The sequence below is a fragment of the Rhizobium sp. 05N430 genome (genome assembly GCF_056396985.1).
The window spans coordinates 115,344-172,271 of the sequence record NZ_JBFTMO010000002.1; the positions used below are offsets into that span (position 1 = coordinate 115,344).

Consider the following 56,928-nt stretch of genomic DNA (forward strand, 5'->3'; position numbering starts at 1 on the left):
TGGCTGTCGTGCGCTCCGTCTTGCAGAGCGTGATCGCATCCTTGGAGGCGCCGACGACATCGTCGGCTGCCAGCAGCAGATCGGCGCCGCCATTGACGATGCGTGGCGAGGTCACATCCTTCTGCTCGCGGCCGATGCGCAGATAGCTCATCACCGCGCCGCCCTTCTGGGCGAGACCGGCCATATCGAGGATCATCGGCACCTTGCCGTCGAGATGGGCGGCCATGCCGAGCACGGCGCCGATCGTCAGGATGCCGGTGCCGCCGACGCCGGCGATGGCGATATTCCAGGGGCGGTCACCGATCTCCGGGATGACGGGCATCGGGATGTCGGCATCGACGGGCTCGACCGCCTTGCGCTTCTTGCGCTCGCCGCCCTTCACAGTGATGAAGGACGGACAGAAACCCTTCACGCAGGAGAAGTCCTTGTTGCAGGTCGACTGGTTGATCTGGCGCTTGCGGCCGAACTCGGTTTCCAGCGGCTCGACCGAGATGCAGTTGGATTGCACCGAGCAATCGCCGCAGCCTTCGCAGACCGCTTCGTTGATGAAGACGCGCTTGGCCGGATCCTCCATCAGGCCGCGGCTACGGCGACGGCGCTTTTCGGCAGCACAGGTCTGTACATAGACGATCGCCGAGCAACCCGGCGTTTCGCGCAGCTTCAGCATGACGGGATCGAGATGATCGCGGTGCAGGACGGTGACGCCGGGCGCAAGCTCAGGCGCCACATAGGCATCCGGATTGTCCGAGAGCAGATAGATCGGCGAGACGCCTTCATTGTAAAGCTGCTTGGTCATCAGCTGCGGCGTCATATAGCCGTCGATCTGCTGGCCGCCGGTCATGGCGACGGCATCGTTATAGAGCAGCTTGTAGGTAACGTTGACCTTGGCGGCGACCGACTGGCGCACCGCCAGAATACCGGAGTGGAAATAGGTGCCGTCGCCGAGATTGACGAACATGTGCTTCTCGTCGGTGTAGCGCGAGATCGCCGTCCACGGCACGCCCTCGCCACCCATCTGTGTGAAGGTCTCGGTATTCCGGTCCATCCAGGTGACCATGTAATGGCAGCCGATACCGGCCGTGGCGCGGCTGCCTTCGGGCACGCGCGTCGAGGTATTGTGCGGACAGCCGGAACAGAAGAACGGCGTGCGCTGCAGCGGCGGCACATGGCTGCGGCTGATCTGGCCGCGCTCGGAGAGATAGGCAAGCTTGTCGGAAATCCGCTGGTGCAGCGACGGGTCCATGTCGAGTTTCAGGATGCGTCCGGCAATGGCACGCGCAACGGCACCGACCGTCAGCGCCGCCGAGAGGCTGAGATAGGGTTTGTCATGCTCGTCGAACTTGCCGACGATGCGCGGGCGCACGTCGGAACGCCAGTTGAAGAGCTGCTGCTTGATCTGGTTCTCGATGATCTCGCGGCGCTCCTCGATGACGAGCACCTCGTCGAGACCCTCGGAAAAATGCCGGACGGCCTCAGGCTCCAGCGGCCAGGGCATGCGGATCTTCAGGATGCGGATGCCGATCGCTTCCATCTCGGCACGGCCGAGCTCCAGTTCCCGCAGCGCCTGCAGCACATCCTCATAGGCCTTGCCAGAGGAGATGATGCCGAAGCGGGCATGCGGCGCATCATGGGTGATTTCATCGACCCGGTTGGCACGGGCAAAGGCGATCGCCGCATAGGCCTTGTAGGTCTGCAGACGGTCGTCCTGGATCAGCGGCGGGTCCGGCCAGCGGATGTTGAGCCCGCCCGGCGGCAGCTCGAAATCGGTCGGGATCACGAATTGCCGCTTCTCGCCCGAGAGATCGACAGCCGCGGTCGTCTCGACCGTATCGGCGATGAATTTCATGCCGACCCAGCATCCGGAATAGCGCGACATTGCGATGCCGAGCAGACCGTATTCGATGAATTCGTGGATCGAGGACGGGTAGAGAACCGGAATGACCGCCGACATGAAATCATGATCGGTCTGGTGCGGCACGGTAGATGACTTCGCCGCATGGTCGTCACCGGCAAAACAGAGCACACCGCCATGCTTGGAAGTGCCCGCTGCGTTTGCATGTTTCAGCACGTCGCCGGAGCGGTCGACGCCCGGACCCTTGCCGTACCAGATACCGAGAACGCCGTCCTTGTTGGCTCCCGGCGAAAGACCTGCCTGCTGACTGCCCCATACGGCGGTGGCGGCAAGATCCTCGTTGATCCCGGGCTGGAAGGTGACCTGGTGCTGGTCGAGATAGCGCTGCGCCTTCATCAGCTGCTGGTCGTAGCCGCCGAGCGGCGACCCGCGATAGCCTGATATGAAGGCCGCGGTGTTCAACCCGGCGGCGTGGTCGCGCCGCATCTGGGTCATCGGCAGGCGAACCAGCGCCTGCAGTCCGGACATGAAGACCCGGCCTTCTTCGGCCGTATATTTATCGTCGAGCGATACACTCGTCGCCAGCATCTGCTCTCCTCCCGAGATCGCAGTGGTGAACCATGACGCCTGGGGAGGGCTCCTCTTCCGCTCCCTTTGGCATGTAACGCGATAGTAGCACTGCGGTTGCGGAATTTCCGGGCCAAGAATGGCGCGGTTGCGCATCATTCGAAAATTAGAATGTGCCATCACGACATTTTTGCAATGGGTGGCCTTTGCCGATTGACCTTGCGGCCGCCATCTCGCCATATCCGTCGAGCCCGGTTTGGAGCGGGCGCATCGGAGGAAAACATGACCATTTCGCTCGCACCCGTCGCCCTGCCGGATTTCGGTCCGCTCGGCGAACAGCCGCAGATTCCCGCCGCCACCTATGCAGCGCGCGCCGACGCAGCGCTGAAGAATGCCGGGACGGACTGGCTCGTCGTCTATGCCGACCGGGAGCATTTCGGAAACATCATGTTCCTCTCCGGATTCGAGCCGCGTTTCGAGGAGGCGCTGCTGCTGCTCGGCAAAGGCGGCAAGCGAGTGATCATCACCGGCAATGAATCCGAGAGCTATACCGCGCTTGCCCGGCTGCCCGGTATCGAGGCGCTCCGCGCCCAGACATTCAGCCTAATGGGCCAGGACCGCTCGCAAGACCCGCGCCTCGCCGACCGGCTCAATGATGCCGGTATCAACACCGGAGACAGCATCGGGCTGGTTGGCTGGAAATATCTTTCTGCCGAGGAAGATGAAGACTACGCACAAAGCTTCTTCGTGCCTGACTTCATCGTGAAGATCCTGAGCCGCACCATCGGCAGCGGCGGCAAGCTCGTCGATCGAACCGAAGTGCTGATGCATCCGGAAAAGGGGCTGCGTTCGGTCGTCGATGTCGATCAGCTCGCTGCCTTCGAATGGGCCGCCGCACGCTGCTCGACGGCACTCTGGCGCGTTGTCTCGGGCGTGCGTGAAGGCGATACGGAATTCGAGGCGCTGGGACGGCTCGGTTATGAAGGCGATCCGCTCAACGTCCACACCATGTTTGCCTCGGTGAGTAAAGGCGAACACATCATCGGCCTGCGCAGCCCGACGGCGCGAAAGCTGAAGCGCGGCGATGGCGTCACGACAGCGCTTGGCTACTGGGGTGCGCTGTCATCGCGCGCCGGATTGCTTGTTGATCATGACCACGATTTTCTGAAGCCGTCGAAAGCCTATTTCGAGGCGCTGATCACCTGGTATGAAACATCGGATATCGGCGTCACCGGCGGCGCGCTCTTCGAGGCGGTGACCGGCAAGCTGAAGTCGGCGGGGCTCAACTCTGCGCTCAACCCCGGCCATCTCGGCAGCCACGAGGAATGGCTCCATTCGCCGGTACAGCCTGGATCGACGGATCGGCTCCGCTCCGGCATGCCGTTTCAGGTCGATGTGATCCCGGTGCCGATGCCCGCGGGCTGGGCGCTCAACAGCGAGGATGCCGTAGCATTTGCCGACGAGGCACTGAGGGAGGAGATAAGGCATCGCTATCCGGCCATGCATGCGCGCATCGCTGCGCGCCGCAGCTTCATGGCAGACAAGCTGGGTGTCGCGGTCAAGGACAGCATCCTGCCGCTGTCCTCGACGCCGCTCTATCTCCCGCCATTCTGGCTGAAGTCAGGGCATGTGCTGGTTCGCGATTAAGCCGTCAGGCGGCGCCGCGAGATGATCACGAGGCGCCGCTCCCACCAAATCAACACCAGGCTGGAGCCGACGATCAGCAGGGCTCCGGCAACGACATTCAGCGTCGGGATCTCGGCCCAGATCAGGTAACCATAGAGGAAAGCCCAGATCAGTCCGCTATATTCGATCGGCGCCAGTGTCGAGGCCGGCGCATAGCGGAAGCCTTCGTAGAGGATGTACTGTCCGGCCGCGCTTATGCAGCCAAGGCCGATCATCAGGGCCCAGCCGAAAGCATCCGGGGTTTTCCAGACGAAGGGCAGTGCGGCGCCGCAGACGATGACGAACAGAACGCCTGTTGCCAGCATCTGGTTGACGGTACTTTCCGTACGGCTGACGAGACGCACGAGGATGGTACTCCAGGCCCAGCAGAAGCCGGCGAAAAACACCATGCCGGCCGGAATGAGGCTCGGCGCTTCGGCGGGGTTAGCCGCCAGAACGACGCCGATAAAGCCGCCGATGCAGGCCAGCCAGCGGATCGGCCCGACATTTTCCCTGAGGATGAAGATCGACAGCACGACGGTGATGACGGGTGCCGAAAAATACATCGTTGTGATTTCGGCGAGCCCGAGATGGCGGGCCGCGGAATAATAGGCAAGCCAGGCGCCGAGCATCAGCACTGCGCGCAGCAGAACCGAACTTCTGTGCTGGCTTTTCAGGATCGACGGATGACGGTTGCGGTGGATGAAGAAGGCCGAGAAGCCGACGATCATCACGCTGCGGATGAACAGGATCTGCGGCACGGCATAGTCGGCGACCAGCCACTTGACGACGGCGTCCTGGATGGCAAACAGCGAATAGCCGATGCAGGCAAGGGCAATTCCCACCAGCGGGGAAGGCGCCTCATCGGTCGATCTGGAGAACATGGAAGCCTGCGATGGGAATGCGTTGGGATGCCACGGCCTAGCAAGACCGGGCACCGTTGACAATGCGAGGAATAGCCCTCCGCGAAGATTTGATCAGTTGATCTTCACGCCCTTCGACCGCATGCGTGAAACCGTTTCCCGTTCGGCCCGCTTGCAGCGCATCGGCGGCAAGCCGCGATCCATCAGGTCCATGTCCTCAAGCACCATGTCGCCCATCTTCTTGAAGGCGCTGTCGAGCGCTCCGGCGCGATGCGCCGAGCGGATAAAGCCCTTGAGCTTGCGCACCGGATGATCGGATGGCAGCGGCTCTTCCGGATAGACATCGCTTGCCGCCACGATATGGCCTGAGGCAACAGCGGCCATCAGCGCATCGAAATCGACGACATCGGCGCGGCTGAGCAGGATGAAGGCCGCTCCCTTGCGCATGCTGGCGAAGGCCTCGGCTCCGAGAAAGCCCTTGTTCTCGCTGGTGACGGCGGCAACGACGAAGACGAAATCGCTCTTCGTCAGCACATCCTCCAGGCTTGCGGCCTCGACATTGTTTTCCTCGAGGATCGACTTCGGCTGCCAGGGATCGAAAACGCGCACCTTGGCGCGGAAGCCCGACAGCACTCGGCGCAGCGCCTTGCCGAGATCGCCGAAGCCGACGATGCCGATCTCCGATCCCGCAATCAGCCGGGCGCTGGCATTGCCCTCGCCGCCCCAGAGCTCGTTGCCGTCGCGAAAGGCGACATCGGCATCGACGATGCCGCGGGCAAGCGACAGGGCGAAGCCGAGACCGATTTCGGCCACCGGCTCGGCAAAGACCTGTCCCGTCGTGACCACATGGATGCCGCGCTGGAAGAGCACGTCATAGGGCATGTTGTTGATGAGATTGCTCTCGACATTGAGCACACAGCGCAGCGACGTCATCCGCGCCAGCGTTTCCTCCGACAGCGGTGGCTGTCCGATGACATAGCGCGCCTTGCCGAGCACCTCGTCGCCGAGACCGGCGATATTTTCGGGATCGGCCTCGACGATCTCGTATGTGTCGTGAAGCACCCGGCGCGCTTCATCGCTGAAGATCAGGTCGAGCGTGCGCGGTTCGGGCGCGCTAATCGCCAGGGGCTTTTCGGTCTTCGTCATCATCTCCTCCTCCCGCAGCCGCTTAAGGCTGCACAATCCTTATCTCAGCGCCACGCTCACCGGCATCGATCGACAGATAGGCGGCCGCCGAAATCAGCGGCCAGTCCTGCGGCCTTGCCAGCGCCACCGGACAGCCGATCCCATAGAGTGCCTCGGCAACCATTGCGCCGGTGACGACGATCGCATCGCGCTTCAACAGGATGATCCCCGCAGGGGCTGTCTTCAGCCGGATGGCTTCGGCCAGCACCGAGCTTCCCGAGCTCGATCCCCTGCCTGCCTCCATGACAAGGATCGCGCCGGTGATCGACTGGCCGCTTTGCGGATGCCACTGGTCAATGATCCTGCCGGTCGCCGAATCGACGCCGCCCCAGAAGCTGAGCGGCTCGGCGAGCACGAAGGCTGCCGCCGCAGCCTTGCCTTCCATCAGTGTCGTCGCGGAAAATGCCGTCACAGCCGCACCACCTTGCCCGAACGCGCCGAGGCCATGCATTCGGCGAGCGAACCAAAGGCAACGTCGACGCCGATATTGCCGGGTGCGTAATAGGCCCACTTGCCCGAGTTGGTCATCACCGCACCCGACATGTCGCGGATGATCGCCGTGACATAGGTGCAGGTATCGATGACGAGCGTCACGCCCGCAGCTTCCAGCGCCACGCGCCACCCGCGATTTTCAAGCTCCGCCAGAACCTCGCGATTGGTGTTGATGTAGATATCGATCGCCGCTTTCCCGCCTGCGAGCAGCGGCATCAGCCGCTCGAACTCGCCGATGGAAAAATGCGGCGTTCCCATGCTGACGGCTGCAAGCGGCGTCCCTTCCGCCACGGTCGAGAGATTGCGGATGGTGTCGCGGATATCGTTGCGGCTGAGCCGGATCGTCTCCCGCGGTTCGACCCCGCCACATGCCGCCTCCAGCGTCGGCGCCTCCGGCGTCAGACCGACGGCGTGAAACAGCGCGACGGCGCCCGCCGAGGCGGCAACGGCACCGAGTGCCTTCAGATCGTCCTCGGAGCTTTCCTTCGGCAGGCCGCGGATGACGGGGATGTGGTCACCGCAACGGCGGCCGATGGCGTGACCGGCAGCGACACAGATCGACCCGGCATCCCGCTCACCCTCGGCAAACTCCTCGATGTCGACGAGCACGGTCGCGCGCCGGTTTTCGGTGACGTGCAGCCCATAATAGGGCGCCCGGCCAGTCAACGCGCAGCAGAGATCGATGAAATCGCCGTAGCGATTGGTGCGCGCGCCGAGCACTGAATTGGCAAAGACGATGGCATTCGATTCCGCCCAGGCGATCTGCGCCCCGAAGCGCGGGCGGAAGATCGTCTGGTAGGGCGCGCAGGTGAAGGTCGGGACGCAGCCAAGCTCCTCATGCGCCCTCATCAGCCGCGCACCGTTGCGGCCAAGCGCCTCGTCGCCGCGGAAAAGTTCGGGATGGATGAGATCGACCGAACCGACATTCAGCGTCGTCGGCACGCGGACACGGCCGCCCCAGGACACCATGCGCTCGACGAAATCGAGGCTGACCTCGCCGAGATAGAGACAGCCGTCGATATGCGCCGCTTCGATATCCACCAGTTTTGTGGCGCCGACAGCCTCGGCGAAACGCACCAGAAGCCGCATGGCAAAAGCCGCCGCCTCACCATGGCGGCCGTCGAGCAGGGCTTTGTCATCAGGGGAAAGCTGAAGAGAGGAATGCATGGCGTCGACGCTATCAGCTCGTCTTGCGGGAGAGAAGATGGCTTGCGAATTCGACCAAAGGCGCACTCGACAAAACTGTCACAAACACTATGTCACAAAACCTTCACAATTTCATTTGCCAGTTCGTTTCTTTTCGTTTTGTATGCGGAAAGTTTCGTAACGAAACCGGCCGGTGAGATCGAGGAGGATCTGCGCCGGCAGGCCGTAATCCGTTCAAGACGGCACGGCAGGACACATAGGGAGGAACCATGTCCATTCGTTTCATGGCCGCATCCGCGGCAACCATCACCTTGTCGCTCTCGTTCGCTTCGAGTGCCTTTGCAGTGACCGAACTGCAGTGGTGGCACGCCATGGCGGGCGCCAACAACGAAGTGGTCAATCAGCTCTCCAAGGAATTCAACGAAAGCCAGAAAGACTACAAGATCGTTCCGATCTTCAAGGGCACCTACCCGGAAGCGCTGAATGCCGGCATTGCCGCCTTCCGCGCCAAGCAGCCGCCCGCGATCCTGCAGGTCTTCGACGCCGGCAGCGGTGTGATGATGGGCGCCGAGGGCGCGATCATGCCGGCAGCCCAAGTTCTCGAAAAGGGCGGCTTCAAGTTCGACAAGTCGGAATACCTGCCCGGCATCGCCGCCTATTATTCGAAGCCCGACGGCACGATGCTGTCCTTCCCCTACAACTCGTCCTCGCCGATCCTCTATTACAACAAGGACACGTTCAAGAAGGCCGGCCTCGACCCGGAAAGCCCACCGAAGACCTGGCCCGAAGTGTTCGAAGCCGCCAAGAAGATCAAGTCGAGCGGCGCATCGGCCTGCGGCCTGACCTCGACCTGGCTCACCTGGATCCAGACCGAGAACCTCGCGGCCTGGAACAACGTCTCCTACGGCTCGAACGAGAACGGCCTTGCCGGCACTGATGTGAAGCTCGCATTCAACTCACCGCTCTTCGTCCAGCATTTCCAGGCGATCGCCGATCTCGCCAAGGACGGCACCTTCCGCTATGGCGGCCGCACCTCGGAAGCCAAGCAGCTCTTCACCTCCGGTGAATGCGGCATCATGACGGAATCCTCCGGCGGTCTCGGCGACATCATCAAGACGGGCATGAACTACGGTATCGGCCAGCTGCCTTACTATGAAGGCGAAGGACGCCCGCAGAACACCATTCCCGGCGGCGCCAGCCTCTGGGTCTTCGCCGGCAAGAGCGACGAGGAATACAAGGGCATCGCCCAGTTCTTCCACTTCCTGTCGCAGACCAAGATCCAGGCCCGCCTGCACCAGGTATCCGGCTACATGCCGGTGACCATGGCCGCTTATGAAGACACCAAGAAGTCCGGCTTCTACGAAAAGAACCCGGGCCGCGAAACGCCGATCCTGCAGATGATGGGCAAGGCGCCGACCGAAAACTCCAAGGGCGTGCGTCTCGTCAACCTGCCGCAGGTGCGCGACATCATGAACGAAGAGTTCGAAGCGATGCTGGCCGGCAAGCAGGATGCCAAGGCAGCGCTCGACAAGGCCGTCGAACGCGGCAATGCCGCGATCCAGCAGGCAATCGGCCAGTAATACCGGCGTTTCCGCCCGCAGCCCTCAAGGCTGCGGGTGGCCCCTTCATGTCAAGGAGATCGCCGTGCAGCGCGTCGTCTTTCCGAACAAGATCCTTCCCTATTTCCTGGTCGCTCCGCAGATCATCCTCACGGTGGTTTTCTTCTTCTGGCCAGCAAGCCAGGCGCTCTATCAATCGATGCAGCGCGAAGATCCATTCGGCCTGAAGAGCGGCTTTGTCGGCCTCGCAAATTTTCGCGACGTCTTCGCCGATCCGAATTATCTGAACTCGCTCTATGTCACCGTTGTCTTCAGCGTGCTGACGGCGCTGCTCTCGATGGTCGTGGCGCTGGCTTTGGCGACGGCGGCCGACAAGGTGGTGCGCGGGCAGACCTTCTACCGGACGCTTCTGATCTGGCCCTATGCCGTGGCGCCCGCCGTCGCCGGCATGCTCTGGCTCTTCATGTTCAATCCCGCCATGGGCACCTTCGCCTATATCCTGCGGCGCAACGGCTTCATGTGGGATCCGCTTCTGAACGGCAACCAGGCGATGACGCTGGTTATCGTTGCAGCCGCCTGGAAGCAGATCAGCTACAATTTCCTGTTCTTCGTCGCCGGGCTGCAGGCGATCCCGAAATCGCTGATCGAGGCGGCCGCCATCGACGGCGCGCGCGGCAGCCGCCGCTTCTGGACCATCGTCTTCCCGCTGCTGGCGCCGACCACCTTTTTCCTGCTCGTCGTCAACACCGTCTATGCCTTCTTCGACACCTTCGGCATCATCCATTCGGTGACTGGCGGCGGCCCGGCCAAGGCGACGGAAACGCTGGTCTACAAGGTCTATAACGACGGCTTCGTGAACCTCAATCTCGGCTCGTCCGCGGCACAATCGGTGATCCTGATGATCATCGTCATCGCGCTGACAGCCTTCCAGTTCCGCTTCGTAGAGAAGCGGGTGCATTATGCGTGAGGGTCTGAAATGATCGAAAAACGCCCCCTCGCCAGCCTTATCGGCCATCTGATGCTGATCATCGGCATCATCATCGTTGCCTTCCCGATCTATTACACGTTCATCGCCTCGACGATGACGTCGGCCGAGATCATCAAACCGCCGATCTCGCTGCTGCCGGGCAGCCACTTCACCGAAAATTACACCGAGGCGCTGTTCGGCGGCGTCGAGCGCGCCGTCGGCGTCAGTCTCGAACGGCTGCTCTTCAACACCTTCGTGGTGGCGATCCTGATTGCCGTCGGCAAGATCCTGATCTCCTTCCTGTCGGCCTTCGCGGTGGTGTTCTTCCGTTTCCCGCTGCGCATGGTGTTCTTCTGGATGATCTTCGTGACGCTGATGCTGCCGGTCGAGGTGCGCATCCTGCCGACCTACAAGGTGATCGTCGATCTCGGCCTGATCGATACCTATGCGGGGCTGACCCTGCCGCTGATGGCCTCGGCAACCGCGACCTTCCTGTTCCGCCAGTTCTTCCTGACGATCCCCGGCGAATTGCTGGAGGCGGCGCGCATCGACAATGCCGGACCGTTCCGCTTCATGCGCGATATCCTGCTACCGCTGTCGCGCACCAATATCGCGGCGCTCTTTGTCATCCTGTTCATCTACGGCTGGACGCAGTATCTCTGGCCGCTGCTCGTTACCAACGACGCGCAGATGAACACCATCATCATCGGGCTCAGGAAGATGGTGGATTTCACCGACGCGGCGACGCCCTGGAATTTCGTGATGGTGACGGCGATCCTTGCGATCATTCCGCCCATCCTCGTCGTGGTGCTGATGCAGCGCTGGTTTGTCAAAGGTCTTGTGGAGACGGAGAAGTAATGGCCAGGATCACCCTCAACGATGTCCGCAAGACCTATGGCGGCGGCGTCGAAGTCATCAAGGGCGTCTCGCTCGAGATCGCCGACGGCGAACTCCTGGTGCTCGTCGGCCCCTCCGGTTGCGGCAAGTCCACGCTGCTCAGAATGATCGCCGGCCTGGAAGGCATCAGTTCCGGAGAGATCAGCATCGGCGACCGCGTCGTCAACGATCTCGAGCCCTCCGAGCGCGATATCGCCATGGTCTTCCAGAACTATGCGCTCTATCCGCATATGACGGTGCGCCAGAACCTCGCCTACGGCCTGAAGAACCGCAACACGCCGAAGGATGAGATCGAGCGGCGGATCGTCAAGGCGGCAAAGTCGCTGGAGATCGAGCCCTTTCTGGAGCGCAAGCCGCGCCAGCTCTCGGGCGGCCAGCGCCAGCGCGTCGCCATGGGCCGAGCGATCGTCCGCGAACCCGCAGCCTTCCTGTTCGACGAGCCGCTCTCCAATCTCGATGCGAAACTGCGCGTGCAGATGCGCGTTGAGATCAAGCGGCTGCAGCGGGCATTGGCGACGACCAGCGTCTACGTCACCCACGACCAGATGGAGGCGATGACGCTTGCCGACCGGCTCGTCGTCCTGAACGGCGGCCATATCGAACAGGTCGGGACACCGATCGAGCTCTACGAGAAGCCGGCGACGACCTTCGTCGCCACATTCATCGGCTCGCCGTCGATGAACCTGCTGGAGACCAGCGGCAGCGGCTTTGCGCTCGGCAACGGCGCCACGCCTTTGCCGCCGGGCACCGCAACGCTCGGTATCCGCCCTGAGGACCTGCATCTCGCCGAACCCGGCAAGCCCGATGCCTTCACGGCCGACGTCCGCGTCGGCGCGGTGGAACTCGTCGGTGCCGAAAGCTATGTCCACGGCACGCTGCCGAACACCCAAGACATCGTCTTCCGCGTCCCAGGCCGGTCACAGATCGCCATCGACGCCCGCGTGACGATCGGCGCGGCGCAATCAGCGCTGCATTTCTTCGACGCTGCGGGGAAGCGGATCGGCTGATCCTTCCATCTGATTTTTGTGCGATCCGCGAAGGGCCAGCCGACACCACGGCTGGCCCTTCGCGTTTCGGTCATGCCGACGCGCCAGAGCTCTGCATTTCGCCAAACAAGCAAACAGCTTGCAAAGCGCAATCGGTCGGCGTATTGTAACTTTCATGATGAAAGCTACTAGGTGCTGTCATGCAGAATAAAAGCTTCAAATCCATGCAGTGCCCTGTCGCCCGCAGTCTCGACCGCGTCGGCGAATGGTGGAGCATTCTGATCCTGCGCGATGCGCTACGCGGCGTGACGCGGTTTGACGAGTTTCAGAAGAACCTCGGCATTGCGACCGCGACGCTGACCCGGCGCCTCGACAATCTGGTCAAGGCAGGGTTGCTGGAACGGCGAGCGTATCAGGAGCGGCCGCAACGCTTCGAATATGTGCTGACGGCCTGCGGCGAGGACTTCCGCGCGGTCATCTGGTCGATGATCGCCTGGAGCAACCGGCATTTCGCACCTGAAGGGCCGAGCCTTGTCATCGTCGACAAGCAAAGCGGCGCCTGGGCCGATCCGGTGCTTGTCGACCGCAATACCGGAAACCCGCTCGCCAAGCCGCAATACGACGTCGCCGCCGGGCCTGCCGCCAGCGAGACGCTGCGATTGCGCTATCCCTTCCGCTCCGAAGCGTCCGGTACGGCGCTGATCGAGCGCCCCGCCCCCAACCAAGAACAATAAGACTGGAGCATGGCCATGAATAAGGTCGTGACTGAATCCGAACTGACCCAGGGAGCCATTTCCCTGAAGCCGAAGAGAAGCCTCAAGCGCCCGCTCGGCATCCTGGCGCTCATTGCCATCGCGGGCGGCGCCGGATGGTACGGATACTACTGGTCGCAGACCGGCCGCTATCTCGAGACCACCGATGACGCCTATATCGGCGGCAATACCACGGCGCTCTCGCCGCGGGTTTCCGGCCATGTCGAGGCTGTTCTGGTCGATGACAATCAGCGGGTGACGGCAGGTCAGTTGCTGGTGCGCCTCGACAGCCGCACATTCAAGACGGCAGTCGATCGCGCCGAGGCGGCAGTGCGCGAACAGCAGGCGAGCCTCGACAATCTTCACGCCCAGTCGGCGCTTCAGGCCTCGCTGGTGAAACAGGCGGAAGCCGATCTTGCTGCCAAGAAGGCGGCATCCGATTTCACCGAGATCGACGCGGTGCGCTACCGCAATCTGGCGACCCAGAGCACGGGAACCGAGCAGAACGCCCAGAAGGCGGTTCTGGCCGACACGCAAGCGAAGGCCGCAGTCGCCGCCTCCGACGCCGGACTAACGGCGGCGCGCCAGCAGATACAGGTTCTGGACACGCAGATCGCCCAGGCGCAATCGGCGCTCGACGGCGCCAGGCTCGATGCCGAGACAGCGCGGCTCAATCTCAGCTACACGGAGGTCCGCTCGCCTGTTGATGGCTATGTCGGCAACCGGGCAGCCCAGATCGGCGCCTTCGTCTCCGATGGCAGCTATCTCCTGAGCGTCATTCCTGAAAAGGGACTGTGGATCGACGCGAACTTCAAGGAAGATCAGCTCGCCGTCATCAAGCCTGGACAGAAGGTGACCGTGGTCGCCGATATCTATCCCGACCACGATCTGACCGGCAAGATCAGCAGCATCGCACCGGCTACCGGCGCCACCTTCAGCGTCATTCCGCCTGAAAACGCCACCGGCAATTTCACCAAGATAGTCCAGCGCGTGCCCGTCCGCGTGGCACTCGATGACACCGCCGTCAAGGATCAGGCGCTGCGGCCCGGCCTCTCGACAACGGTGACCGTCGACACCCGTCCCTGATCAGGAATAGACCATGACAGCCCCCGTCACGACTGCCCAGCCAAGCTGGGTTCGCAGTCTGCTGCCCTTCGTGGTGATGTGCTTCGGCATGTTCATCGCGCTGCTCGACATCCAGATCGTCGCCTCCTCGCTGCAGGATATCGGCGGCGGCCTGTCGGCCTCGCAGGATGAGATCAGCTGGGTACAGACCGCCTACCTGATCGCCGAAATCATCGTCATCCCGCTGTCGGGATGGCTGACCCGGGTGTTCTCGACGCGCTGGCTGTTCACCGCGTCGGCCGCCGGTTTTACGCTGACCAGCATGCTGTGCGGCCTTGCCTGGAACATCGACAGCATGATCGTCTTTCGCGCCCTGCAGGGTTTGCTCGGCGCCTCGATGATCCCGACCGTCTTCACCTCGTCCTTCCACTATTTCCAGGGACCGCGGCGCGTCTATGCGGCAGCGGTCGTCGGCACCATCGCCTCGGTCGCGCCGACGCTCGGCCCGGTTATCGGTGGCTGGATTACCGATACGTGGAACTGGCACTGGCTGTTTTACATCAACGTCGTCCCCGGCGCCCTGATCGCCGTGCTCGTCGCCATTCTGGTGAAGATCGACGAGCCCGATATCAAGCTTCTCAAGGAAGCCGACTATCCCGGCATCCTGCTGATGGCGGTGGCACTCGGAACGCTGGAATATACGCTGGAAGAAGGCACGCGCGCCAACTGGTTCGACGACCAGACGATCCGCACCACCGCTACGATCGCGGGCATCTCCAGCCTACTGTTTTTTATTCGCAGCCTGACCTATTCGAAACCGGTCGTCGATCTGCGCGCCTTCGGAAACCGCAACTTCGCCATCGGCTGCCTGCTCTCCTTCGTGACAGGCATCGGCATCTTTTCGACCATCTACCTGACGCCGCTGTTTCTCGGCTATGTCCGCGGCTTCAATGCCTGGGAGACTGGACTTGCCGTCTTTTCCACTGGGGCCGCATCGATGCTCGGCGTCCCCTTCTACATCATGCTCGCCAAGCGCTACGATATCCGCTGGCTGATGATGTTCGGGCTTGCCTCCTTCGGCATCTCGATGTGGGGCTTCAGCGCCATCACCCACGACTGGGGCGGCGACCAGCTTTTCTGGCCACAGGTGTTCCGCGGCTTTCCGCAGGTCTTTGCCGTCGCGCCCGCCGTGACGCTCGGGCTCGGCAGCCTGCCACCCGAACGGCTGAAATATGCGAGCGGTCTGTTCAACATGATGCGCAATCTCGGCGGTGCCGTCGGCATTGCCGTCAGCGCGGCAATCCTCAACAACCGCACCAACATGCATTTCAACGCCATCGCCTCCAACCTGACGCCTGCGAATGGTGCGATGGAGCGGCTGACGGGCGGCGTTGCTCGGCGCTATTCTGAGATCGCCGGAAGCATCAACGACGGGCAGACGGCCGCCCTGAAGCAGTTGTTCAGGCTCGCCTACCGCGAGGCCTCGACCATGGCCTATGCCGATGCCTTCCGGGTGATCATGGCCGCCTTCGTCATCGCCACGGCGCTGGTGCCGCTATTACGCAATGTCACGCCACCGAAGAGCCCGCAACCCGGCGGCGGTGGTCACTGAGAGGGAAGCGTAGTGCGACGGTGGCACGCGCCCCAAGCGATCAGCTCAACGCTTTGCGCTTTGAAGTAGTGTCTCGACCGCCGCCTTGGCGGAAGCAAAGGGTGCGGGATTGCGGCACACCTGTGACATCAGCAGTGCGCCCTGGAAGAGAATGGCGATCTGTTTTCCGAGGCCTTCGGGATCGGCCACGCCGAGACGCCCGCACATGCTGATGAAGCGCTGCTCGACATGGAGGCCGAGACGTTCGCCGCGCGCCGCAATGCCTTCATGCTTGCCGGCATATTCCTGGGAAGCCTTGATCCCCAGGCAGCCCCGGCGGTCTGCCTCCAGCTGCATGCGCCGGCTGTCGAAACAGGCGAGGATCTGCTGGCGCGGATCGCCATCTGTGGCCGTTGCCGGGGCAAAATAAGCGTCCGCGATGCCCTCGCCGTAATAATCGAGCACCGCTTCGATCAGGTCCTCCTTCGAGGCGAAATACTTGTAAAGCGTGCGCTTGGAGATGCCGCTCTCGGCCATGACGGTGTCGATGCCGGTGGCATGAAACCCGCCATCGTAAAAGCGGTCGAAGGCCAGCTTCAGGATCTCGAGCTTTTTGGCCGGGATGGGCGCGGCGTCGGGCATGTCTCATTTCCTCACGGGCGTATGACGACAGCTTTAGCAAACTGCGTTGACACGGTAAACAGATCTGTTTATCAATTCGCGAAGTAAACAGATCTGTTTACTAAATTTTCGAACCTATGGCCGCAGCGATGGCCCGGAAGGAAAGCAAATGTCACTGAGAGAGAAAACCGTCCTGGTTTCTGGCGCCAACCGCGGCATCGGCGCAGCCACCGTCAAGGAATTGCTCGGCGCTGGCGTCAAGAAGATCTACGCCACGGCCCGCAACGTCGCGTCGCTTCCCGATTTCGCCGATGCCCGCGTCGTGCCTCTGCAGCTCGACGTGACCGACGATGCCTCGGTCAAGCAGGCGCTTGCCGCCGCGCCCGATGTCGATGTGCTGCTCAACAATGCCGGAAGCCTGGCGTTCAACGATTTCATCAGTAGCACGCATGAAGAACTGAACGGCGACATGGAGACCAATTATTACGGAACGCTGCGGGTCATCCGCGCCTTCGTGCCCGGTTTCGTCGCCCGCGGCTCCGGCACGATCGTCAATGTCGTCAGCATCGTCGGCCTGGTTTCCGCCCCGCCGCTCGGCGGATATTCGGCCTCGAAGGCCGCGCTTCAGTCGCTGACGCAGACTTTGCGCGGCACGTTGAAAGCATCCGGCATCGATGTCATCGGCATCTATCCCGGCCCCGTCGATACCGATCTCGCCCGGCATATCCCGCTCGAAAAGGCGACGGCGGAGCATGTCGCGGTCAATATCGTCCGCGGCATCGAAAACGGCGATGCCTATATCTTCCCGGATCCGACCGCCCTGCAGATCGAGCATCTGTGGGCAAATGACGGCCGCAACCTGGAAGCTGCGATGGCCGCCGCCGGCTGATCGCCGCCTGCGGGTTCGACGGCGTGCCGCTTCCGCAAGAGGCTGCCGCCGAGATGGCCGAGCAGCATGGCCTCTTTTACTGGCGTGCCACAGTTCCTATTTGCTCTGGCACGCCGCTCTCGCATTATCGCGGCCGGCTTCCATTGACGGATTTTTCATGCGCCCTTCCGCCTTCTTCGTCCGCGTCATGGCCATCGGCCTTCTGATGCATCTCTATGTCGGCATCCGGCTGATACCCGCAGCACCCGTCGATGGTGCGCTGAAGTGGCTGGCGGTCATCGCCCTTGCCGCTTCCGTGACCCTGATACCGCTTGGCATGGCAGCCCGAATGATCAGCCGCCAGCCACTGTCAGATCTGCTGGCATGGGCGGGGCTCTCCGCCATGGGCTTCTTCTCGTCTCTGCTCGTTCTCACGGTCCTGCGCGACATCGCGCTGATCGCGCTCGCCATCGCCGGATGGGTATCGGGGGCGGGTACGCCCGTCCGGTCCTTTGCGGAATTCACCGCACTCGGCGTCCCCGCGCTTGCGCTGCTTCTCAGCCTTCTCGGCCTCTATTTCGCACGCCGCCGCGCGCCGGTGAAAACGGTTGATGTACCGGTCGCCGGACTTGATGCGGCGCTCGACGGCTTCACCATCGTCCAGGTCAGCGACATTCACATCGGCCCGACGATCAAGCGCGGCTATGTCGAAAAGATCGTCGCGACGGTCAACGCGCTGAAGCCTGACCTCATCGCCGTGACGGGCGACGCCGTCGATGGCTCGGTGCCGCAGCTGCAGAAGCACACGCAGCCGCTGGCGGACCTGGCGGCTCCCCATGGCACGTTTTTCGTCACCGGCAATCATGAATATTATTCGGGCGCCGATCCGTGGATCAGCGAGTTTCGCCGGCTGGGGCTGACGGTGCTGATGAACGAGCACGTGGTCATCGATCACCACGGCGCGCAGGCCGTCATTGCCGGTGTCACCGATTATGGCGGCGGTCATTTCGACCCAAGGCATCAGAGCGATCCGGCTAAGGCCGCCAAGGGCGCACCCGGCGATGCGTCCTTCCGGCTGCTTTTGGCCCATCAGCCGCGTAGCGCCCCCGAGGCTTCGAAGGCGGGTTTCACCCTGCAGCTCTCCGGCCACACCCATGGTGGCCAGTTTCTGCCGTGGATGTTTTTCGTGCGGATGCAACAGCCCTTCGTTCACGGGCTGGCAAAGCTTGGCGATCTCTGGGTCTATACCAGCCGGGGAACCGGCTATTGGGGACCGCCGATCAGGCTTTTTGCGCCTTCGGAAATCACGCGGCTGCGCCTTGTGCAAGGCGGCTGAGGCCGCCGCCTTGCAGGTGTTTTACTATCCGCTCAGCGTGCTGCCGTGTGCATGACGACGCCACCATCGACCGGCTCGATCGACACGGTGATCGCGGCGATGTCCTGGAGGCTCGCCACGTGGGTTCCAGCGCAATACATCTGCGCCTGCTTGCCATCGAGAAGGCATTCCCAGAGGCGCCGCGTATCGAGCGTCGAGGGAACCGGCGTGAGCGAGATGGCTGTGGGCTGAGAAAGCCAGCCGCGCAGCGTCTCGTTGATCGCCTCAATGACGGCCGGGAGGTCGGCGACGAAGCTCTCGAGTTCGAAGCCCTTTTTGCGCAGCGTCTTGCCGACGCGATAGGTATCGACCGACGCCTGCTCCGACAGCAGCGCGCTGACGATCGCTTCCTTGTCGAAATCGGGACTTCCGAGCGTATCGCGCGCGGCGCCCTCCTTGGTCCAGTAGCTCTTGGCGGCGCGGTTGAGCGCAAAGGCCGAGAGGTGAGCTGCCGTGTGGGCCAGGCTGAGCTTGCGCCGGCGGTAGGCATCGACCTCGATGCTGACGGTCTCGCCAGCAGCAGGCGCGTCACCTGTGATCACATGGATGACGACGCTCTTCCATTCGTCCCCGGTGCGGCCGAGCGCCCGGGCGTCTTCGCCGAGAACGAGCTCGCCGGTTTCGGCATTGGCCATGCCGGTCCAGGCATCGGTGATCTCCAGGCGCTGTCCGCCGGCCGTGATCATAACGCCGCGATCGGCGGGCTGGTCCGGCCAGCGGAAGCTCACCGGATGAACCGGCGTCTCATCGCATATGACGAGCGTGTTGCCGTCAGGCCCAGCAGCCGCAAACAGCACCTTGCCGCTGCCGCTCACATCGCCGCTGGCAAAGCCAATCCGTGTGCTGTCCCTGACATCTGTTTGAAAACGCATAATGCTATCCTTGATAAATTGGTCAAAGCCACTGCTTGAGCAGCGCGAGATCGACATTGCCGCCGGAAACGACGCAGACGACCGGTCCCTTGCCGCGCACCCGCTCGCGATTGGCAAGGAGACCCGCCAGCGCCGCGGCACCTGCGGGCTCGGGGGTGAGCTTGCAACGCTGCATCAGAAGCTTCATTGCGCCGACGATCGCTTCGTCGTCAACAAGCAACACGTCCTCGAACCGCTGGCGGACAAGCTCGAAGCACTTGACGCCGGCACTTGGCGCGGCCAGACCATCGGCGATCGTCTTGACGACAGGCAGCCGCACGGCGCTTCCCGTCTTCAGGCTTTCGTACATCGCCGGCGCCCCCTCGGGCTCGATGCCGACCAGCGAGACGGAATGGCTGTGGGCGATCGCCGCCTTGGCAAGCCCACCTGCCATGCCGCCGCCGCCCATGCCGAGGAAGATCGTCGCGACGTCAGGAAGATCCTCGAAGATCTCGCAGCCGAGCGAGGCATGGCCGGTCATCAGCGCATCGTCGTCATAGGAGGAGATATAGGTGAGGCCACGTTGCCGCGCTGTATCGAGGCAGAACTGCGCCGCTTCCTGCGGCGTGCCGTGCAGGATCACCTCTGCGCCGTAATCCTTGGTCGCCTGCACCTTGGTCGGGTTGGCGGTCGCAGCCATGACGACGACGGTCTTCACGCCGAGCGCCGTTCCCGCGTAGGCGAGCCCCTGCGCCGCGTTGCCGGCCGAAAAGGTGATGGCACCGGCCGCCCGCTCGGCATCGGAGAGGGACATCAGCGCCCAGATCATGCCGCGCGGCTTGTAGGAGCCGGTTTTCTGGAAAAGCTCCGCCTTCAGATAGACGTCCTCGCCGACAAGCTTGGAAAGCGTCGAGGAGTGCCAAAGCGGCGTGCGATGGATATGCGGCTGGACGGCGGCTCGGGCGCGTTCGATGTCGTCAAGCAGGCTCATATGATCCATCTCCGTCCGTTTCAGGAAAAATCGACGCTGGCGCCGAGCCCTTGCTCGGTGGCAGCCGTGTAAAGAAAATGCGCGCAGACGAGATCCTCGGCGGGAATCCCGAGCGACTTGTAGATCGTAATCTCATCGGCCGTCTGGCGCCCGGTCTTGCGGCCGATCAGGATCTCGCCGATCTCGCCGATGATATGATTGTCGCTCACGCGGCCCTCGCGTTTCGCGGCCAGAAACTCTCCGCCCTGCAGCAGCGTCGAGGGTTTGTAATCGACGAAGAAGCGCGAGCGCTCAACGGCATCGACGTCGATCTCGCGGGCGGCGGCAACGCTTGAGCCGACCACGTTGAGATGCGCACCCGGGCTGATCATCCGGCCGGCAAGAACAGGTTCGGCCGCACCCGTCACCGTGCAGATCAGACTTGCACCCGAAACAGCTGCTTCGACCGATGGGGAAACTTCGATGGCGCAATCGACAAGCGCCCGGCCCTCGCGGGCAAAATGTTCGGCGCGTTCCTGCGAACGGCCCCAGACACGGACACGGCTGAGCGTACGGACAGCCGCCATCGCCTTCAGATGCTGAAGCGCCTGTTCCCCATATCCGAGGATCGCCAGATCACTGGCGTCCGGGCGTGCCAACAGGCGCGTTGCGAGCGCGCTGGCGGCTGCCGTTCTGATGGCCGTCACCTCGCCGCCATGGACGATCGCCACCGGCGCACCGGTTTCTGTGTCGAAAAGCGCGATAATACCGCGATGCGATTGCAGTCCCTTGGCGCCGTTCTCGGGATAGACGGCCGTCAGCTTGGCGCCGAAGCCCGCCGGTTCCTTCATCGCCCCCGGCATCAGCCCGAAGCCCCGGCCGCGGTCTCCCGGCAGACCCATGATCCAGCGCGGCGGCTGCAGCGTTTCACCCTGGGCGGTCTGCTGCATCGCTTGCTCCATCAGATCGATGCAGACGGGCATGGTGAGGAGTTGGCGAACAACGGGTTGATCGATAATGCGTAATGTCATGCTTGGTTCATTTCGGGCATAGAGGTTTCGTCATCGAGCCGGATGCGCTCGACCATTTCACGGAAGACCTGGCGGCCGCGGAACCAGACCATCTCGCGCCAGTCGTCGCTGTCGGGGCAATGCAGATCGCGCCAGCGGCGGCGCGCGGCGCGCGCTTCGGCCGAGAGACGGTCGCCATCGCGCCACAGCAGCGCATCGTTGCGTTCCAGCCGCGCCCTCTGTCCATCCGCCAGCCATTCGCCGCCGAATTCCAGGCACATGGCGATGACATCGGCCTTGGCGATCTGGCGTTCGCAATAGCCATAGAAATGGCCGTGCTGGATGAATTCCTCATGGGCACGATCGCCTGCCAGCGGCGCCTCGATGGTTGGGCCGAAAAGGGTGCGCGCCTTCTCAAGCTGCGGCCCGCCGGACATGTGCCAGAGTGGAATGCCGTAGCCATAGGGGCCGTAGCCCGTGTGGACATCGACGACGGCGACGCGCCTGGCCTTGCCGCAATAGCGGGCGAAGATCTCATCGACAATCCGGCGGCTCCAGACTGGTGCCGACCCGCCATAGGATGGCGCATCCGGGAAAGAATACTGACCGCCCTGCAGGGTCATGCCGGAGGTCAGACGGCCATGCTTCTCGCGATAGGCGGCGAGCGCCGCATTGGCCGCGCTGCGCCGGCTGGTATCGTCCTCAGGGCACATCACGTGCTCGTAGAGTTTCGCATAATCGGGATTGGCCGGAACGCAGGCGAAATCGACATAGTGACGGTTGAGGTCAACATTCTCTTCCTGCTGACGCCGGTCCCAGGCCATGCCCCAAGGATTGATGGCATGGATATGCAGCATTGCGACGTCATCGGGCAGCGCCAAGTCGCGGTGCGCCCAGCCTGTCTGGCAGGCAGAACCTGCCCAGCCCTCGACACCATGGGTGCCCGAAACCGAGACGATCAGATATGGCGCATCGATGCGGCCGAAATAGGCGATATCGGTTGCGAGCTCTTCGCCGTCTGGACCTTTGAGCGGATGAGGAAAGGTTTCGAGAATTGCCGCATCCCGGCACGCATCGAGAAATTTCTGGCGCGCCGCGGGAAAGGTCGCCGAAAAATCCTCCAGGAAGCTGCGATCATACATGGCTACATTTCCCTGATATCATCACAGGCATAGCGGACATCACGCCAGCGCCCGTTCCGCCGTCGCGGCAAGCAGGCTTGCGCCACGCACGAGAATGTCGTCGTTGAAGTCGTAGTTCGGCAGATGCAGCCCGGCACTTTCGCCGGCAGTGCCGTTCCCGATCCAGATATAGGCGCCGGGCAGATGTTGCAGGAACACGCCGAAATCGTCGCCCGCCATCGTCGGCGGCAAGGTTTCGACCTCGCTTTCGCCAAAAAGCTCGGTGGCTGCATCGCGCATCAGCCTGGCTTCCGCCCGCGTATTGACGACTGGCGGACACAGACCATCGTCGAAACGGATCGCACCCTCCGTTCCGGCAATTGCCGCGGCCGAGCGGACGATCTCTTCGAGGCGGCGCTGGATCAGCTGCAGCACGTCCAGGCCGAAGGCGCGGAAGGTCCCCGTGAGGATCGACGTCTTGGAAATGATATTCTGCGCGTGTCCACCCTGGAAGGAACCGATGGTGACGACCGAGGCGCTGAGCGGATCGATGGCGCGTGCGGCAATCTGCTGGACGCCGGTGACGAAATGCGACCCGGCCAAGATCGGATCACCGGTCAGATGCGGCATGGCCGCATGCGCACCGGCGGCCGTGAACGTGACCTCGAATTCCCCGGTTCCGGCCATGACAGGCCCGTCGTGGACGACGATGGCACCGGCCCTGAGGCCCGGCCAGTTGTGCAGGCCGAAGACGCGCTCCGCCGGAAAGCGGGCGAGCAGCCCGTTGTCGATCATGTGCTGGGCGCCGCCATAGCGCTCCTCGGCCGGCTGGAAAAACAGATAGACCGTTCCGCGGAAACGCCGCGTGCGGGCAAGGTGCATCGCCGCGCCGATCAGGATCGCCACATGGCCGTCATGGCCGCAGGCATGCATCTTGCCGGGAATCTCCGACGCATAGGGACGGCCGCTCTGTTCCTCTATTGCCAGCGCATCCATATCGGCGCGCAAGGCAATGGCTGGTCCAGGGGCCGATCCGTGAATGACGCCGACAACACCGTGGCCACCGATCCCGGTATGAACCTCGATCCCGAGCTCGCGCAGACGCTCGGCGACAAAGGCTGCGGTCCACGCTTCCTCGAGCGACAGCTCCGGATGCGCATGCATGGTGCGGCGCATGTCCCGCAGCTGGGGGAAGGCATCCACTATCGTCTGAAACATGACGTCACCTCGTTGAACCCGGACACCGCACGCGGCGCGGCAGGCATCAGATATCTCCGGCGATAACCGCCGATGCGATCGCCACGTCCTGCACCGCCAGACCGGTGAGTGCTGCAACGGTCACCTGACCGGCGCTGGACCGCCCCTTCGCCGTGCCGGCGATGATCTGACCCAGTTCGCTGACGCGCTCGAGTTCGACAGTCCGGGCATCCAGCGCACCTTTCAGGTCGCCGCGCAGCGCGCCCTGGACGCGGCTATCGACGGCAACCAGATCGGCAGCGGCGAAAATATCGGCATGCAGTTCGCGCTTGTCGGGCGTATCGGCGCCCATCGCGGTCACATGCGTTCCCGGGCGGATCATGGCGCCATGGAGATGCGGCTCGTGGCTTGCGGTGGTCGTGACGATGATCCGGCAGCGTTCCGCCACATCCTCGACGCTCGATGCGACTGCGACCGTGTAACCGTCCTTGCGCATCCGCTCGGCATAGCTTTCGGCAGCTTCCGCCCGCCGGCCCCAGACGAGAATGTTCTTGCAGGGCCTGACGGATTGCAGGAATTTGACCTGAAGCTCGGCCTGCAGACCAGTACCGATGACACCGATCGTCTCGACGTTTTCGGGGGCCAGATACTTCGCCGCGACGGCGCCTGCCGCAGCCGTGCGTATATCCGTCAGATGGCCGCGATCGTCGAGAATGGCCGCAAGCGCGCCCGTCTGGCGATCGAAGGCCAGCATCACGCCGTTGCTGCTCGGCAGACCATGGCGCGGGTTCTCGTAGAAACCGGAGGCGATCTTGACGACATAGAACGCGCCGCCGCCGATATAGCCGTACTTGATATGCACATCGCCCGGCGGGTTGTCGAAGATCAACTCGCCCGGCGGCGGGACGATGGCTTCGCCGCGCGAGAAGGAGCGAAATGCCTCTTCCACGCAAAGGACGGGATCCACCGTCTCGAGGCGCTTTCTGATTTCCTCCGGAGAAAACAGCCGTGGCGCGCTCAAATCACGCTCCTCAGAACATCGCGGCTGATATTCGCGCCACAGATGACGGCGACCGAGCGGCCGCGGGTCCATTCGGCACCGGCCTTGCAAAGGCCCGCGAGTGCGACACCGGCCGCACCTTCGAGCAGCATGTGGTGGCCGTCGATGAAGGTACGCATCGCCTCGGCGATCTCTTCTTCTGAAACGTCGATCCAGTGATCGACGAGATCGCGGCAGAAGGGGAAGGTGATCGTATCGGATTCGAGGCCACCGGCCGTGCCATCGGAAAGCGTATCGTCAGACGGAAGATCGAGAACCGAACCGGCCTCGACCGAGCGCGCCATCACGCAGGATGCCGCAGGCGAGCAGCCGATGATACGGGTGTTCGGCGAGACGGCCTTGATATAGGCGGCAATACCGCCGATCAGACCGCCGCCGCCGACGGAGATGAAGAGGTTGTCTATCGGCTGGCTCTGACGCATCAGCTCGACGCCGATGGTGCCCTGGCCGCGCATGACCTCATAGTCGTTGTAAGGCGGAACATACAGGCAGCCATGTTCCGCAGCATAGGCGCGGGCGTGGATTTCGGTATCGATGCTGTCGTCACCGAAGAATTCCACCTCGGCGCCGAGGTTCCGGATATTGGCGACCTTCGAGGGCGATGCACCCTCGGGGACGAACACCAGACCCTTGCCGCCGATGACGCGCAAAGCATAGGCAACGGCAGCGCCGTGATTTCCGGATGAGGCGGTGACTACCTTGGTCTTCGTCGCCTCGCTGCCCATCGCCAGGATCTTGTTCAGTGCGCCGCGCAGCTTGAAGGATCCGGTATGCTGCAGGTTTTCAAGCTTGAGGAGAACCTCCTGGCCCACCCGGCTTGAAAACACCGGCGAAGGCTCCAGCAGGGTTTCCCGCGCGTATGGCCGGATACGGCGTTCTGCCGCTTCGATGGTCTCGGAAATGCTCATGTAAAACTCCATTCTTGAAGGCCGGCGCAGGATCGTCTCGGCGGACAGAAGATTAGACAGAAAATCCATCGGGAGACACTGCGTCTGCATCCACAACCTCGACTTGAGAAATTCGGTGCCGATACAGAAGCGATAAAAACCAGCGCTGAAATGCTGGTCCATGCCTCTATTACGCACTCCACTTCCTCCCTTCCAATCTCCTATACCCGGATCTCGTTTGAGACAATATGTCTGAATTGACAAAATGTCTCATCGGCCGTAACTGTTGCTTATGAAGGAAGTTCTGAAACCCTACGTCCCCGTTTGCCAGGCGATCGCAACGCTGCTGCAGCCGCATGCCGAAGTGGTTCTGCATGACCTCGCAACCGGCAACATCGCCTATATCGCCAACGCCTTTTCGAAGCGCCGGCCGGGCGACTCGTCGATGACCGATCTCGATGTGGCGATCTCGATCGACTCCTCGGTGATCGGGCCGTACCGCAAGACCAATTGGGATCGGCGCCAGCTTCGCTCCGTCACCGCAGTGCTGCGCGATCACGCCGAGCGGCCGGTCGGACTTCTCTGCGTCAACCTCGATATCTCCGCCTTCGAAGGTGCCGTCGAATTCATCCGCAACCTCATTCAGTTCTCGCCACCGTCGGATCCGCCGGCAGCGCTCTTCAAGAGCGACTGGAAAGAGGTGGTCAGCGCCACGATCGACGCATATCTGCGCGAGAAGCGGCTGACCGAGGCAGGCCTCAGCAAGGACGATCTGAGCGAACTGGTCGGCATTCTCGATCGCCAGGGCATTTTCTCGATCCGCAACGCCACACCTTACATCGCCGAGGTGCTGAAGATGTCGCGCGCGACGCTCTACAAGCACCTGAAAGACCTGAGGCAGAAAAAGAGCGGCAGCAATTCTTCCGAGAACTACGGATCCTTGGAGGAAATTTAAGGCCGCCCGGCGCGGAACGGCATCAGCGTTCCAAGGGCGGCTTCCGGCAAGCAACCACCATAATGATAAAGGGAACTGAGATGAACAGGACTATTGCAGCTGCAGCACTGACGGCATTCGGCCTTCTCGGGCTTTCGGCGACCACCGCCAGTGCCCAGGACACGCTGACCATCGCCACCGAAGGCGCCTATCCTCCCTTCAACTTCAAGCAGGCAGACGGCACGCTGGCCGGTTTCGACGTCGATATCGCCAAGGCGCTCTGCGACAACATGAAGGCCGACTGCAAGATCGTGGCGCAGGATTGGGACGGCATCATTCCTGGCCTTCTCGCTCACCACTACGATGCGATCGTCGCTTCGATGTCGATCACCGACGAGCGCAAGAAGAAGATCGCTTTCACCAACCCCTACTACCACACGGCTGGTGCGATGGCGGTTCTGAAGTCGGCGCCGCTGCCGGGCAACACGCCTGACGACCTGAAGGGCAAGACGCTCGGCGTTCAGTCCTCCTCGACCTTCTCGACGCTGATCGAAGACAAGTACAAGGACGCCGAAGTCCGCCAGTATGGCACCGTTGACGAAGCGCTTCTCGATCTCGTCGCCGGCCGCGTCGATGCCGTCATGGCCGACAAGATCACGCTGACCGAGTGGTTCAAGAAGTCGGGCAACGATTGCTGCCAGCTGACCGGCAACGACATCAAGGACTCGCACTATCTGGGTGACGGCGTCGGCATCGGCATCCGCCAGGCCGAACCGGAGCTGCAGGAAAAGATGAACAAGGCTCTGGCCGCGATCGTCGCCGACGGCACCTACAAGACGATCAACGCGAAGTACTTCCCCTTCTCGATCTACTAAGCCCGCTCTGCCGAGCCCCTGGAGACGAAGAGGCATATGGAAACTCTCGGATTTGGCGCGAATGGCTGGGGCGGTCAGCTACTCGCCGGTACTCTGCTGACGGTAGAGCTGGCGCTGACGACCCTGCCCTTCGGTTTCGCGCTGGGGCTCGCACTCGCCTTGATGAAGAATGCCCGCAGCAAAGCGCTGCGGGCATTCGGCGAAGCATTCACCACCGCGTTCCGCGGTCTGCCCGAATTGCTGACGCTTCTCCTGATCTACTACGGCTCCTCTATCGCCATCCGCACGATCGGCGAATGGATGGGCTACAGTGTCAATCTCGAACTCAGCCCGTTCATCGCCGGCGTTATTGCGCTCGGCGCCGTATTTGCCGCCTATTCCAGCGAAATCCTTCTCGGCGCGCTGCGCGGCATCGACCGCGGCCAGATCGAGGCGGGGTTGAGCCTCGGTCTCAAGCCCTTTCCGCTGTTCCTGAAAGTGATCTTTCCGCAGCTTCTGCGCCCGGCCCTGCCGGGGCTCGGCAATTGCTGGCTGGCGCTTCTCAAGGAAACGTCGCTTGTTTCGGTCATCGCCCTCGACGACATCCTGCGCCAAGCCTATCTGGCATCCGGCCAGACAAAGCAGCCTTTCCTGTTTTACGCCGCCGCCTGCGGCATCTATTTGCTGCTGACGATGATCTCGAGCACCGTGCTCTCGGCACTCGAGCGCTACGCCAATCGCGGTTGGGGAGACGCCCGATGATCGATCTCGACGTTTTCCAGCAATATGGCGGGCGGCTATTCTCAGGCCTGCTCATCACCATCGAGCTGACGGTGATCTCCATTGCGCTCGGGGCAATCCTCGCCGCGTTCCTCACCTGGGCACGCCTGTCCGGTCCCAAGGCGGTGAGGGCTGCAGCCTATGCCTATTCCTATGCCGTACGCGGCACGCCGCTGCTCGCCCAGGTGTTCCTGGTCTATTATGGCTCGGGACAATTCCGGCCGGAATTGCAGGCCCTCGGCCTCTGGCCGCTGTTCCGCGAGCCGCAATTCTGCGTGCTTTTGACCTTCAGCCTCAACACTGCGGCCTATCAATCCGAGATCTTCCGCGGTGCGGTGCTTGCCGTTCCGCGCGGACAGATGGAAGCCGCCAAGGCTCTTGCTCTGAAACCGTGGCTGGCGATGCTGATGATCGTCGCGCCGCAGGCGGCGCGTCACGGCCTGCGTGGTTTCGGCAACGAAGTCGTACTCGTCCTCAAAGGCAGCGCGGTGGCGAGCGTCGTCACCGTCTACGACCTGCTCGGGGCCACGCGCTTCGCCTTTCAGCGCACCTACGACTTCCAGCTCTATGTCGCCGCAGCGGTCATCTACATCGTCATCGTCGAAATTCTCAGGCGCAGCTGGAATCACCTCGAGGCACGCTTCCGCCTGAAAGGCGCCCGCTGAACGCTTCCCGGGGCCTGTATTCATCACCAACATGAATCGATCCAGCCGCACCGATTCCTATTCGTCGTTGGACGCCGGCACCGCGCGAATGCGAATCTCGGGGTATGGATGTCGTCCTCCTCACACGCCGCGATCCGGCCCGCAACATGGCCCGGTTCTATCTCGTATCGATCGAACGAAGCCTGTTCGGCGATCATGCCGTCCTGCGCTGCTGGGGCCGCCTCGGCACGAAAGGACACAGCCGGCTCGATCTCTACGCCGGGGCTGAGCAGGCCGCTTCGCGCATGACCCGCCTCGTCCGCGCCAAGCTCAAGCGTGGCTATGTTACAGGCTGATGCCTGTTCGTGAAGGAACGTGCTTGTCCACAGCTGCGTTTGGCTGACGGTGGCAATCGCGCGCCTGTCATGCGATTGACTGAAACGGAATCGCTGACGAGGACATGATGGCTTTCGATTTCGGCATGCTTCCGATTGCGCTTGCGGCGGCAATCGTCACCCCATCGGCCGCGCCGCAGGACACGTCTCCGCCGATGCTGCCCTTCGGCATTGCGCAGGACATGCGTCCTTCGGCGCTTGGCTGCGAGGCGATCGATGGCGGCAGCAGCAGCGCGGATGCGACCGGGCAATATGTCTGTAAGGGGGCCCCGGAAGCCAGCAGTCTCTTCAACGAGTATATTCTCGCCTATGTGAAGGGCACCGGGATCTGCAACATCTCGGCGGTCTCGCCTTATATCGCCGGCGACGAAGATGGCCGCAAGACTCGCGCCCTGTTCGCCAAGGCCTACCAGCTGATGAGCCGCCAGCTTGGAAAACCCGACGAGACCGTCGACCGTGCCGAAGACGGCGAGCTGCGCGACAACAGTCAGTTCGAGGCCGCGATCATCAACGAAGACAGGCAGATTTTCGACCAGTGGAACGATCTGTCGCTGCGTTTCGGCAACGCTGAATCGGCCAGCCTGACGATATCGGGCAGCGAGGATCTCGGTCTTGCCGTCTATGGCATCTTCCGTTTCGCCGGCAATGACGACTGCCTGCGCAAGCTGGAACTCGCGACCGGACGTTCGGCCGGAGAGTGATCGCAGCCACCTCTGAGCCCTGCGGCACGCCATCGCAGCGTGTCCGGGCGCCGCTATCTGGTATGGCTTGCCGAACGCCAACCCCGGGCGTAGTCTGAGTTGAACGGGCATTTCCCTGAAAACTGTTTTCGGGCGCAACTGGTGCCGGAAATAGAAACCAGTTTCACTTATCGCGCAGCGGCCGCCCCGCCGGCCGCAAGTGGCGCTTGCGTTTAAACCGCGAAAACTGCGCCTAGATCGTATATGATGAAAATAAATTTCATCAATGCGCTTTCAGGCCCGTTTTCGGTTGACGGCCTCTGATTTTTGTCCCAACTTGAAGAAAATAAATTACTAAATTGGGAACGTCATCGGGATGAAAGTGGGAATCATAGGGCTGGGATTCCGGCTCGGCTACCTCGGCCATGTCTTCACGGCAATCGACAGCAGCTTCGAAATCGTTGGCTATGTCGATCCGGAGCCCGCGGGACTTCCGGGGTTGCAGGAAAAGGGTATCTCCGTCGGCAAGGCCTATGGCACGCCGCAGGAACTCCTCGCTTCCGAAAAGCTCGATCTCTTGATGATCGGCTCTCCCAATCACATGCATCTCGATCACATCCGCCTCGGCCTTGAATCCGGCCTCAAGGTTTTCTGCGAAAAGCCGATCGTCACCACCATCGCCGAGAGCATCGAGCTCGCGCACCTGATGGCGAAGTTTGGCCATGAGCGGCTGATGGTCGGTCTCGTGCTGCGCTATTCGCCGCTTTACAAGGACCTGCGCGCCGTTCAGGCGGAAGGCAAGCTCGGTCATATCGTTTCCATCGAGGCCTCCGAGCATATCGAGCCCTATCACGGCGCCTTCTTCATGCGCGACTGGCGCCGCTACGAGCGCTATTCCGGCAGCTTCATGCTGGAAAAGTGCTGCCACGATCTCGACCTCTACAATGGTGTCGTCGGCGCCCGGCCCGAGCGCGTCGCCAGCTTCGGCGGCCGCAAGAGCTTCACGCCCGCCAACGACCCGGCCCGCGAAGGCATCAACGACCTCGAACTCTTCCATCGCAAGCCAAGCGGCTGGATGGGATCCGACAAGGTGTTCGACAGCGACGCCGATATCATCGACTATCAGGTCGCAATCGTCGAATATGCCAATGGCGTCGGCATGAATTTCCACACCAACCTCAATGTCCCCGACCAGTTCCGCCGTTTCGCGATCATGGGATCGCGCGGTATGGCGGAAGGCGATTTCGTGCGCGGCTATCTCGATGTTCACGAGCAGCTGACCGGCAAGAAGGTCTTCGAGACCAAATATGCCGCAACCGAGCTTTCTCAGCATTACGGCGCCGACGAACAGATGGCCGCTGATATTCTCGAAAGTGTGCGCACCGGCCTCGAGTTGCCGGTCTCGACCCTGAACGCATTGGAAGCCGGCATTCTGGCGCTTGCCATGGATGAGGCGCGAATGAAAAAGACGATCGTCGACCTGCGTCCCGTCTGGGACCGCTTCGACGAAGCCCTTCACGCAAGAGCGGCTTGAGGAGGGCTGGAGATGGGTGTTCAACGCAGCACAGTCATCTTCGCCTGGCTCCTCCTCTTTCCGGCCGTCCTTTATGTGACAGTCATTGTCGCCTATCCGCTGCTTGACACGTTCATCCTGTCATTCACCGACGCGTCGCTGAAGAAGACCACCAATTGGGTGGGCTGGGTCAATTACGGCAAGATCTTCAACTCGACCTTCGCCGAGGTCATCATCCGGACCTTCATCTGGACGTTCTTCTCAGTGTCGATCAAGATGATCATCGGGGTCTTCGGCGCCACGATGCTGAATTCCGCCGTGCCCGGCCGCGCGCTGTTTCGCGTGCTGACCATGCCGCCCTGGATCGTTCCGATGGCGATCGGCATCTTCATGTGGGGCTGGATGTATAACGGCCAGTTCGGCATGATCTCCGGCATGCTGCAGCGCTTCGGCCTGGCGTCGGGTCCCGTCGCCTTCCTTGCCGAGGGATCGACGGCCTTCTGGGCGACCATCATCACCGACGTCTGGATCGGCGTGCCGATGGTGACGCTCTACATGCTGGCGGCCATGCAGGCGATCCCGCAGGATCTTTACGAAGCGGCCTGGACAGACGGCGCCGGACGTTTCTATCGCTTCCGCCGCATCACCCTGCCGCTGATCGTGCCGTCGATGATCACCATGTCGATGCTGTCGCTGATCTCGACCTTCAATTCCTTCGACATCATCTGGATTCTCACGCGCGGCGGTCCGAGCGGCGAGACGACGACGATGATTATCGACACCTACAAGACGGCGATCGGCTCCAACAAATATGGCGAGGGCGCTGCGCGCGCTGTGCTGATCTGCATCTTCCTGTCGATCTTCTGCGTCTGCTACTTCCGCATCACCAGCCGTCTTTCTTCCGGAGACAAGCGATGAGAACGCCGCATCTGCTGATCAACCGCTATAAATGGTACGAGATCGTCGGCATCTATGCCGGTATCCTTGTGTTCCTCACCTTCGTTCTCGCCCCTTTCGTCGAGGGCTTCCTCGTCTCGCTGAAGCCGCTCAGCCAGCTGTTTTCGTCCCCCTATCGCTTCATTCCCGAAAACGGCTCGTTCGAAGCCTACCGGACCATGTGGGTGAGCGTACCGGGCTTTGCGCGCTACATCTTCAACTCCTTCTTCATCTCGACGATCGTCACGACGGTGGTGCTGATCCTCGTCGTCCCGGCCTCCTACGCCTTCGCTCGTTTCGAATTCCGCGGCGCCGGGTTGCTGCTCGGCGCGTTCCTGGCGGTCAACATGTTTTCGGGCGCCGTTCTTCTCATCCCGCTCTTCCGGCTGATGCGCTCGTTTGGGCTGCTGAACACCTATTTCGCCATCATGGTTCCCGGCATCGCCTTCCTGATCCCATCGGCGATCTGGCTGCTACGCACCTATATGATGCGCATCCCGCGAGAGCTCGATGAAGCGGCCTTCGTCGATGGTGCCAGCCATTTCTATACGCTGCGCCGGGTCATCCTGCCGATCGCCATGCCGGGGATCACCGTCGTTGCCATCACCACCTTCATCGGCTCCTACGCCCAGCAATTCATCTACGCCCTGACCTTCAACTCCAAGACGGAATACGCCCCTCTGCCGGTCGGCCTGTTTGCCTATTTCGGCCGCCAGGAAGTCGTCTGGAACGAGTTGATGGCGGCAAGCTTCGTCGGCATCGCGCCGGCGATGATCGTGATTTTCTTCCTTCAACGGTATCTCGTCAGCGGTCTGACCGCGGGCGCGGTGAAACAGTAAGACAAAACTAAACCACCAGAGAAAATGGGAGCTAAAAAAGTGACGATTCAATTCAAGACCGGCCTCATGGCCCTTGCCCTGCTCGGCTCCACCGCGCTTGGTACCATGACCGCCCATGCCGCTGACCAGGAAATCAGCTGGATCTATTGCGGCGACAAGATCGACCCCATCCATGAAAAATACATCAAGGAATGGGAAGGCAAGAACCCGGGCTGGACCGTCAAGCCTGAAGTCGTCGGCTGGGAACAGTGCCAGGATAAGGCAACGACGCTGGCTGCTGCCGGCACGCCCGTCGGCATGGCCTATGTCGGCTCGCGCACGCTGAAGGAATTCGCGCAGAACGACCTGATCGTTCCGGTGCCGATGACCGACGAAGAGAAGAAGAGCTACTACCCGAACATCGTCGATACCGTCACCTTCGACGGCAACCAGTGGGGCGTGCCGGTCGCTTTCTCGACCAAGGCCCTCTACTGGAACAAGGACCTGTTCAAGCAGGCCGGTCTCGACCCGGAAACCCCGCCGAAGACCTGGGCTGAGGAAATTGCCGACGCCAAGGCCATCAAGGAAAAGACCGGCATTGCCGGCTACGGTCTGCCTGCCAAGACCTTCGACAACACGATGCACCAGTTCATGCATTGGGTTTACACCAACAACGGCAAGGTCATCGACGGCGACAAGATCGTCATCGACAGCCCGGAGGTTCTCGCAGCTCTTCAGGCCTACAAGGACATCACGCCCTATTCCGTCGAAGGCGCAACCGCCTACGAACAGAACGAAATCCGCGCCATCTTCCTCGATGGCAAAGTCGGCATGATCCAGGCTGGTTCGGGCGCTGCTGCCCGCCTCAAGGACACCAAGATCAACTGGGGCGTTGCGCCGCTGCCGCTCGGTCCTTCGGCCAAGGGTGAAGGCACGCTGCTGATCACCGACAGCCTTGCCGTCTTCAAGGGCACGGGCGTCGAGGAAAAGGCGGCCGAATTCGCCAAGTACATCACCTCGCCGGGCCCACAGGGCGAATACGAGCTGCAGGGCGGCGCTGGCCTTACCCCGCTGCGTCCGTCGGCGAAGGTTGACGAATTCGTCAAGGCCGATCCGTCGTGGAAGCCGTTCATCGACGGTATCGCCTTCGGTGGTCCCGAGCCGCTCTTCACCGACTACAAGGGCTTCCAGAACTCGATCATCGAGATGGTTCAGTCCGTGGTTACGGGCAAGGCCGAACCGGAAGCCGCTCTGAAGAAGGCTGCCGGCGAAATCGAAGCCTTCAAGTAAGCCGTATCAGGGGATCGCGGGCAACGGCCCGCGATCCCCACCGACCAACATCATGCGCGTTCAGGCCGGGACCGGAGACAGATTTTTGGGACAGCTTCAGCTCAATAAAGTTCAAAAATTCTATGGCGACTACGAAGTTCTGAAAGGCGTCGAACTCGACGTGAAGAACGGCGAGTTCGTTGTCTTTGTCGGACCGTCAGGCTGCGGCAAGTCCACCCTGCTGCGCATGATCGCCGGTCTCGATGCCACGACCAAGGGGGACATCGTCATCGATGGCGTCCGTGTCAACGAGCTGCCGCCCGTCAAGCGTGGGATCGCCATGGTCTTCCAGTCCTACGCGCTTTATCCGCATATGACGGTGTTTGAAAACATCGCCTTTCCGCTGCGTGTCGAGAAGATGGAAGAGGAAAAACTCAAGGCGCGCGTCGAAAACGCTGCCCGCATCCTACATCTCGAAACCCGCCTGCAGCAGAAGCCCGGCATGCTTTCGGGCGGCCAGCGCCAGCGTGTCGCCATCGGCCGCGCGATCGTTCGCGAACCGAAAATCTTCCTCTTCGACGAACCACTGTCCAACCTCGACGCGGCATTGCGCGCCGACATGCGCATCGAGCTTGCCAAGCTGCACCGGCAGCTGAAGGCCACGATGATCTATGTTACCCACGACCAGGTGGAGGCCATGACCATGGCCGACCGCATCGTCGTGCTCGATTCCGGCAATATCTCGCAGACGGGCGCGCCGCTGGAGCTCTATCACAAGCCGGCAAACCAGTTTGTGGCTGGCTTTATCGGCAATCCGAAAATGAATTTCCTGCAGGTGACATGCAAATCCGTCAGCGATGCCGGCGTGACGGTCGATTACCGCGGCCAGACGGCGACATTGCCGGTCGCCCCGCGCGACGGGATGGCAGGGAAAACGCTGACGCTCGGCATCCGGCCGGAGCATGTGCAGCTTGCCAATGGCGACATCTCGCTGACGGTGACGCCGAGCGTCATCGAGCGGCTGGGCGCCAATACGGTTGCCTATGCCGCGCTCGGCAGCGAAACGGAAAATTTCTGCGCCATGCTGCCCGGCAGCGTCGGGATCCGCGCCGATATACCGGTGACCGTCGGCATCAATGCCGTGGACTGCCATCTGTTCGACGAAAACGGCATCGCCTTCGAACGCCGGGTGGAACTCACCGAAATCGATATGAACCTGCTGTCTCCGGCGACAGCCTGAGGATCGCAATTGGACCGCGGCAGCGGTCCGATCTCGGCTATTCTTCGATCAAACCGTCATAGACTTCCATCAGGGCGTCGGTGATCGCCTGCCCGAGTGCAGCACCGGCCGCCCGGACATCATCCTCGCTGCCTTCACGGGCAGCCTTGGCGAGCTCGAAACCCTGGTCGCTGACGATTAGTTTGGCGACCTCGATTGCCCACTGGCCGAAATCACCGCGATTTCCAATCTGGACTTGCTCTTCCACGCCACTCTCCTTCGCTCGATGAACCTCATCTAGCGAATGCGGCAGCGTGCGCAAGCAGCAATTGACCGATCAGTTACCAGACGAGGCCGCGCGCAGCGACTTCCTCGACACGGGTGACGACGCCGTCACGGTGGAAGACCATCGTGTCGAAAAGGTTCGAAACCACGCAGGTGTGGTTGGGGATGATGAAGATCTTCTCGCCGATCTGCGGCCGCGGCCCCGTGCAGGCCGAGAGGTCGATAACGCCATGCTCTTCGGAGAGGCTTGCAATCTTCGCTTCGGGATAGCCGACGACAAGGCCGAAGTCGCTGAAGCCCTGGAGATCGGAGGTCAGCGCCTTCGAACCGGCATCGATGACGGCGCGATCGGCATTCGGACGCGAGACCACGGTCGCCACGATATGCATGGCGCAATCGTCTTCCGTGCAGTGCCCCATGCGGATCATCTGGCGGTCGTTATAGATATAGGTTCCGGCGCGATGCTCCGTCGCCGACTTGACCAAGTGGGCGTCGAACAGGCTCGGCGTGCCGCCATTGCTGACGATCGGGCAGGCGATGCCTTGCGCCGAGAGGAGCGACAGGGTCGACTGGATGAAAGCCTCGACGGCATCGGCCGATTGCGGTTTGGGATAGGTGAGAATGCCGCCGAAGGTCAGTCCATCGGCCGCAGCGATCCGCTTGGCAAGCGATGCCGCCTCCTCCGGCGTCTGGACCCCGCAGCGGCCTGCACCCGTATCACATTCGACCAGCACGGTGAGCGTCCGGTGGCCGGAGAAATGGGCCGACAGCCCGTCGATCGTCACTTCGCTGTCGGCAACCACCTTCAGGCCGGAGATCCGGTCGTTCAGCGCACTCAGCCGCTCGAGCTTCTGTGGCCCGAGGATATTGAAGGTAATCAAGATGTCCTCGAAGCCGGCCTCAGCGAAAACCTCGGCCTCGGTGACTTTCTGGCAATTGATGCCCTTGGCGCCAGCCGCGACCTGGGCGACGGCGAGTGCCGGGATCTTGTGGGTCTTGATATGCGGGCGGAAGTTCAGCCCGTGCTGATCCATATAGGATTGGACTCGGTGGATGTTGGCGGCCAGCCTGTCTTCGTCGATAACAGGGCGGGGGGTCGAGAGATCCGCGATCCTGTCACCTGCCTTGGCGACGACGGCAAACTGGTTGTCATGCATCTCAGGCGGCTCCGCGTTCGGTTCCATGTGGATCGGCCACGATCGGCCAGATGTTCTTCGGCGCTCGGCGATAGGCAGTCGTTGCAGGATTATTGGGATAGGGCGTTCCCGCGGAGCAGTAAAGGATCTCGGCCGCGATCTTGGAGAAGGACGCGAAGAAGTGGTTGGTGGATTTGATCACCAGGATCTTCTGTTTAGCCGGATCGATGCCCATCACCGAAAACAGGCTGGGGTCGAAGCTCTGGGCCCGCGTCGAATTGAGGATGATGTCGATTCCATCGAGGACGATATGGGCGGAATCGCCGAATGGTGCCAGGCTCTCGCCAAACTGCATCTCGGCATTCTTCACCAGCTTGACGATCTTGACGGTACCATCGACAGGATTGCCGGTGCCGGGTGCCGATTTGGCGCCGAAACGGAGCGGAATCTCGGCCCCCTCGCCTGCCGCAAAACAGATCTGCACGGCAACCGGATCCCAGATCGTGCCGATCGCAGCGCTTTTGACGCCGCGGGCGATCAACTCTTCGAGAATGACGGTCGCGTCGCCAGCCGTCCCGCCGCCCGGATTGTCCCAGACATCGGCGATCACGACAGGCCAGACCGTTGCGGCAATCGCGCGGGACACCGCTTCCTTCTCGTCGATCTGCGGCACCATGAAGGTCCCGCGCTTGGAGAAAAGCTCCATGCCGAGTTCGCGCGCCAAGGCGGCGCCCTTTTCCGGCTTGTTGTTGGTGACAACAAGAAGCTTGGTGCCCATTTCAGGCACGTCGCCGACCATGAAACCATGGACGACCGAGATCGACAGGACATCCGGGTCGTCCTTCTCGATCTTCATGATCTTGTCGACGAAAGAGCGCATCGGATCGCGCGAGGTCGGGAAGACGTCGATCATCCGGCAGTCGAACACCGAATTGACTGGCTTCGCCCGTCCCTCAAGCGCATCGACGGCGATCCGCCAGAGATCTTCGGCGCGGTCGACAAAATCGGTATGCGGGAATTCCTTGAAATAGACGGCGAAATTCAGGGCTTCGATGCGCTTCTTCGTGAGGTGGCTGTGCGGATCGAGCTCGGCACAGATCAGCACGTCAGGCCCGACCATTTCACGCATGCGGGAAAGCAGATCGCCTTCGGTGTCCTCGTATCCGGCCGCGACCATCGCACCGTGCAGGCCCATGACGATGGCATCGACCGGCAGCGCTGCCTTCAGCTGGCCGAGGATCTCGTCGCGCAGCTCCTCATAGGTGTTGCGATTGACGAGACCGGCCGGGTCTGCCCAGGTGGCGGTGCCCTCGATCAGCTCCCAGCCTTTTTCGGCGGCGACACGGCGGCCGACGGTGATCGGGGCGGTGCAGAGGGTTGGCGTTTCGGGATGCTGGCCGGGCGGCGCATAAAGCGAAGCCTCGAAAGCGCGGCGGTCCACGCAGATCGGTGAAAAGGTATTGGTCTCGGTCGCCAGTGCTGCCGTGAAAATGCGCAAGTGATTAGGCCTTTTAATGTCGGCCCCGCGTCAACCCATCGGGTTCGGCAGGTAGCCGGTGAAACCGCAGATCTTCCACCGTCCTTCGTGGAGCCTGCAATAATAGAGTGTCTGCCACTGCATGATGTCGCGGCTGCCGTCGCTCTTCGTCAGGCCGCCGTCGAATTTCTTGCGAACGAGCGCCATGTCGCCTTCGATCTCGATATCCTCGAGCGTCGTGGTGGTGAAGATTGCGGTGCGGGTATCCTCGGCAAAGCTTTGCGTGGCGAAGTCTTTCGCCTGTTTCAGCCACTCGTCGCGATAGGCTTTGAGCGTCGGAAAAGCGAGGCGCCATTTGTCCGGGCTGACTTCCTTGCGGCCATCGATGCCGATGAAGCCGTCCTCGACGAAATCATGCTCGACCGCGGACCAGTCGGCCGCCAGAAACGCATCGATATCGCGGGGAACAAGCATCTCCCAGATGCTGTGCCTGGCGGTATCCGAGGACGGGAAAGGATTCTGAAAAGGATCACGCATGGCCGCCCCCGATTTAAATAGTTTTCATAAATGGCGTTTTTCGCTGGTCAAATTCTGCTTTCTATGGTCACTTGTCAACTTATCAAGAAAATAATTTGCAAGGAACCGGGCATGTCCATCAGACGCTATGGCACTGTTCAAACCGGCGCCGGTGGCAAGGCGCTGCCGTTCGCACGCGCTGTGGAAGCCGACGGCTGGCTCTATGTTTCCGGCCAGGTGGCGATGGAAAATGGCGAGATCATCGACGGCAATATCATTGCCCAGACCCACAAGACGATCGCCAATGTGCTCGCCATTCTCAAGGAAGCCGATTACGGCGTCGAGGACATCGTTCGCGTCGGCGTCTGGCTCGACGATCCGCGCGATTTCTGGACCTTCAACAAGATCTATCAGGAATATTTCGGCGAGCACCCTCCGGCCCGCGCCTGCGTCCAATCGTCCATGATGGTGGATTGCAAGGTTGAGATCGATTGCGTCGCTTATAAGAAAAAAGACTGAGAGCGGCGATTACGGGGGGACCGGCTTGGATATCTTTTCCACATTGCAGGAAGACAAGAGCCGGCTCTCAGCCTCCGAGGGCCGCATCGCCGAGATCATCGTCAATGATTTCGAATTTGCGGTGAACGCCTCGATCATCGAACTGGCCGAGCGCGCCCAGGTATCCCCGCCGACCGTCACCCGCTTCTGCCGGCGGCTTGGCTGCGAAAGCTTCTCCGACTTCAAGGTGCAGCTCGCCCGCACCGCCCATATCGGCGTGCGCTATCTCAAGCCGGAATCGAAGAGCAGCGATCCGGCCGACGTGGCGCAGGATATCATTACCAAGGCGCAGAACGCGCTGTTCCTGCTGCACCGCTCGCTCGACCTTACGGCGATTGAGGCGGCTGTCGGGCTGATCTCCAAGGCCGAGATGATCTACGCCTTCGGCTCCGGCGGAAACTCCTCGATGATCGCCGACGAGCTGCAGAACCGTCTCTTCCGTCTCGGGCTGCGCATTACCGCCAGCTCCGACCACAGCATGCAGATGATGATGGCGGCAGCGGCCAAATCCGGCGACGTGATCATCGGCTCCTCCTTCTCCGGCCGCAATGCCGAGCTAGTCCGCTCCTTTGCTCTGGCACGCGAGGCCAAGGTGAAGACCATCGCGCTGACGCAGACCGGCAGCCCGGTCGCCAAAGCCGCCGAGATCGTCGTTCCGATCGACCTGCCGGAAGGCACCAATATCTACCGGCCGACATCGACCCGCATCGCCTATATCGCGACAGTCGATATTCTCGCGAGCCTCGTCGCCTATGCCATCCAGCCGAAGGCAACGACGACGCTCCGCCGCATCAAGCAGCAACTCGTCGCCCACCGTGACGGCACCGACGACCGGCAGCTGCTTGGAGACTGATTGACATGAGAGGACAGCAGCAATGACGCAATCGGCGGCCATCGTGACGGGAGCAGCAGGCGACATCGGCGCGGCGATCGCCGCGAAACTGGCCGACGATCACGACATTGTTCTGCTGGCCGATATCGATCCGAAAGCTGCGGCCGCAACCGCAGCGAAACTCGGCAGCGCCGATCGTTTCATCCCGGTCGAATGCGACGTCACCAGCGAGAGCAGCGTTGCAGCGCTCGCCAGGCGCGCAGCGGAGATCGGAACGGTCCGCACGCTGGTCAACAATGCAGGCGCCGCCCGCGCCGTCAGCCTGCATGACACGACGCCGGAGATCTGGCGGGCGGACAATGCGCTCAATCTTGAAGCAGCATTCCTGACCTTCCGCGCCGTCGAGGATCAGCTGAAGGCGAGCAAAGGCTCGGTCGTCAACATCGCTTCGGTCAACGGCATGAATGTTTTCGGGCATCCGGCCTATAGTGCCGCCAAGGCGGGGCTTCTGCATTTCACAAGGCTGGTGGCCGTCGAATACGGCAAGTTTGGTATCCGCTCGAATGCGGTGGCTCCGGGTACGGTCAAGACCCAGGCCTGGGAAGTCCGCGCCGCGGCCAATCCCAATGTCTTCGAGGATGCCCGCCGCTGGTATCCGCTGCAGCGTGTCGTCGATCCGAAGGATGTCGCCAATGCCGTCGGCTTTCTCGCCGGACCGCTGGCGGCGGCGATCACCGGCGTCTGCCTGCCTGTCGATTGCGGCCTGACGGCCGGTCAGGCAGAGCTCGCCCGCACCTTCTCCCAATCCGAGCACTATTGAAAATCATAAGAGAAAACGAGAGGAACAGAAATGAAACCGGTTTACTACCGCCTGGAAAACAGCTGGAACCCGGATGGCGGCCCGAACGGTGCATTCACCTTCACGCTCTTCAATCTGTCCGGCGAGCCGCTTTCCGGTTTCAAGCTCGTCTATACCTCGCTCACCCGCGTCATCGATGCGGCAGCTTGCGGCAACGCCACCTTCCTGCGCCGCAACGCCAATTTCCATGAGTTCGGTCCGCCCGCCGGTCTCACGCTCGCACCCGGCGAAAGCTGGAGTTTCACAGTCGCCGGCCTGCACCGCAGGGCGCAGCATTGCACCGACGGCGCCAAGTCCGCCTACCTGACTCTCTCCTCGGGCAAGCATGTGCCGGTCGCCGTGTCGGACCTCTTGCTGGAAGGCCGCACCAGCGAGCCGCCACCGGAGCTTCTGCCGGAAGGCCGCCTTGATCTTCCCTTTGCGCTTCAGCCATGGCCGGCCGAGATCAGTGCCACACCGGGCGACGGCTTCCCGGTCGTGCTCTTTCCGCAAGGCGCCAGCATCGAGGAACTCTCTGCCATCTCGACGGTCATCTCGCTGACGCGGCGCCTGTTCGAAAGCGACCACGCAGTCTTCAATCTTGCCGCCTCGCCGCAGGGCCGCCCGCTGAGCTTCAAGACGGATGCCGCCCTTGAGGCAGAAGCCTATCGCCTGGATTTCACATCCGGCAGCGTTACGCTCAGCTATTCCGGTGCTGCCGGACGCCAGTATGGCCTGACTTCGCTCGCCCAATTGCTGAACGGCGCTCGCGTCACCAAAGACAAATTCCGTTTCCCAATTTCAGGGACGATATCGGACAAGCCGCGTTACGGCTGGCGCGGCTGCCATCTCGACGTCTCGCGCCAGTTCTATCCGGTTGCCGACGTCAAGCGGCTGATCGATATCCTCGCCTGGTTCAAGCTCAACATCTTCCACTGGCACCTGACCGATGACGAGGCCTGGCGTCTGGAGATCAAGGCCTACCCGCAGCTGACGGCGACGGGTGTTCTTCGCGGGCCCGACGAACCGCTGCTTCCACAGCTCGGCAATGGTGCCGAACCTATCGGCGGCTTCTATTCGCAGGACGACGTCCGCGAGATCGTCGCCCATGCCGGTTCGCTGAGTGTCGAAGTCATTCCCGAGATCGACATCCCCGGTCACAATGCGGCAACGCTCGTTGCACTGCCCGAACTCACCGACGGTCAGGAAGCGCCCGACAGCTATCATTCCGTTCAGGGCTATCCCAACAATGCGCTGAACCCGGCCATACCGATGACCTATGAATTCCTGGAGAAAGTTTTCGACGAGATGGTCGAGCTTTTCCCCTCCTCCTACATCCATATCGGCGGTGACGAAGTGGCAAACGGCTCGTGGCTTGCCTCGCCGCTTGCAAAGAAGCTGATGGAGAAGGAAGGCATCTCAGGCACGTTCGGGCTGCAGTCCTATTTCCTGAAGCAGGTGAAGGCGATGCTCGACAAGCGTGGCCGCAAGCTCGCCGGCTGGAACGAGGTGGCCCATGGCGGCGGCGTTGCGGCAAAGGACAGCCTGCTGATGGCCTGGGAAAATCCGCAGGTCGGCATTGAGCTCGCCAAGGAAGGCTATGACGTCGTGATGACGCCGGGCCAAGCCTATTATCTCGACATGGTTCAGGCGACAGCTTTCCAGGAACCGGGCGCCAGCTGGGCCGGAACGGTGCCACCGGCCCACACCTATGCCTATGAGGCAGCAGGCGAATTCCCGGAAGAGCTCAAGGATCGGCTGAAGGGTGTTCAGGCCTGTATCTGGTCTGAGCATTTCCTGTCGCGCGGTTACTTCAACCGTCTCGTCTTCCCGCGCCTGCCGGCTATCGCCGAGGCGGCATGGACGCCGAAGGCCGCGAAGGATTGGCATCGCTTCGCTGCCATCGTTCCACTGAGTCCGATGCTTTAGGATGTCAGCGATGCGGATTGCGATCGGTGGAATTCATACGGAGTGCAGCACTTACTCGCCGGTGCTGATGGCCGTGGATGATTTCAAGGTGCTGCGGGGGGAAGAGCTTCTCGGCGCGGCCTATTTCGACTTCGTCCACGAGAGCGGGGCTCACCTGCTGCCGCTGCTTCACGCCCGCGCCGTGCCCGGAGGCCCGGTGTCGCGCGTGGCCTATGAAGCCTTTAAGTCCGAGTTCATCGAGAAGCTGAAAGCGGCGCTGCCGCTCGACGGCCTCTACCTCGCCATGCACGGCGCGGTGAATGTCGAGGGCATGGACGATGCCGAGGGCGACTGGATTTCGGCAGCCCGCGCGGTCGCCGGCAATGCCTGCATTGTCGCGGCGAGCTACGACCTGCATGGCAATGTCAGCCAGACGATCGTCGACCAGCTGGATATCTTTGCCGCCTACCGCACAGCACCGCATATCGATGTGCGCCAGACGATGGTCCGTGCCTGGACGATGCTCGTTGATGCGTTGGAGACGGGCGAGCGGCCAGGTGTCGCCTGGGCGCCGGTCCCGGTTCTCTGGCCCGGCGAGCGCACCTCGACCGAGGACGAGCCGGCAAAGGGGCTCTATGCCAGGCTGCCCGAATTCGACGCCCGCGACGGAATTCTCGATGCCAACCTTATGATCGGTTACGTCTGGGCCGATGAGCCGCGCGCGACGGCCTGCGCCGTCGTGACCGGCCGCGTCAAGGCTGCGGCTATAAAGGCGGCAGAGGAGATTGCTCTCTCCTATTGGGATGCACGCGCCGAGTTTCGTTTCGGCCCGGTCACCGGTTCATTGGACGAAGTCCTTGATATCGCTCAGAATTCATCGTCACATCCGGTTATTCTTGCCGATTCTGCGGACAATCCGACAGGTGGCGGCGTCGGCGACCGCGCGGACGTGCTGCGAGCCGTTCTGAGCCGCAATCTGACCGGCGTTCTCTTTGCCGGCATCACCGATCGCCCGGCAGTTGACGCATGTTTTACTGCAGTAAACTCTGCGAGGGTAACGCTATCGATCGGCGGCAGTCTGGATCCGTCGAGTCAATCGATCGATGTGGAAGCGGAAATCCTGACCCTCGACGACCCAGGCATCCCTGCCGACCGGCAGGCCGTTGTGAGGATCGGCGGCGTGACTGTCGTTCTTGCTGCGCGCCGGCGCCCCTACCACAATATCGCGGATTTCACCCGCCTTAGCCTTGATCCCAAATCCGTACGACTTCTCGTCGTCAAATCCGGATATCTTTCGCCGGAGCTTGCGCCAATCGCCAATCCGAACCTGATGGCTTTGACGGATGGCGTGGTTGGGCAGGATATCGAAAACCTTGTCAGCCTCCGCCGGCAGCGTCCAGCCTTTCCATTCGATCGCGATTTCGCCTATACGCCGGAAGCGCGTCTTTCCGCTTCCTGGAAAGATTGACAACAACATACGGCGACTGTCCATATCGGGTGGCTTCATCTCCACCCGGCCTGTATTCGCCAGTCTTCGATGAAGAACATGAAACGCCTTGTCCCCGACGTCTTCCGCAACCCGGTCATCCGGGTGAGCATGCTTGCGATTTTCACCTTCGGCTTTGCCGGCGCGACGACCTCGCCCTACCAGTCGGTCGTCGGTATTCGAGAGCTGGGTCTTTCGAACGCACTTTATTCCGCACTGATCTTCGCGGCCGCAACCGTCAATGTCGTCGTCAGCATCCTGCTGGGCAATCTTGCAGACCGGCTGGGCGAATACCGGACGATGATGCTGATCGCCGCGATCTTCGGCGTTGCCGGTTACGGCGCCATCTATCTCATTCCGACCGAACAGGTCTTCGTGTTGAGCGCTCTTCTCATCCTGCCCGTCTATAGTTCGCTGAGCTCGCTGTTGTTCGCCAATGTCAGAGCGGCGACCGGAGACATGAACAGAAGCGATGTCGCGACCGTCAATTCGGGCGTGCGGGCGATGATCTCCCTCTCCTGGGTTCTCGTCCCGGGGCTGACCGGCATTCTGCTGTCCGGTTCGCCGACCATGCTGCCCGCCTATCTCTTTGCCTGTATTTCCTGTGTCGTCTGTCTGGCGTTGATCGGGCTGTTTCTGCCACGGCAGAGCGGCACCGACCATGCGGCCACCCATCATCTGTCCTATCTCGCCGCGCTCGGACAGGTCGTCTCCCCGAAGATCCTGAGCCGCGTCGTGGCTATCGCCTTGATCAGCAGCACGCTTCACGTCAATGGCGCCATCCTGCCGCTGGTCGTCACCGGCGCTGCGCATGGGACCGTTGCCGATGTCGGTGTCCTCGTCGGCATCGTTGCCTTCCTCGAGGTCATCTTCATCATTCTCTGGTCGCGGCTGCTACGGGTGATCAGCCAGCTGACGGCTCTGGCCGCGGGAACGATCATCTACGCCGTCTATCTCGTGCTGCTCGCCCTCGCCTCCGCGCCCTGGCAGGTCTACGCCCTCACCCTTATCAGCGGGATTGGCGCAGCCGCCCTGATCAGCGTTCCGATAACCTATCTGCAGGATCTGATTGCCGAGCGTCCGGGCCTCGGCAGCGCGTTGATCTCGGTCAACATATTCCTCAGCGCCGGATTGAGCGCCTTGCTCTTTGCTGCCGGGACGGCCCTGACAACCTATTCCGGCACGGCATTCGTCGGTGCGATCTCGGGGGTGGCCGGGCTCGGCCTGTTGCTCTTTCTCGATGGACGCCGACGTTAGGCTAAACGACTGGATTCGCTTGGATTTCAGTCCATATGGCGCTCTCATGGCCTGATTTCTCCACGTTCCATTCGTTGTTTATCCGATGTTTTCTTAGCGCAACGGAACTCAATGAATAGTTTGCTTCCATCATTGGGTTACAGGCTTTGGCGGGCGTGCCGCAGGCTCCGATATGTTCGCCCGTCGCAAAGCGGCAAGCATTGGCCACGTGTTGAATTGCCCCTCCCCGGCGCGGCGCGATAATGTCCGCAAATAGCCGCCTGGAGACGCAATCGTACTACCCTTCTGGAATATGCAGGCGATCGCGACAGCCGTATTCTGCACGCCCATCCTGCTGACGGCCTGATGATAGGCGGATGGATCGATTTGCAGCATGGTGCTGACGATGGTGCTGGCGCTGATCAGATCGCTCCACGTTCGAACACTTCCTCCCGGTCCGTAAAGAGCGATATCGGGGCAGGTTTCGGTCACTGTGGTGATCGGATAGGTAATCGACGCCTTCCCGGGTAGCAGCCTTTGTCCTTCTAAAGCGTTGTCGCCGAGATCAGCGGAGTTTACTGCGGTCAACCCATCCCCGGCATTCGTAACCGGATGTTCAGATTCAGAAATAGATTCAGATTCTGATATCTGTATGTGCCGCTCATTCTGTAAGGCATTGGCGCTCGAATTTTCGGTTTTAATCTGTGTTTCCAGTTGCTTGACGATTTCGGCGCGAAATTCCTCGAGCTCGGCCAGAACCGAGGCGATCAGATGCGGGGTTGCAACGCGTGGCAGCTTGTTGAGGATGGAATGAAACGCCTCATCGATCGCCCACCAGTCGCCATCGGCCGACTCGGCGATCGCAGCTGTGATCAGCTTCGAGATATCGCGCCTGCAAAGGGTGAGCTGTTCCTTGATGGTCTGCAGATGCAATTTCTCGGCAGCGACCTTGGCTGCGAGACGTGCGATTTCCTCAGCGCGGGCAAGCAGCGGCGCTAACGAGAAACCATAGGCATCCCGGATTTCGCCCTGACGGTCCTTGCGCGCATAACGCTTACCATTCGGACTGTCCTTGCGGAGCACCAGGCCGGAGGCGATGAGAGATGCCATATGCCGCCGCACCGTCTGCTCGGCCATGCCGTGGCATCGGATTGAAAGCTGGTTGTTAGATGGGAACACGACAAGGCTGCGCTCGGCAGAGAGTTCGCCATGTGGATAGAAGCTCAGAAGCGCATTCAGCACCGCGAGCGCCCGGTCGGAAATATCGAGCAGAGGTTTGGCTTCGCAGAGCGCGCGATAAATTTTCCACTTGTCGACCGAGGCACTGCTCTCGATCTTTTGGGCCCTGACCTGGCTTGCAAGCATGCCAAGCGTCATCGGCCGCCGCCCAAAGGGCGTCGTCACACTTCCACCATCCATTTTCTTCGCCTTCTTCAAGGCAAAAGATGTCAGCTCACCAAAAATAGGTGCCGGGGACTCTTGACTATGTGGAGTGGAAATGTGATTCTCTGGGTGTCTAGATCAGAGAGGGCTTCCACTACGGCAACGTTTTGGGGGCCTTTTCTTTTGCTTATTGATCTCCATTCTTCGATGAAATCATGTCCTTCTCGAACGCCTCGTAGAGACGATCCAGATTGTCTGCGATATAGGCGCCGAAGGCCGATCCCTTGGCTGCCTTCAGCGCGATCGTGAACTGTTTGCCGTTATCCTTGATCTTCGCCTTGACCGAACCGTCGCGTCGCTGCCATTGGCTGATGGATGCCGGCTGCGCCTGGTTTTGAGCGGTGGAAACCGGTTTGCCGTTCAGAAACTGCACAAGCATATCGAAACGCACGTCCGGTTCGGCAGCAACGAAATCGGGCGTCTCAACGAAGAGAGTTGCCCGCTCGGCGGAATTTTCTTCTTCGAACTTGACCGAAAGATCGTGCCAGCGGTCGCGGCCGGTGGCGCGCGCAGCGCCGATTGCCGAGAGAACCTCGGCCGGGATGCGGCGGGTGACCGACAGCATCTTGGAGACCGTCGTCTTATCGGCACTCAGCGCCGACATGATGGTCTCGCGGTCGAAACCGAGCGTATCGAGCTTGTCGGCAAACATCGTGCGCTCGATGAAGGAGAGGTCGGCACGCGCCGAGTTTTCCTGACCCTGGGCGATGACGTGGTCACGGTCGTCGAGCTTCTTGACCACGGCGCGAACCGGACGGCCGAGCTCCTTAGCAACGCGCGCACGGCGATGACCGAAGGCGATTTGATACTTGCCATCCTTTTGCGGATGCGGACGCACCAGAATAGGGGAGTCCTGACCGCGCGAGCGGATCGCTTCAAGCAATTCCTGAAACTGCTCGTCGGTTTGAACCAGACGATCGCTGACGAAGGACTCCTCGATGAGAGCGGTATCGAGATCGATAACCGTTTCGCCATGAGCGAGCTTTTCTTCGATATCGCGCGCCGCATCCGCCCTCGCCGCCAGCGCGTCGATGCTGCGGGTGACGGCGCCAAGCGCCCCGATTCCCTTGAAGGCAATCTGCTGCTTTTCGGCGCCGGAATCGGCCTCGCTATTTACCGCGGTAAACTTCTTGGAATCGTCCATCAGGCCCGAGAGGATATTCTTACGTGCCATATGTCTCCCTCCGGACGGTCGATCGGTTTCCCGTGGTGAAGCCGTGAGTTATCATTTGCGGCCCCAGGCTTTGTGGATGAGATCTGCGATCTCGCCGTTGACTGAATCCATTGCCTCCATTGCGCGGTCATAGGTGGCGCGCGTAAAGGCGCTGCGCTCGACCTCGTAAAGCGTCTGGTTGGTCATGGCCGCATCCGATATCGCGACGCTTCGCAGCATCGGATTGGTCAGAACGTGATTGCGGAACATCGAGCGCATGAAGGCGACCATTTGCGTCTGCGGCCCGTCCTGCGGGTCGTAGCGGGTCACCAGGTAGCGCAACCAGTCGAGGTTCATATTGCCGCCGGCGCCCTTCAGCGTGTTCAACACTTCGCCGAGCATCTGCAGGAACTGGCACATCGACATAACGTCGAGCATCTGCGGATGAACGGTGATCAGCACGGCTGTCGCGCTGCAGATCGCGCTCATCGTCAGGAAGCCGAGCTGTGGAGGGCAGTCGATAACGACGACGTCGTAGTCATCTGATACCGAAGACAGCGCCTCGTCGAGACGGGCAAAGAAGATCCGGCCGTAATCGCTGGTCTTGCCCTGCGCGAGAATGCGCGGCGTGTCGTGCTCGAATTCCATGAGCTCGAGATTGCCGGGGACGAGGTCGAGGTTGGGGAAATTGGTCTTGCGGATGATTTCCTTCAGCGGACGGCGCTCGTCGTCGTAGCGGATCGCCGCGTAAAGCGTCTCGTTCTCGTCGACGTCGAATTCCGGCTGGAAGCCATGGATGGCGGACAGCGAGGCCTGGGGGTCGAGATCGACAGCCAGAACCCGGTGGCCGGTGAGGGCCAGGTGCTGGGCAAGATGGGCTGCGCTCGTGGTCTTGCCGCTGCCGCCTTTGAAGTTGACGACGGCGACGACCTGGAGGTGTTCGCTGCCTTTGCGATGCGGAACGTAACGCGTGCCGCCACGGGCGTTCTGGTCGAGAAACTGGCGCATCTCGTCCATCTGACCGGCGGTATAGGAGCGGCGCCCGGACGACGTAACCTGGGGGAGGGGGCCTTTGCCCTCCAGCGACAGGTTCCTGAGATAGCCGCTGGTGACGCCGAGAAAGCGCGCAGCCTCCGCCAGCTGGAACTCGCGCAGATCCTTCATGGCCCGCGGCGGAAACATTTCCAGCCGGTGCTGCTTCAGCTTGTCGGACAGTTCCTGCGCCTGAGCGATGATCAGCTGATCGACGTCAGAAATTGCCTTATCAATTGTCGGTGCCATATTCATGGAAATCTCGAAAATGCGATTTAAACACCCTGCGGGCTTTGAAAGCGCATTTAGCTCCGATTCTCATTTTCTTGCAAGGCAATTAGGCTTAACAGGGAGTTAACCGGATTTCTTCGAGAAGCCTTTGCACAGATTGGCGGCTGAAAAGAGCGGTTTTTCGCGCCGGAAAAGCCTGTGTACGGGCAGCGGAAGCGAACGGCGTTTCTACTTCCGTTCAGGGGAGAACATTAACCATATCACGGCATTAGCCACTATCGGTTTTTGGTCTCCGGGGCCGCGAATCGAATCGCAATTCGTTTGCCACTGCCTATCTTGAGCCCATTTCGGCTCGCCGATCAACGGTTTACGGACCGATCGGCTGTGAACAAACCGACCGATATGAGCCGCAAAAGCGCCGGTTGCGCCGGACTCCCGGCCCTGCCTCAGGCCGGGTGCCGCCTATGCCTGCTGCGACTCAGGGACGCCGCGGCCGCATTCCCGCGCCGGGATCAAAGGCGGCTTGCGATCCGCAGCCCGTCATAGATGGCGGCATGGGTGTTTCGCGCCGCCACTGCATCTCCGATCCGGAACAGCTGGAATTTGCCATCGGCATTGCGGGTGACTGTCTGCTGCTCTCCGGCCAGAAGCTGATCGTGCGACAGCTCTCCGAGATTGCTGGAGAGCGGCTTCAGCTCGAAATAGAGGTCATCAAGCGGAATGGTGCCGTGGTTGACGACGATCTGGTCGACGATCCGCTGCTTGGCAACGCCGCCATAGTCGCTGCCGACATGCGCCATCAGCTGGTTGCCTTGTTTCTCGGCCTGGTCCAGACGGAAGGTGACGGTGAAGATGACGTCGAGCTTCTGCAGCGTGCGCATATAGGGAACGAGGTTCATCGCCATAACCTCGGGCGCAAAGGACCGGTCCGGCGTCATGATCTCGACCTTCGCGCCTGTCCTCGCGATAATCTCCGCCGCCTGCAGACCGGCGTGATCGCCGGCATCGTCATAGATCAGCACATTGGTGCCGGGCTTCACGTCGCCCGAGATGATATCCCAGGCGGAGACGACGAGCTCGTTGCCCTTCGACAGGACATCGGTATGCGGAAGGCCACCAGTGGCGATGATCACCACATCAGGGTTCTCAGCGGCGATAGTGCCAGCTTCGGCCCAGCTGTTGAAATGGAACGTCACGCCCCGTTTCTCGCACTGGCTCATGCGCCAGTCGATGATGCTGATCATTTCCTTGCGGCGTTCGCTTTGTGCTGTCAGGCGGATCTGCCCGCCGGGATTGTTGGCGGCCTCGAAGACGACGACCTCGTGGCCGCGCTCGGCAGCGACGCGCGCCGCCTCGAGCCCGGCCGGGCCGGCACCCACGATGACGATTTTCCGGCGGGAATCCGCCTTTTCCACCACATGCGGCATCGTCTCTTCGCGCCCGGTGGCGGCGTTGTGAATGCAGAAGGCCATGCCGCCCTGGTAGATCCGGTCAAGACAGTAATTGGCGCCGACGCAGGGACGGATATCCTCTTCCCGCTTCTCGATGATCTTTCGAACGATGTGCGGATCTGTCATGTGGGCCCGCGTCATGCCGACCATATCGACCTTGCCGGAGGCGATGGCATGGCGGGCGGTCGCGACGTCGGGGATCTTCGCTGCATGGAAGGTCGGAAAATTGGTCGCGGCGCGGATCTCGCCAGCGAAATCCAGATGCGGCGAGTTCGCCATGCCCTGAATGGGGATGACGTCGGTCAGGCCCGGATCGGTGTCGATATGCCCGCGGATGACGTTCAGATAGTCGATCAGCCCGCTGTCGCGCAGCCGCTTCGATATCTCGATACCGTCATTGCGATCGGTACCGCCGGGAAGACACTCGTCGGCGGTGTAGCGGACGCCAAGGATGAAATCGTCGCCCACTCTTTCGCGCATCGCCTTGAACACGTCGAAACAGAAGCGCATGCGGTTTTCCAGCGAGCCGCCATAGGGGCCGTCGAGCTCATTGGTCAGCGGCGAGGCGAACTGATCGATTAGGTGGCCATAGGCTTCCAGCTCGACGCCATCCATGCCGCCCGCCTTCATCCGCTCCGCGGCATCGGCAAAATCCTTGATGATGCGCTCGATATCCCAGTCTTCAAGTTTCTTCGGAAAAGACCGGTGCGCGGCCTCGCGCTGGTGCGAGGGCGCAAGAACCGGCAGCCAGTCGCCCTTGTCCCAGCGGGTGCGCCGTCCAAGATGGGTGAGCTGGATCATAATCGCGGCGCCCTGTTCGTGGACGGCATCGGTCATGTCGCGGATCCACGGGACGATCTCGTCCTTGTAGGCAAGCAGGTTGTTGAAGACTGGAGGACTGTCGCGCGACACTGCGGCCGAGCCCGCGGTCATCGTCATTGCCACACCACCTCTGGCCCGCTCGACCGTGTAGGCGCGGTACCGCTCCTTCGGCATGCCGTCGTCGGGATAGGCAGGCTCGTGGGAGGTGACGATGATCCGGTTGCGAAGCGTCAGGTGCTTGAGCTTGTAGGGTTGCAGGAGGGGATCGTTCGACATCGCGGTGCTCCAGTGTTCATGACTGGGATCGAAGGTTATCCAGAAATGTACACTTATGTCAATTTAGAAGGCATTGCTGTTTTGCTGGCAGACAGCGATGCACAAACCCGTTGTTGCCGCGATGGGAGTTTGGTACCTCTGCGCCATGGAGCGATTACAGAATGATAGCGGCTGGCGGGGCTCGCCGGATGTGTGGCTCGAGGCGGCCTATGCCTCGCTGCTGGAGTCGGGCGTCGATAGCGTGCGTATCCTGCCGCTCGCGAAGAAGCTCTCGCTGTCGCGCACCAGCTTCTACTGGTTCTTCAAGGATCGCGAAGAGTTGCTCGGCGCGCTGGTCGCCAGATGGCGGGACAAGAATACCGGAAATCTGGTCAGGCGTTCGGAAGCCTATGCGGAAACGGTGGCCGAGGCGATGCTGAACGTTTTCGACTGCTGGATCGATCCTGCACTGTTCGATGCCAAATTCGAGTTTGCTATCCGAAGCTGGGGGCTTCAATCGGCGGAAACGCTTGCGGAAGTGCAGGAAGCCGATCAGCTTCGGATTTCCGCCCTGACGAAAATGCTGCACCGCTTCGGCGAAGACGAAGCCAGAGCCGATGTCCGGGCCCGCACCGTGTATCTGGTGCAGATCGGCTATATCTCGATGCAGTCGCAGGAAGACCTTGCGGTGCGCATGAAGCGTATTCCGGAATATGTGGAAATCTTCACCGGCCGGTCGCCGGAACAACGCGAACTCGACAGATTCTATTCACGCCACGGCTATGCGCCAAACTGAAGGAGGGGCGGCTAGTGCCCGGCGCGCGCTTCGTCGATATGTGGCTTGTTGGCCGGCTGTCTTTCGATGCTCGTGCGCATCAGTTGCCGCTTCACGTCGAGAAAGCTTTTCTGCGCCGCCAGCCGGTCCGCAGCGCTGAGCGGTTCGACCGGTCTGCCGTCGATGTCGTGGCGCATCGAATCGAGCTGGGCGCTGGCGAAATAATAGCGCTTGGAGAAAATGTGGAACGCCGTTGCCCGGCGCAGGCTGCTCACGCCATGCTCCGGCTTCAGCAGCGCCTTGATCTCGTTGAAGAGTCCGACCGCGAAGGGCAGGATGGGGTCACCGGGATTTTCGGGCAGAATTCCAATCGAGCGGGTCAGCATGGCGTTGATCGCCCGGGCTTTCTCGACATCCGCTTCGGTTGCCGCGATCGGTCCGCGGCTGACAGTCCAGGCTTTGCGCATGATTTACTCCACATGGCTTCCATACGTTGCCATTGTGAAAAAACCGCGACATCCGCTGATGTTCCCGTGACGGGGACCTGATCATCGGCATCGAATGAAGGCCCAGCCGGCACAGGTGTGCGGCTGGGCCCTGCAAAATATTAGAGAACTGCGACGTTTTCGGCCTTGGACTTGCCGGTCTTGCGGTCCTGTCCGACTTCGAAGCTCACCTTGTCGCCTTCGCGAAGCGAGCCGCCGCGCTGCAGAGCAGACACGTGCACGAATACGTCAGCGCCACCGCTTTCCGGGGTAATGAAGCCAAAGCCCTTGTCATCGTTGAAGAATTTTACAGTACCAGTAGCCATCAGAGTTCCTTTTACTTCTCTTAGCCGTTTTCAATCGCCGCCGGAGCCTATCGCTCGCGCGCCGGCTTATCAACGGTTTACGCCTTTTTACAGGGTGTAGTTCTTTCGCAGAAGAACGGCGTTTGGTCCAGCAATCGTTTTGCGATCGGCCTCGCAAAAGCAATTTTGACGCCAAAGGCGCCTCGTGACGCCCGTCTGATTGCTTTCCAAGATATCTGTCAATCAAACATTCCTTAATCATGAATAGCTAAAATTGTAAGTCTAAAGCCAAGAATATCGGCGGCGGGTTCAACGTAAAACAATCATGACGGGAACGAGTTACTAATATGCTCTTCAAAACAACGACAGGTCGTAATCTATTCTCGATTGGCGCTTGCGGCGTCGTTGCCGTTATTGCCGCATCCGGCGTGCTTTTCTTCAGATCCTACACCGAAATACGCACAGAAAGCATGGATCAGATGCGCCAGATCGCCCGGTCCGAGGCGATTGCTGTCGAGCGCGATATTGGCGGTACCGTCCATATCGTCGATAGCCTGGACGCCGTTTTGCAGACTTTGAAGCAGACCGGCGATGCCGATCGCACCAAGGCCGACAAGATTCTCTTGAACATGCTGCAGGCCAATCCGGCAATCCTGGCGACCTGGACCGGCTGGGAGCCGGATGCCTTCGACGGCAAGGACAAGGATTTCGCCAACAAGGAAGGTTATGACCAGACCGGCCGCTATGTGCCCTACTGGGTTCGCAGCGGCACGCAGATTACCCACACCGCATTGACCGACTATGCGACGCCGGGCCCAGGCGATTATTATCAGGTTCCGTTCACGACGCGCAAAACGACCGTCGTCGAGCCCTATCCCTACACGATCGATGGCAAGGAAGTGCTGATGACCTCGGTCACCAAGCCGATCATCATCGATGGAAAGCCAGTGGGCGTCGCAGGGCTCGATCTTTCGCTTCAGGATACCAGCAAGGCGCTGTCACAGATCCAGCCAATGGGGACAGGCTTCATCGGGCTCGTCAGCGGCGGCGGCAAGATTGTCAGCCATCCGAATATTGCACTGATCGGAAAGAGCCTCGGCCAGGCAGGCGATGAGACGGCCGGATGGGACGGCCTGATCGCCAAACCCGGTGCCGAGCAGCAGCTGACGGCGAGCGATGGCACTGCTTCTCTGGCGGTCGCCGTTCCCGTCAAGCTCGGCGAGGGGCCGGACTGGTATGCGGTGATATCTGTACCGAAGGCAACGCTTTTTGCCGAGCTGAATGCAATGATCCGCGATGCGCTGATCTCGACCGGCGTCGCCGCCCTGATGCTCGGCATCGCCGGCTGGCTGATCGCGCGCCGTTTCATCGGCCGGATCTCCAATGTGATTTCCGAGACGGCCGAGATCGCCGCCGGCAAGCTCGACGTACAGATCAAGGACGCCGGTTCGAAGGATGAGATCGGCGATCTCTCCCGCTCGCTGAGCCGGCTGCTGGAGAGCAATCGACAGAAGTCCGATCTTGAAAATCAGGCTGCTGCCACGCACGCGCAGCAGGAGAAGGAGCGGGCAGAGCGCGCACGGCTGAACACGGCGCAGGAAGCCGACGTCAAATTCGCGGTCGGCGAGCTGGCGCGCGGACTTTCGAGGCTTGCAGAAGGCGACATGACGACGGTGCTCGAGCAGCCCTTCACCGCTGCTCTCGATGAGACCCGCGTCAATTTCAACGACTCGATCGTCAAGCTTCGCTCGGCGATGGTCTCTTTCTCGCAGAATGCCAATGTGATCCAGAGCGGCGCCGGCGAGGTTCGCTCCGCCGCCGATGATCTGGCGCGGCGCACGGAGCAGCAGGCAGCGTCCGTCGAGGAAACCGCAGCAGCGCTCGAACAGATCACTACTTCCGTCAAGGATTCGACCGTCCGTGCCGAAGAGGCCGGATCGATGGTCGCCCGCACAAAGGGCGACGCAGAGCGCTCGGGCGAGATCGTCCGGCGCGCTGTCGATGCCATGCATGCGATCGAGCAATCGTCGCGGTCGATCTCCAATATCATCGGCGTCATCGACGACATCGCTTTCCAGACCAATCTGCTGGCTCTCAACGCCGGCGTCGAAGCGGCGAGGGCAGGGGAGGCCGGCAAGGGCTTCGCGGTCGTCGCGCAGGAGGTTCGCGAGCTTGCCCAGCGCTCGGCCGGTGCCGCGAAGGAAATCAAGACGCTGATCGTCTCCTCTGGATCGCAGGTCAAGACTGGCGTTGATCTGGTCACCGAAACGGGCAACGCTTTATCGGCCATCGTCGGTCAGGTGCAGCAGATCGACCAGAATGTCGACGCAATCGTCAAGTCCGCGAGGGAGCAGTCGACGGGCCTTCAGGAGATCAATACCGCGGTCAACCAGATGGACCAGGCAACGCAGAAGAATGCCGCCATGGTCGAAGAATCCAACGCTGCCTGCCACACGCTGGCGACCGAAGTCGCGGCGCTGGCGGAACGTCTGGCACAATTCAAGCTGGACGATGGCACCACCGGAAACCGGCCTTACGACGTCTCGGGCAATACCCATAGAACGGCAAACGGCAGCAGGCTTCACGCGGTCGCCTCGCCGGCGCGAACGCTCTCGACAAAGCTTGCCGTTGCCTTCGGCGGATCGGGCGGGACGACGCATTCGGCCAGCAACGACTGGAAAGAGTTTTAACGCTCGCCTGCGGCGGCAGCGAGAGTGACGGAAGGGCCGCAGCGATGGATTTCGTTGCGGCCTTTTCCGTTCTGCGAGCGCGATTGGGCTTCTCGCTATAAACCGAGGCCGACGGCGGCCGTGCGATGCACGCCCTTTGGCACAAAGGAGAATGCGTCCGCCACCCCAAGATACTGGGCTGCCAGATGAACGACCGACAGCCACATTTCGGTTCCCTGCAGGCTGGCCGGGCTGCCATCGGCAAAGGCGAAACCTTCGCCGTCCTGCCAGCGGTCCACCGCTCTGGCAATAATCTTCCGGGCGATGTCTTCGGCGTCGCCACGCCGGTAATCACTCTGGCGCGCGATGAGCAGGAGAGGGTGGATCGTATCGAGAAGATTGCACGCGGTGTATTTGGAGCCGGTGAAGCCCTGATGGTTCCGGTA

53 protein-coding genes (2 of these 53 running past the window's edge) are annotated in these 56,928 nt (G+C 61.4%); 29 read left to right on the top strand and 24 right to left on the bottom strand.

All coding sequences use genetic code 11. From position 1 onward, the window contains the following. Window positions 1-2,440 carry the 5' portion of an indolepyruvate ferredoxin oxidoreductase family protein gene (locus AC1DJO_RS04410; protein ID WP_477969391.1) on the bottom strand. It extends 1,031 nt beyond the left edge of the window, so only the first 2,440 of its 3,471 coding nucleotides appear in the window; the start codon lies at window positions 2,438-2,440; its stop codon lies off the left edge, out of view. Between the two features lie 261 nt (window positions 2,441-2,701). On the opposite strand from AC1DJO_RS04410, the gene AC1DJO_RS04415 reads away from it, so the two are divergent. Next, the gene (locus tag AC1DJO_RS04415) at window positions 2,702-4,066 is read left to right on the top strand and encodes a Xaa-Pro aminopeptidase (protein ID WP_477969393.1); all 1,365 of its coding nucleotides are present in this window, start codon (window positions 2,702-2,704) and stop codon (window positions 4,064-4,066) included. Here AC1DJO_RS04415 and AC1DJO_RS04420 read toward each other — a convergent pair. The 4 genes from AC1DJO_RS04420 to AC1DJO_RS04435 all read right to left on the bottom strand — a co-directional run bounded on the left by AC1DJO_RS04420 (window position 4,063) and on the right by AC1DJO_RS04435 (window position 7,791). After that, window positions 4,063-4,968, bottom strand: coding sequence for a DMT family transporter (locus AC1DJO_RS04420; RefSeq protein WP_477969395.1), 906 nt, complete (start codon window positions 4,966-4,968; stop codon window positions 4,063-4,065). The genes AC1DJO_RS04415 and AC1DJO_RS04420 overlap by 4 nt on opposite strands. A gap of 93 nt (window positions 4,969-5,061) precedes the next feature. Further along, the gene (locus tag AC1DJO_RS04425) at window positions 5,062-6,093 is read right to left on the bottom strand and encodes a hydroxyacid dehydrogenase (RefSeq protein ID WP_477969397.1); all 1,032 of its coding nucleotides are present in this window, start codon (window positions 6,091-6,093) and stop codon (window positions 5,062-5,064) included. Between the two features lie 22 nt (window positions 6,094-6,115). Next, window positions 6,116-6,544 (bottom strand): aconitase X swivel domain-containing protein, encoded by a 429-nt coding sequence (locus tag AC1DJO_RS04430; protein ID WP_477969399.1) that lies wholly within the window; start codon window positions 6,542-6,544, stop codon window positions 6,116-6,118. Beyond that, window positions 6,541-7,791 carry an aconitase X gene (locus AC1DJO_RS04435; protein ID WP_477969401.1) on the bottom strand — a complete coding sequence of 417 codons (1,251 nt, stop codon included), beginning with the start codon at window positions 7,789-7,791 and terminating at the stop codon, window positions 6,541-6,543. The genes AC1DJO_RS04430 and AC1DJO_RS04435 overlap by 4 nt, the downstream gene beginning before the upstream one ends. A 248-nt stretch (window positions 7,792-8,039) precedes the next feature. Here AC1DJO_RS04435 and ugpB point away from each other — a divergent pair, with 248 nt between their 5' ends. From ugpB to AC1DJO_RS04470, 7 genes are all read left to right on the top strand, one after another. Beyond that, the gene (ugpB, locus tag AC1DJO_RS04440; RefSeq protein ID WP_477969403.1) at window positions 8,040-9,350 is read left to right on the top strand and encodes a sn-glycerol-3-phosphate ABC transporter substrate-binding protein UgpB; all 1,311 of its coding nucleotides are present in this window, start codon (window positions 8,040-8,042) and stop codon (window positions 9,348-9,350) included. 64 nt (window positions 9,351-9,414) lie between these two features. Next, window positions 9,415-10,296 (top strand): sn-glycerol-3-phosphate ABC transporter permease UgpA, encoded by an 882-nt coding sequence (gene ugpA / locus AC1DJO_RS04445; RefSeq protein WP_112388824.1) that lies wholly within the window; start codon window positions 9,415-9,417, stop codon window positions 10,294-10,296. Between the two features lie 9 nt (window positions 10,297-10,305). After that, window positions 10,306-11,154, top strand: a complete 849-nt coding sequence (gene ugpE / locus AC1DJO_RS04450) for a sn-glycerol-3-phosphate ABC transporter permease UgpE (RefSeq protein WP_477969405.1) — start codon at window positions 10,306-10,308, stop codon at window positions 11,152-11,154. After that, window positions 11,154-12,200: a sn-glycerol-3-phosphate import ATP-binding protein UgpC gene (locus AC1DJO_RS04455; protein ID WP_477969407.1), complete on the top strand. Its 1,047-nt coding sequence runs from the start codon at window positions 11,154-11,156 to the stop codon at window positions 12,198-12,200. The genes ugpE and AC1DJO_RS04455 overlap by 1 nt, the downstream gene beginning before the upstream one ends. 179 nt (window positions 12,201-12,379) lie before the next feature. Beyond that, a complete protein-coding gene (locus AC1DJO_RS04460) occupies window positions 12,380-12,913 on the top strand; it encodes a winged helix-turn-helix transcriptional regulator (RefSeq protein ID WP_112388821.1) in 534 nt (177 codons plus the stop codon). 15 nt (window positions 12,914-12,928) lie between these two features. Continuing rightward, complete coding sequence (locus AC1DJO_RS04465; RefSeq protein WP_477969410.1) at window positions 12,929-14,017, top strand: HlyD family secretion protein; 1,089 nt, start codon at window positions 12,929-12,931, stop codon at window positions 14,015-14,017. 13 nt (window positions 14,018-14,030) lie between these two features. Continuing rightward, window positions 14,031-15,608 carry a DHA2 family efflux MFS transporter permease subunit gene (locus AC1DJO_RS04470; protein ID WP_477969412.1) on the top strand — a complete coding sequence of 526 codons (1,578 nt, stop codon included), beginning with the start codon at window positions 14,031-14,033 and terminating at the stop codon, window positions 15,606-15,608. A 45-nt stretch (window positions 15,609-15,653) separates the two neighbouring features. On the opposite strand, the gene AC1DJO_RS04475 is transcribed toward AC1DJO_RS04470, so the two are convergent. Further along, window positions 15,654-16,229 carry a TetR/AcrR family transcriptional regulator gene (locus tag AC1DJO_RS04475; protein WP_477969414.1) on the bottom strand — a complete coding sequence of 192 codons (576 nt, stop codon included), beginning with the start codon at window positions 16,227-16,229 and terminating at the stop codon, window positions 15,654-15,656. Between the two features lie 148 nt (window positions 16,230-16,377). Here AC1DJO_RS04475 and AC1DJO_RS04480 point away from each other — a divergent pair, with 148 nt between their 5' ends. Both AC1DJO_RS04480 and AC1DJO_RS04485 read left to right on the top strand, forming a co-directional pair. After that, complete coding sequence (locus AC1DJO_RS04480; RefSeq protein ID WP_477969416.1) at window positions 16,378-17,097, top strand: SDR family oxidoreductase; 720 nt, start codon at window positions 16,378-16,380, stop codon at window positions 17,095-17,097. 157 nt (window positions 17,098-17,254) lie between these two features. After that, entirely contained in the window at window positions 17,255-18,412 is a 1,158-nt protein-coding gene (locus AC1DJO_RS04485; RefSeq protein ID WP_477969418.1) for a metallophosphoesterase, read from the top strand. 32 nt (window positions 18,413-18,444) lie between these two features. Here the strand turns inward: AC1DJO_RS04485 and AC1DJO_RS04490 are convergent, their stop codons facing one another. The 7 genes from AC1DJO_RS04490 to AC1DJO_RS04520 are packed head-to-tail and all read right to left on the bottom strand — an operon-like array spanning window position 18,445 to window position 25,568. After that, window positions 18,445-19,323 carry a hypothetical protein gene (locus tag AC1DJO_RS04490; protein WP_477969419.1) on the bottom strand — a complete coding sequence of 293 codons (879 nt, stop codon included), beginning with the start codon at window positions 19,321-19,323 and terminating at the stop codon, window positions 18,445-18,447. A 22-nt stretch (window positions 19,324-19,345) separates the two neighbouring features. Beyond that, window positions 19,346-20,293, bottom strand: coding sequence for a threonine ammonia-lyase (locus AC1DJO_RS04495; protein ID WP_477969420.1), 948 nt, complete (start codon window positions 20,291-20,293; stop codon window positions 19,346-19,348). Between the two features lie 20 nt (window positions 20,294-20,313). Continuing rightward, window positions 20,314-21,303, bottom strand: coding sequence for an ornithine cyclodeaminase family protein (locus AC1DJO_RS04500; RefSeq protein WP_477969422.1), 990 nt, complete (start codon window positions 21,301-21,303; stop codon window positions 20,314-20,316). Continuing rightward, a complete protein-coding gene (locus AC1DJO_RS04505) occupies window positions 21,300-22,424 on the bottom strand; it encodes a DUF2817 domain-containing protein (protein ID WP_477969424.1) in 1,125 nt (374 codons plus the stop codon). The genes AC1DJO_RS04500 and AC1DJO_RS04505 overlap by 4 nt, the downstream gene beginning before the upstream one ends. 39 nt (window positions 22,425-22,463) lie before the next feature. After that, window positions 22,464-23,621, bottom strand: a complete 1,158-nt coding sequence (locus AC1DJO_RS04510; protein ID WP_477969426.1) for a M20 metallopeptidase family protein — start codon at window positions 23,619-23,621, stop codon at window positions 22,464-22,466. A 46-nt stretch (window positions 23,622-23,667) separates the two neighbouring features. Then, a complete protein-coding gene (locus AC1DJO_RS04515) occupies window positions 23,668-24,621 on the bottom strand; it encodes a Rossmann-fold NAD(P)-binding domain-containing protein (protein ID WP_477969428.1) in 954 nt (317 codons plus the stop codon). Beyond that, window positions 24,618-25,568, bottom strand: a complete 951-nt coding sequence (locus AC1DJO_RS04520) for a threonine/serine dehydratase (protein WP_112538306.1) — start codon at window positions 25,566-25,568, stop codon at window positions 24,618-24,620. The genes AC1DJO_RS04515 and AC1DJO_RS04520 overlap by 4 nt, the downstream gene beginning before the upstream one ends. Window positions 25,569-25,839: 271 nt before the next feature. Between AC1DJO_RS04520 and AC1DJO_RS04525 the strand changes: the two genes are divergently transcribed. The 11 genes from AC1DJO_RS04525 (at window position 25,840) to AC1DJO_RS04575 (ending at window position 35,610) form a co-directional block, all read left to right on the top strand. Further along, window positions 25,840-26,502 carry a helix-turn-helix transcriptional regulator gene (locus tag AC1DJO_RS04525; protein WP_112388810.1) on the top strand — a complete coding sequence of 221 codons (663 nt, stop codon included), beginning with the start codon at window positions 25,840-25,842 and terminating at the stop codon, window positions 26,500-26,502. Window positions 26,503-26,582: 80 nt separating this feature from the next. Then, on the top strand, window positions 26,583-27,356 hold the full coding sequence (locus AC1DJO_RS04530) for a lysine/arginine/ornithine ABC transporter substrate-binding protein (protein ID WP_477969430.1): 774 nt from the start codon (window positions 26,583-26,585) through the stop codon (window positions 27,354-27,356). Window positions 27,357-27,392: 36 nt separating this feature from the next. Next, a complete protein-coding gene (locus AC1DJO_RS04535; protein WP_112538262.1) occupies window positions 27,393-28,097 on the top strand; it encodes an ABC transporter permease subunit in 705 nt (234 codons plus the stop codon). Further along, window positions 28,094-28,780, top strand: a complete 687-nt coding sequence (locus AC1DJO_RS04540; RefSeq protein WP_477969432.1) for an ABC transporter permease — start codon at window positions 28,094-28,096, stop codon at window positions 28,778-28,780. Before AC1DJO_RS04535 ends, AC1DJO_RS04540 begins: the two co-directional genes overlap by 4 nt. 104 nt (window positions 28,781-28,884) lie before the next feature. Further along, window positions 28,885-29,115 (top strand): WGR domain-containing protein, encoded by a 231-nt coding sequence (locus AC1DJO_RS04545; protein ID WP_477969434.1) that lies wholly within the window; start codon window positions 28,885-28,887, stop codon window positions 29,113-29,115. Between the two features lie 107 nt (window positions 29,116-29,222). Continuing rightward, complete coding sequence (locus AC1DJO_RS04550; protein ID WP_477969436.1) at window positions 29,223-29,855, top strand: hypothetical protein; 633 nt, start codon at window positions 29,223-29,225, stop codon at window positions 29,853-29,855. Between the two features lie 355 nt (window positions 29,856-30,210). After that, window positions 30,211-31,368 carry a Gfo/Idh/MocA family protein gene (locus tag AC1DJO_RS04555; protein ID WP_310290629.1) on the top strand — a complete coding sequence of 386 codons (1,158 nt, stop codon included), beginning with the start codon at window positions 30,211-30,213 and terminating at the stop codon, window positions 31,366-31,368. Window positions 31,369-31,380: 12 nt separating this feature from the next. After that, window positions 31,381-32,265: a carbohydrate ABC transporter permease gene (locus tag AC1DJO_RS04560; RefSeq protein ID WP_112388804.1), complete on the top strand. Its 885-nt coding sequence runs from the start codon at window positions 31,381-31,383 to the stop codon at window positions 32,263-32,265. Beyond that, complete coding sequence (locus tag AC1DJO_RS04565; RefSeq protein ID WP_112597407.1) at window positions 32,262-33,122, top strand: carbohydrate ABC transporter permease; 861 nt, start codon at window positions 32,262-32,264, stop codon at window positions 33,120-33,122. The genes AC1DJO_RS04560 and AC1DJO_RS04565 overlap by 4 nt, the downstream gene beginning before the upstream one ends. Window positions 33,123-33,146: 24 nt before the next feature. Next, window positions 33,147-34,391: an ABC transporter substrate-binding protein gene (locus tag AC1DJO_RS04570; RefSeq protein ID WP_405049557.1), complete on the top strand. Its 1,245-nt coding sequence runs from the start codon at window positions 33,147-33,149 to the stop codon at window positions 34,389-34,391. Window positions 34,392-34,476: 85 nt separating this feature from the next. Further along, complete coding sequence (locus AC1DJO_RS04575) at window positions 34,477-35,610, top strand: ABC transporter ATP-binding protein (RefSeq protein WP_477969439.1); 1,134 nt, start codon at window positions 34,477-34,479, stop codon at window positions 35,608-35,610. A 37-nt stretch (window positions 35,611-35,647) separates the two neighbouring features. Here AC1DJO_RS04575 and AC1DJO_RS04580 read toward each other — a convergent pair whose 3' ends face one another. The 4 genes from AC1DJO_RS04580 to AC1DJO_RS04595 form a co-directional block, all read right to left on the bottom strand. Next, window positions 35,648-35,857, bottom strand: coding sequence for a hypothetical protein (locus AC1DJO_RS04580; protein WP_112388800.1), 210 nt, complete (start codon window positions 35,855-35,857; stop codon window positions 35,648-35,650). Between the two features lie 73 nt (window positions 35,858-35,930). After that, a complete protein-coding gene (locus AC1DJO_RS04585; RefSeq protein WP_477969441.1) occupies window positions 35,931-37,031 on the bottom strand; it encodes a D-TA family PLP-dependent enzyme in 1,101 nt (366 codons plus the stop codon). 1 nt (window position 37,032) lies between these two features. After that, a complete protein-coding gene (locus tag AC1DJO_RS04590) occupies window positions 37,033-38,508 on the bottom strand; it encodes a M81 family metallopeptidase (RefSeq protein WP_477969443.1) in 1,476 nt (491 codons plus the stop codon). 30 nt (window positions 38,509-38,538) lie between these two features. Beyond that, a complete protein-coding gene (locus AC1DJO_RS04595; RefSeq protein WP_477969445.1) occupies window positions 38,539-39,024 on the bottom strand; it encodes a hypothetical protein in 486 nt (161 codons plus the stop codon). 111 nt (window positions 39,025-39,135) lie between these two features. Between AC1DJO_RS04595 and AC1DJO_RS04600 the strand changes: the two genes are divergently transcribed. From AC1DJO_RS04600 to AC1DJO_RS04625, 6 genes are all read left to right on the top strand, one after another. After that, window positions 39,136-39,522, top strand: a complete 387-nt coding sequence (locus AC1DJO_RS04600; RefSeq protein WP_477969447.1) for a RidA family protein — start codon at window positions 39,136-39,138, stop codon at window positions 39,520-39,522. 25 nt (window positions 39,523-39,547) lie between these two features. Next, window positions 39,548-40,414, top strand: a complete 867-nt coding sequence (locus tag AC1DJO_RS04605; protein WP_112514419.1) for a MurR/RpiR family transcriptional regulator — start codon at window positions 39,548-39,550, stop codon at window positions 40,412-40,414. Between the two features lie 22 nt (window positions 40,415-40,436). Further along, window positions 40,437-41,213: an SDR family oxidoreductase gene (locus AC1DJO_RS04610; protein WP_477969449.1), complete on the top strand. Its 777-nt coding sequence runs from the start codon at window positions 40,437-40,439 to the stop codon at window positions 41,211-41,213. Between the two features lie 30 nt (window positions 41,214-41,243). Further along, window positions 41,244-43,160, top strand: coding sequence for a beta-N-acetylhexosaminidase (locus AC1DJO_RS04615; protein ID WP_477969451.1), 1,917 nt, complete (start codon window positions 41,244-41,246; stop codon window positions 43,158-43,160). A 10-nt stretch (window positions 43,161-43,170) separates the two neighbouring features. Next, window positions 43,171-44,607 carry a M81 family metallopeptidase gene (locus AC1DJO_RS04620; RefSeq protein ID WP_477969453.1) on the top strand — a complete coding sequence of 479 codons (1,437 nt, stop codon included), beginning with the start codon at window positions 43,171-43,173 and terminating at the stop codon, window positions 44,605-44,607. 78 nt (window positions 44,608-44,685) lie between these two features. Beyond that, entirely contained in the window at window positions 44,686-45,882 is a 1,197-nt protein-coding gene (locus AC1DJO_RS04625; RefSeq protein WP_477969455.1) for an MFS transporter, read from the top strand. A 129-nt stretch (window positions 45,883-46,011) separates the two neighbouring features. On the opposite strand, the gene repC is transcribed toward AC1DJO_RS04625, so the two are convergent. From repC to AC1DJO_RS04645, 4 genes are all read right to left on the bottom strand, one after another. Next, window positions 46,012-47,280, bottom strand: a complete 1,269-nt coding sequence (gene repC / locus AC1DJO_RS04630; RefSeq protein ID WP_477969585.1) for a plasmid replication protein RepC — start codon at window positions 47,278-47,280, stop codon at window positions 46,012-46,014. A 151-nt stretch (window positions 47,281-47,431) separates the two neighbouring features. Then, window positions 47,432-48,478, bottom strand: coding sequence for a plasmid partitioning protein RepB (gene repB / locus AC1DJO_RS04635; protein ID WP_477969457.1), 1,047 nt, complete (start codon window positions 48,476-48,478; stop codon window positions 47,432-47,434). A gap of 51 nt (window positions 48,479-48,529) precedes the next feature. Beyond that, window positions 48,530-49,744: a plasmid partitioning protein RepA gene (gene repA, locus AC1DJO_RS04640; RefSeq protein ID WP_112388791.1), complete on the bottom strand. Its 1,215-nt coding sequence runs from the start codon at window positions 49,742-49,744 to the stop codon at window positions 48,530-48,532. A 488-nt stretch (window positions 49,745-50,232) separates the two neighbouring features. Beyond that, on the bottom strand, window positions 50,233-52,269 hold the full coding sequence (locus tag AC1DJO_RS04645) for an oxidoreductase (protein WP_477969459.1): 2,037 nt from the start codon (window positions 52,267-52,269) through the stop codon (window positions 50,233-50,235). 145 nt (window positions 52,270-52,414) lie between these two features. On the opposite strand from AC1DJO_RS04645, the gene AC1DJO_RS04650 reads away from it, so the two are divergent. Further along, window positions 52,415-53,044: a TetR/AcrR family transcriptional regulator gene (locus tag AC1DJO_RS04650; RefSeq protein ID WP_477969587.1), complete on the top strand. Its 630-nt coding sequence runs from the start codon at window positions 52,415-52,417 to the stop codon at window positions 53,042-53,044. Window positions 53,045-53,055: 11 nt separating this feature from the next. Here the strand turns inward: AC1DJO_RS04650 and AC1DJO_RS04655 are convergent, their stop codons facing one another. Together AC1DJO_RS04655 and AC1DJO_RS04660 are read right to left on the bottom strand one after the other, a co-directional pair. After that, complete coding sequence (locus AC1DJO_RS04655; protein WP_477969461.1) at window positions 53,056-53,490, bottom strand: ProQ/FINO family protein; 435 nt, start codon at window positions 53,488-53,490, stop codon at window positions 53,056-53,058. 140 nt (window positions 53,491-53,630) lie between these two features. Beyond that, on the bottom strand, window positions 53,631-53,834 hold the full coding sequence (locus tag AC1DJO_RS04660; RefSeq protein WP_112388787.1) for a cold-shock protein: 204 nt from the start codon (window positions 53,832-53,834) through the stop codon (window positions 53,631-53,633). Between the two features lie 326 nt (window positions 53,835-54,160). On the opposite strand from AC1DJO_RS04660, the gene AC1DJO_RS04665 reads away from it, so the two are divergent. Further along, complete coding sequence (locus AC1DJO_RS04665; RefSeq protein WP_477969463.1) at window positions 54,161-56,503, top strand: methyl-accepting chemotaxis protein; 2,343 nt, start codon at window positions 54,161-54,163, stop codon at window positions 56,501-56,503. Window positions 56,504-56,598: 95 nt separating this feature from the next. Here the strand turns inward: AC1DJO_RS04665 and AC1DJO_RS04670 are convergent, their stop codons facing one another. Further along, window positions 56,599-56,928: the 3' portion of an acyltransferase gene (locus AC1DJO_RS04670; RefSeq protein ID WP_477969465.1), read on the bottom strand. Its footprint extends 1,323 nt past the window's final position; only the last 330 of its 1,653 coding nucleotides appear in the window; the start codon falls outside the window, past its right edge — the gene reads right to left on this strand; it ends in the stop codon at window positions 56,599-56,601.

What these genes read in the sequence shown, in the direction of transcription:
- AC1DJO_RS04595 (WP_477969445.1), bottom strand. Translation starts at nt 39,024, where the DNA reads ATGCGTGATCCTTTTCAGAATCCTTTCCCGTCCTCGGATACCGCCAGG.
- AC1DJO_RS04475 (WP_477969414.1), bottom strand. Translation starts at nt 16,229, where the DNA reads ATGCCCGACGCCGCGCCCATCCCGGCCAAAAAGCTCGAGATCCTGAAG.
- AC1DJO_RS04530 (WP_477969430.1), top strand. Translation starts at nt 26,583, where the DNA reads ATGAACAGGACTATTGCAGCTGCAGCACTGACGGCATTCGGCCTTCTC.
- AC1DJO_RS04490 (WP_477969419.1), bottom strand. Translation starts at nt 19,323, where the DNA reads ATGCGTTTTCAAACAGATGTCAGGGACAGCACACGGATTGGCTTTGCC.
- ugpB (WP_477969403.1), top strand. Translation starts at nt 8,040, where the DNA reads ATGTCCATTCGTTTCATGGCCGCATCCGCGGCAACCATCACCTTGTCG.
- AC1DJO_RS04550 (WP_477969436.1), top strand. Translation starts at nt 29,223, where the DNA reads ATGGCTTTCGATTTCGGCATGCTTCCGATTGCGCTTGCGGCGGCAATC.
- AC1DJO_RS04650 (WP_477969587.1), top strand. Translation starts at nt 52,415, where the DNA reads ATGGAGCGATTACAGAATGATAGCGGCTGGCGGGGCTCGCCGGATGTG.
- AC1DJO_RS04645 (WP_477969459.1), bottom strand. Translation starts at nt 52,269, where the DNA reads ATGTCGAACGATCCCCTCCTGCAACCCTACAAGCTCAAGCACCTGACG.
- ugpE (WP_477969405.1), top strand. Translation starts at nt 10,306, where the DNA reads ATGATCGAAAAACGCCCCCTCGCCAGCCTTATCGGCCATCTGATGCTG.
- AC1DJO_RS04600 (WP_477969447.1), top strand. Translation starts at nt 39,136, where the DNA reads ATGTCCATCAGACGCTATGGCACTGTTCAAACCGGCGCCGGTGGCAAG.
- AC1DJO_RS04485 (WP_477969418.1), top strand. Translation starts at nt 17,255, where the DNA reads ATGCGCCCTTCCGCCTTCTTCGTCCGCGTCATGGCCATCGGCCTTCTG.
- AC1DJO_RS04555 (WP_310290629.1), top strand. Translation starts at nt 30,211, where the DNA reads ATGAAAGTGGGAATCATAGGGCTGGGATTCCGGCTCGGCTACCTCGGC.
- repB (WP_477969457.1), bottom strand. Translation starts at nt 48,478, where the DNA reads ATGGCACGTAAGAATATCCTCTCGGGCCTGATGGACGATTCCAAGAAG.
- AC1DJO_RS04545 (WP_477969434.1), top strand. Translation starts at nt 28,885, where the DNA reads ATGGATGTCGTCCTCCTCACACGCCGCGATCCGGCCCGCAACATGGCC.
- AC1DJO_RS04495 (WP_477969420.1), bottom strand. Translation starts at nt 20,293, where the DNA reads ATGAGCCTGCTTGACGACATCGAACGCGCCCGAGCCGCCGTCCAGCCG.
- AC1DJO_RS04565 (WP_112597407.1), top strand. Translation starts at nt 32,262, where the DNA reads ATGAGAACGCCGCATCTGCTGATCAACCGCTATAAATGGTACGAGATC.
- AC1DJO_RS04525 (WP_112388810.1), top strand. Translation starts at nt 25,840, where the DNA reads ATGAAGGAAGTTCTGAAACCCTACGTCCCCGTTTGCCAGGCGATCGCA.
- AC1DJO_RS04455 (WP_477969407.1), top strand. Translation starts at nt 11,154, where the DNA reads ATGGCCAGGATCACCCTCAACGATGTCCGCAAGACCTATGGCGGCGGC.
- AC1DJO_RS04620 (WP_477969453.1), top strand. Translation starts at nt 43,171, where the DNA reads ATGCGGATTGCGATCGGTGGAATTCATACGGAGTGCAGCACTTACTCG.
- AC1DJO_RS04655 (WP_477969461.1), bottom strand. Translation starts at nt 53,490, where the DNA reads ATGCGCAAAGCCTGGACTGTCAGCCGCGGACCGATCGCGGCAACCGAA.
- AC1DJO_RS04510 (WP_477969426.1), bottom strand. Translation starts at nt 23,621, where the DNA reads ATGTTTCAGACGATAGTGGATGCCTTCCCCCAGCTGCGGGACATGCGC.
- AC1DJO_RS04520 (WP_112538306.1), bottom strand. Translation starts at nt 25,568, where the DNA reads ATGAGCATTTCCGAGACCATCGAAGCGGCAGAACGCCGTATCCGGCCA.
- AC1DJO_RS04480 (WP_477969416.1), top strand. Translation starts at nt 16,378, where the DNA reads ATGTCACTGAGAGAGAAAACCGTCCTGGTTTCTGGCGCCAACCGCGGC.
- AC1DJO_RS04435 (WP_477969401.1), bottom strand. Translation starts at nt 7,791, where the DNA reads ATGCATTCCTCTCTTCAGCTTTCCCCTGATGACAAAGCCCTGCTCGAC.
- AC1DJO_RS04535 (WP_112538262.1), top strand. Translation starts at nt 27,393, where the DNA reads ATGGAAACTCTCGGATTTGGCGCGAATGGCTGGGGCGGTCAGCTACTC.
- AC1DJO_RS04505 (WP_477969424.1), bottom strand. Translation starts at nt 22,424, where the DNA reads ATGTATGATCGCAGCTTCCTGGAGGATTTTTCGGCGACCTTTCCCGCG.
- AC1DJO_RS04540 (WP_477969432.1), top strand. Translation starts at nt 28,094, where the DNA reads ATGATCGATCTCGACGTTTTCCAGCAATATGGCGGGCGGCTATTCTCA.
- AC1DJO_RS04665 (WP_477969463.1), top strand. Translation starts at nt 54,161, where the DNA reads ATGCTCTTCAAAACAACGACAGGTCGTAATCTATTCTCGATTGGCGCT.
- AC1DJO_RS04660 (WP_112388787.1), bottom strand. Translation starts at nt 53,834, where the DNA reads ATGGCTACTGGTACTGTAAAATTCTTCAACGATGACAAGGGCTTTGGC.
- AC1DJO_RS04560 (WP_112388804.1), top strand. Translation starts at nt 31,381, where the DNA reads ATGGGTGTTCAACGCAGCACAGTCATCTTCGCCTGGCTCCTCCTCTTT.
- AC1DJO_RS04585 (WP_477969441.1), bottom strand. Translation starts at nt 37,031, where the DNA reads ATGCATGACAACCAGTTTGCCGTCGTCGCCAAGGCAGGTGACAGGATC.
- AC1DJO_RS04500 (WP_477969422.1), bottom strand. Translation starts at nt 21,303, where the DNA reads ATGACATTACGCATTATCGATCAACCCGTTGTTCGCCAACTCCTCACC.
- AC1DJO_RS04465 (WP_477969410.1), top strand. Translation starts at nt 12,929, where the DNA reads ATGAATAAGGTCGTGACTGAATCCGAACTGACCCAGGGAGCCATTTCC.
- AC1DJO_RS04615 (WP_477969451.1), top strand. Translation starts at nt 41,244, where the DNA reads ATGAAACCGGTTTACTACCGCCTGGAAAACAGCTGGAACCCGGATGGC.
- AC1DJO_RS04460 (WP_112388821.1), top strand. Translation starts at nt 12,380, where the DNA reads ATGCAGAATAAAAGCTTCAAATCCATGCAGTGCCCTGTCGCCCGCAGT.
- AC1DJO_RS04610 (WP_477969449.1), top strand. Translation starts at nt 40,437, where the DNA reads ATGACGCAATCGGCGGCCATCGTGACGGGAGCAGCAGGCGACATCGGC.
- AC1DJO_RS04415 (WP_477969393.1), top strand. Translation starts at nt 2,702, where the DNA reads ATGACCATTTCGCTCGCACCCGTCGCCCTGCCGGATTTCGGTCCGCTC.
- AC1DJO_RS04425 (WP_477969397.1), bottom strand. Translation starts at nt 6,093, where the DNA reads ATGACGAAGACCGAAAAGCCCCTGGCGATTAGCGCGCCCGAACCGCGC.
- AC1DJO_RS04570 (WP_405049557.1), top strand. Translation starts at nt 33,147, where the DNA reads ATGGGAGCTAAAAAAGTGACGATTCAATTCAAGACCGGCCTCATGGCC.
- AC1DJO_RS04470 (WP_477969412.1), top strand. Translation starts at nt 14,031, where the DNA reads ATGACAGCCCCCGTCACGACTGCCCAGCCAAGCTGGGTTCGCAGTCTG.
- repA (WP_112388791.1), bottom strand. Translation starts at nt 49,744, where the DNA reads ATGAATATGGCACCGACAATTGATAAGGCAATTTCTGACGTCGATCAG.
- AC1DJO_RS04420 (WP_477969395.1), bottom strand. Translation starts at nt 4,968, where the DNA reads ATGTTCTCCAGATCGACCGATGAGGCGCCTTCCCCGCTGGTGGGAATT.
- repC (WP_477969585.1), bottom strand. Translation starts at nt 47,280, where the DNA reads ATGGATGGTGGAAGTGTGACGACGCCCTTTGGGCGGCGGCCGATGACG.
- AC1DJO_RS04625 (WP_477969455.1), top strand. Translation starts at nt 44,686, where the DNA reads ATGAAACGCCTTGTCCCCGACGTCTTCCGCAACCCGGTCATCCGGGTG.